Consider the following 57671-nt stretch of genomic DNA (forward strand, 5'->3'; position numbering starts at 1 on the left):
CGACTTGCATGTGTTAGGCCTGCCGCCAGCGTTCAATCTGAGCCATGATCAAACTCTTCTATTAAAAGCTTGATGCTCAAAGAATTTTACTGTTCATTCGTCATGAATCAACTGTTGTTCACCCTTCAAGACTTAGTGTATTTTTTTTGTGATACGGTCTTGTGAGTGCCCACACAGATTGTCTGATTAATTGTTAAAGAGCAGGCTGAACTAAAAATTAACATTCTGGTTCAGCCGGGCTGCGTATACTACGCTTTTCGCCCGCAGAGTCAAGCGCTTATTCACGTTGCTCTGCCTGACCTCACAATGTTTATCAGCGTTGTGTCGGTCAGTGGTGGCGCATTATAGGGGGTTCTTCGGCGCTGGCAAGCATTTATTTGAAAAAAACTTTTATTCGCACACTCTTTCAACAATATGATGATATAAAGAACAAAAAAGCCTACTTCCTGATACTTTTAATCGCTTTAGGCAAGTCTGCAAGGCTATTTATTATCAAATCAGCCGCTTGTTCTGCTTCACTTGTAATTGGTTTACCTGTACGAACTAATACCTTAGTACCCACTTTCGCCATCACCGCCGCTTGCATATCTTCCAATTTGTCACCGACCATATAAGAAGCTGCCATATCAATGCCAAGCTCCTTCTGTGCATCCAGTAGCATACCTGGTTGTGGTTTACGGCAATCACAACTCTTCTTATATTGTTCTTCAGTCGCATCTGGATGATGGGGACAATAATAAATGCCATCCAAATCTACACCGCGATCTGCCAGTGACCAATCCATCCATTCTGTCAGTTGCAAAAATTGTTCTTCATTGAAAATGCCACGGGCAATACCTGACTGGTTTGTGACTAATACCAGTGCATACCCCATTTTTTTCAATTCAATCATGGTTTCAATGGCACCATCGATAAATTGAAAATCATCTACTTCGTGTACATAACCATGATCGATATTTATTGTTCCGTCACGATCTAAAAATACGGCAGGAATACCTTGTGTCACCCGATTGCTCCAAGCAATGTAAGAAGTTCTCAGTATCGCATGATTTAGCCATGAATGAGAATGCAGCAATTAATTTATTCCCAGTTGACTTAGACGTCTAGACACCTTAACATCCGATTTAACTAGTGGTTTGTTTTCTCAAAAATGTTCAAACTATTAATTTTCGAATTTTTATAAGAATAAATAAGAATAAAAATGATAAAACTGTCTCATATCAATAAAATATTCCAGCAGGGTGTCCGTTCTATCAACGCACTTTCAGATATCAGTCTGCATGTTCCGCAAGGGCAAATTTACGGTGTCATCGGCTCATCCGGTGCAGGCAAAAGTACGTTAATTCGCTGTGTGAATATGCTCGAGCGTCCAACTTCTGGGCAAGTACTGGTTGATGGTCAGGATCTGACTATCCTATCTGATAGTGATTTGACCCATGCACGTCGTCGTATTGGCATGATTTTCCAACACTTTAATTTGCTGTCTTCGAGAACAGTTTTTGGCAACATAGCCTTACCTTTAGAATTAGATAATGTTCCAAAGGCGGAAATAAAAAAACGGGTAGACGAGTTATTAGAACTTGTTGGTCTTGCAGATAAATACGATGCTTATCCAGCAAATCTCTCTGGTGGACAGAAACAACGTGTTGCTATTGCCCGTGCTTTAGCTAATTCACCTAAAGTACTTTTATGTGATGAAGCAACCAGTGCTCTGGATCCAGCAACAACCCGGTCTATTCTGGAATTATTGAAAGATATTAATCGCCGTCTGGGTCTGACTATTCTGTTAATTACACATGAAATGGATGTTGTCAAACGTATATGTGACCAGGTTGCAGTTATCAGCGGTGGGCAACTGGTTGAACAGGATATTGTCAGTGAAGTGTTTTCTCATCCCAAAACACCTATCGCTCAGGCATTCATCCAGTCAACTTTGCATTTGGATATCCCTGAAGACTATGTGCAAAAAATGCAAAGCACCCCAGCCCCAGATCTTAGCCCATTATTGAAATTGGAGTTTACCGGTCAGTCTGTAGACGCACCTCTGATTTCAATGGCAGTACGTCGTTTTAATATTGATATGAATATATTAAGTTCCCAAATTGACTATGCCGGTGGAGTAAAATTTGGTGTGATGTTAGCGGAATTACACGGTGAAAATGGCGGCGTTGAATCAACAATTAAATTTTTACAAGACCATCATGTGAAAGTAGAGGTTCTCGGTTATGTCTGAAGGAATGATCTTATTGCTGGCTAAAGGCGTCTGGGAAACTCTGGTAATGACTTTTGTTTCTGGTTTCTTTGGCTTTATTATTGGGCTGCCGATAGGTGTCTTGTTATATGTCACCCGCCCTGGTCAGATTATGGAAAACAGTAAACTCTATCGTTTTCTTTCAGCGATAGTGAATGTTTTCCGTTCTATCCCATTTATTATTTTACTGGTATGGATGATTCCTTTTACCAGATTAATTGTTGGAACATCTATCGGTTTACAAGCCGCCATTGTTCCATTAACCATAGGTGCTGCACCATTTATTGCCCGTATGGTGGAAAATGCTTTACTGGAAATTCCATCAGGATTAATTGAAGCAGCTCGCGCAATGGGAGCGACTCCGTTCCAGATTGTGAAGAAAATTCTATTACCTGAAGCGTTACCAAGTTTACTCAATGCAGCCACAATTACCCTGATTACGTTAGTAGGTTATTCCGCAATGGGCGGTGCTGTAGGTGCAGGCGGATTAGGACAGATTGGCTACCAATATGGTTATATCGGCTATAATGCAACAGTAATGAACACCGTATTAGTATTACTGGTTATTTTAGTTTACTTAATTCAATTAAGTGGTGACCGGTTAGTTAAAACCACAACACGCAAATAATAAAATTATTTTAATAGCAGCGCCGGTATCGGTGCTAATAAATCAGTATTCAATAGGGGTGAAAATATGTCTGTTAAATTAAGAACCATCGCAACTATCAGCGCTCTTTTAGGTTCATTAATTCTGGTTGGTTGCGGGCAGGAAAAACAAGATCCAAACCATATTAAAGTAGGTGTTATTGTTGGTGCAGAACAGGAAGTTGCTGAAATTGCAAAAAAAGTAGCTAAAGACAAATATGGTCTTGATGTAGAACTGGTCACTTTTAATGATTTTGTATTACCAAACGAGGCTCTGAGTAAAGGTGATATTGATCTGAATGCATACCAGCACAAACCTTACATGGATCAACAAATCAAAGATCGTGGTTACAAACTGGTCACTGTTGGCAACTCTTTTATTTATCCAATTGCTGGTTATTCCAAGAAAATTAAATCCCTGGATGAATTACAGGATGGTTCTCAAATTGCGCTACCAAATGATCCAACGAACTTAGGCCGTTCTTTATTACTGTTACAGAAACAAAACTTAATCAAACTGAAAGATAACATAGGATTATTACCAACAACTCTGGACATTGCTGAGAATCCTAAAAATCTAAAATTGGTTGAGCTAGAAGCACCACAATTACCACGTTCATTGGACGATCAAAAAATTGCTCTGGCAATCATTAATACGACATATGCCAGCCAAATCGGCCTGACTCCGGCAAAAGACGGTTTATTTGTCGAAAATAAAGATTCTCCCTATGTAAACCTGCTGGTTAGCCGTGAAGATAATAAGGACGCTGAAAACGTTAAGAAATTCGTTAAAGCATATCAATCCGATGAAGTTGATGAAGCTGCCAATAAAATTTTTAACGGTGGTGCGGTGAAAGGCTGGTAATCTTTCATATTACACTCATCGATATTAGAATAATCAGGCGGATAGATTGTCCGCCTGATTTGTTATGGCATCATGTTTTCGATATTTTTTTGTTAACCTGATTCTATTCTCTTAACTCTGACAGTAAAAATTCGAGGATCTATTAATGCGTAAGCTGTTTATCTCTTTGCTAACTCTATTCATAACAGGATGTTCAATGCAACAGACAGCATTTACTGACTCTTCTCAGTTATCGGATATGAGGCACAAACAAACATTAACCGAAGAAAAAAAGAATCTTTCCTCATCCGTAAAGTTGTATACCAAGAGTGAAGAGTTAATAAATACCGCATTTAAAGATTTAGGAATTGTTTCTGGTCAATCATGCCGTGGTTCTTTACAGGATCCACCAGCTAATATCGCCGTAGCACGTAACCAGATGATAACGAAGGCCGCTCATTTGAATGCTAACGCAGTTTTATTACATCAGTGCGAGATGTTATCAGGTCAAGGATGCTATCAGATAGCAATATGTGAAGGTTCAGCTCTGCTTATTACTCAATGACCGATTTTCATTTCACACAAATAGGGGTTATCCACTCCCCTTATAAAGAAAAATTTGCCGTTCCACGCCAACCAGGTCTTATTAAAGATGGAGGAGGGCAATTGGTACTTCTTCCACCCTATAATCAACCAGATGCAGTTCGTGGTTTGGAACAATTTAGTCATCTATGGGTTATTTTTATTTTCCACCAAACAATGGATGGCGGCTGGAAGCCAATGGTACGCCCTCCCCGTTTAGGCGGCAATGCAAAAATGGGCGTATTCGCAACCCGTTCAACTTTCAGACCGAACCCAATTGGTATGTCTCTGATTGAACTTAAAGGAATTAAATACAGAAAAGGCAGTGTTACTCTGGAATTGGGCAGCCTGGATTTAGTTGATGGCACACCGGTTATTGATATCAAGCCTTATCTGCCTTTCGCTGAATGTCAGCCGCACGCTGTGGCAGGTTTTGCTCAAGAAGCACCTTCTGCCGGTATGAAAGTGATATTTTTACCTGCTGCCGAACAACAGCTCATCTCAGTTCAAAACACTTACCCAGATTTACGCCGTTTTATCAGTCAAGTCTTGGCCCAAGACCCTCGTCCTGCTTACCGGAGAGGAGAACAGGAAAATCGAGAATATGCCGTTCATTTACTGAATTTTAATGTACGCTGGAGAATCTATGGCACACTGACTGAAGTGTTTTCCATTGAATCCCTTTAAAAATCAGTATATGCCCTTTTGACATCTTAAACTCGCTGGTAGACTAAAGGCTTATTTTCGTTTTTTTATTAGCTGGCAAATTACTGCCAGTCAGAAGCAATTTGCTGCTCTAATGGAACCCTAACAATGCGCACTAGCCAATATCTGCTCTCTACATTAAAAGAGACTCCTGCCGATGCAGAGGTTGTCAGTCATAAACTGATGCTTCGTGCGGGCATGATCCGTAAGCTCGCTTCAGGTCTGTATAATTGGATGCCTACAGGTGTCCGCGTACTAAACAAAGTTGAGAAAATTGTTCGTGAAGAGATGAACAATGCCGGAGCAATTGAAATATCTATGCCCGTCGTACAGCCGGCAAATTTATGGCAGGAAAGTGGTCGCTGGGAACAATACGGCCCAGAGTTACTGCGTCTTGCTGACCGAGGGGATCGCCCTTTTGTGCTGGGTCCAACTCATGAGGAAGTCGTTACTGATCTGATCCGCAATGAAGTCAACTCATACAAACAGTTACCACTGACTTTATTCCAGATCCAGACTAAATTCCGGGACGAAGTTCGCCCTCGCTTTGGTGTAATGCGCTCCCGGGAATTTTTAATGAAAGATGCTTACTCTTTCCATGCTACCCAAGAGTCACTGCAAGAAACTTACGACAACATGTACAAAGCCTACAGCAAAATCTTTACCCGTATTGGTTTGGATTTCCGCGCTGTTCTGGCAGACACCGGTTCTATCGGCGGTAGTGCTTCCCATGAATTTCAGGTTCTGGCTGCCAGTGGAGAAGATGATATCGTTTTCTCCACTGAATCTAATTACGCAGCTAATATTGAATTGGCCGAAGCCGTCGCTCCTGCTTATGATCGTGCAACACCAACAGAAGAGATGCATCTGGTAGACACCCCAAATGCAAAAACAATCGCTGAACTAGTTGAACAATTCAATCTGCCAGTTGAAAAAACGGTTAAGACTCTGATGGTTCATGCAGCAGAAGATACGGGCCATAAATTGATCGCCTTACTGGTCCGCGGCGACCATGAACTTAATAAAATCAAAGCAGAGAAATTACCTTTGGTTGCCAACCCTCTGACTTTTGCTACCGAAGAAGAGATTCGTACAATTGTAGGTGCTGGTCCAGGCTCACTGGGACCTGTCAATCTGACAATACCTGTTATTATTGACCGCAGTGTGGCGGTGATGAATGACTTTGGCGCAGGTGCCAATATTGATGACAAACACTATTTCGGTATCAATTGGGGACGTGATTTACCAATACCAACAGTCGCTGATATCCGTAATGTTGTTGAAGGTGATACCAGCCCGGATGGTAAAGGAACATTGCTCATCAAACGCGGCATTGAAGTTGGTCATATTTTCCAGCTTGGCACCAAATATTCTGATGCAATGAAAGCAACCGTTCAAGGCGAAGACGGCCACAATCAGACCATCACTATGGGTTGTTATGGTATTGGCGTTACCCGTATTGTCGCCGCAGCGATTGAACAAAATCACGATGACCGCGGTATCATCTGGCCTGATGCAATTGCACCATTCCAAGTCGCTATTCTGCCAATGAATATGCATAAGTCATATCGTGTTAAGGAAGTTGCAGAGAAACTGTATGCTGATCTGCGCGCCAACGGCATTGATGTTATTTTCGATGATCGTAAAGAACGCCCAGGCATGATGTTTGCTGATATGGAGCTTATTGGCGTACCACACACTATCGTTATCGGTGACCGTAATCTTGATAATGGCGAAGTAGAATATAAATATCGTCGCAGTGATGAAAAACAGATACTGAAGCTAAACGATGTTGCTGATTATCTGAAGCAACAGCTTGGTTGTTAATTAGGGTTATTACAATAACTCATTGAGCAGTATGGTGATAATGGTCAGATCATAAAGACGCAGTAAGTGAACTCGTTTTACTCTTCTGGCCCATTATCACCATTCATATTGAAGCTAGAATTATTTCTTCATACAAGATTTCGATTTATCGAAATGAATTTTACCTGTCTGAACCAAGGCAGAATTAAATAGCCCATCCTCCATTGAAGGACTCACGCTATAATAGCCTTCAACTTCAACATAAACTGGTGTTCCACCTTCTACGCCAACTTGATGATAGCCTTGCTCCAAATCCAAACTTTCCGGCACGTCATAACGCTTACCTGTACTACAATCAGTAAATGAAGCAGCATCAGCCATGTAACTGTATTCACCCATCAATTTTTTCGGTTTTACCCGTTTCAGCTCATAGTTGAATGACGATTCAATTGTGTTGCCTTCCATATCCAGCATTACCAGATTTCCATCCTTCGGCAGATAGTAATATTTCTGGTCATCTGATTTTGCCAGACGGATTTTTTCTCCATCTTTCGCCCATTGCCCAAATTCAAAGAATGACTGATCACCATCACGAGAACCAAGATAAGTTTGTTCCAGAATATAAGTACCATCATCATCCAATAACAGTGTGGTATCAATACCAGAGCAATCAGCACAAGGAAGAACACCATGAAAAGTCTGATCCACTGGCTGTGAACTTGTTTGCTGTGCCAAGTTACCTTTACATCCCACCAGAGCAGATACGCCCACAGCAACTAACGCTGTTAAAAGTTTTTTATTCACATTTATCTCCAAACAGTATAATGAGCTCTGTGACTCATCTTAATTAGTAACACAATAGAACATAAGATTCTTGCAGCTTAATAACGCAAATACCGTCCTTTTTAAGGATGTTACCCAATAGTAGCGAAATACTATGAGCTGATTTTAATACTTTTGTCAGGAACTTGCTGTGAAATAAGACTTTTATTTATTTACCGTTCAAAGGAAACAACCAAAGTTATTCATTAATCACGATTGATTTCCTGTGCTATAGTCATTAATAGTGCTTTTGAGTTACAATTTTTAACAACCACAGGCGGCAATAACCGCCACTAACCATAGTGGTGAGCAAATATGTCTATAAATACTGAATATCAACCAATTAACTGTGACGACTATGACAACCTTGAGTTGGCTTGCCAACATCAGCTCCATCTACACATAAAATTACGAGGTGGTGAAGTTATTGAAGGGAAAGCCTGTGATTTGATTTTGAGAAAGAAAGTTGAATACCTGATAATCGAAGCAGCAGATAATCCCCGAGAATTGCGGTTGGATCATATCGCCAGTTTCAGTCACCCTGAAATCGGTACTGTTATTGTTGAACATTCCGAATCCTGAGAAGAAACAGCCGCCTCTGGCGGCTTATAACACTTTATTTTAACAACGTTTTATTCCAATTAATTGTCAATATTTTCTGCCCTTCTGCCGCTTTGCCTTCTTTGGTGATAAAAATACCTAATGCAGCTATCAGTAGTTCGTTGTAATAAAGCAATGGAATTCTCTCTCTAAGCCATGGAGCAACCCCAAACTCCTGCCACAATTTTTTACTGTGCCGGGAATGTTGACGACCCACAATACTCATCATTCCCTGAACACCAAAGCGGATAGTCACCCGCTCATTATTAGCTGGAGCCCTTACTTGAATACCACGATCAGAAATATTCAATTCTCCCAAACGATCCGGTAATACCAACGTATTGCAAATATCCCACTCAAGAATAGTGTCTCTCAAAGATTGTAATTGAGGAACCAACCAAAGTTTTTGCTTATAACGACGTACATTATATTGACCAAATTGTAGCTGGGGCTCAGCATCAGTGCGAGCAAGAGCCACCTCATACCAAAGCCTGTGAAGCTGCTCCCGTGAGGGCATTTTCATGTCATGGTAACCAAACCAACGGCGTAACAAAGCATTTCGTTTAGCTTCTGAGCACGTTTCCAAAGGTGAAATACCTAAAGCGCCATCCCGAGTTATCAGCGCTTTCAGAAACTCATTCAACAACTCATCCAGAAGCTGCTCCTGCTCACCACATAAACTAGCACTGCGAGCAACAGATTGTGGAAAATGCGGCCAGCGTTGATTCAGTAACGGCATAACATGTAAGCGCAGAAAATTCCTGTCATAACGATCATCCTGATTACTGTCGTCTTCAATCCAACTCAGACGATGTTCACTAGCATATATTTCCAACTCATTCCGACTATAACCAAGCAGTGGGCGAAATAATAAGGTATCAGCAAATATTGCGACTGGAGGCATAGAAGCAAGGCCAGCCGGGCCACTGCCACGCTTTAGTGCCAATAAAAAAGTTTCCGCCTGATCATCAAGATGCTGAGCAGTTACCAGAATTTCGTCTTTTTGTAATTCACGCCTGAACATCTGATATCTGGCATCACGAGCAGCAGCTTCAATGCCCTTTTCACGGGCATCTATCGTTACTCTTTCAAAACAAAATTCCACTTGCCAGTCATCACAAATCTGTTGGCAATGTTTAACCCATTGATCTGCTTTCGGATTTAAACCATGGTGAATATGCATTGCTCTCAGTTGAACTTCCTGATTGTGCTGACTACGCCAATTGACCAACAAATGCAGCAAAACTGAAGAATCCAGCCCGCCACTGAATCCAAGCAAGATTTTCTTATGTTCACCAAGCTGTTTAGCTAAAGTGAAGAATAATCGCTCATCAATTTTTGTCATTACAGACTCAAGAGTTCCTTAATTTGCAACAATCATGAATTCATTATCATCTGCGTCATTAAACTAAGAACCACTACCCCTCAGATAATATTTTCCACCACTTTTATTAACAATATGAAATGGAAAAAAAGCAGAAACAGTAAGGGATGGGCGTGACTGAAATTGAACAATTTCAGTCACGCCCATCCCTTATTCAAGCAATTAGTTCAGATCTCAACAATAACCATATTGCATCAGACGCTGATAACGACGGTTCACCAATTCTTCAGGTGCTAAATGATCAAGAGCTGCCAGATCAGCCAATAACTGAGCTTTTAGTGATGCTGATATTGCTTCGTAATTACGATGCGCACCGCCTAATGGCTCTGGGATCACGGTATCGATTAATTCCAGCTCTTTCAAGCGAGGAGCGATGATCCCCATTGCTTCTGCCGCCAGAGGCGCTTTTTCCGCACTCTTCCATAGAATTGAGGCACAACCTTCCGGCGAGATAACAGAATAAGTACTGTATTGCAGCATATTCACTTTATCACCGACACCAATTGCCAGTGCACCACCGGAACCGCCTTCACCAATCACGGTACAAATAACAGGCACAGACAAACGGGACATTTCACGCAAATTGCGAGCAATAGCCTCAGACTGACCACGTTCTTCTGCACCAACGCCAGGATATGCGCCAGGAGTATCAATAAAAGTGATAATTGGCAGTTTAAAACGTTTCGCCATTTCCATCAGACGCAGAGCCTTACGATAGCCTTCCGGTGCCGGCATACCGAAATTACGGCGGATTTTTTCTTTTGTTTCACGGCCTTTTTGATGACCAATAATCATCACTGGACGCCCATCAATACGAGCCAAACCACCAACAATTGCTTTGTCATCAGCGTAAGCGCGATCACCCGCCAGCTCTTCAAAATCAGTAAAAATATGCTGAATATAGTCCAATGTATAAGGACGACGTGGATGACGGGCAAGTTGAGCAATTTGCCAAGCACCTAAATCTGAAAAGATTTTGCGAGTCAATTCCAGACTTTTTTCCCGCAAACGTTGTACTTCTTCATCCAGATTTATATCTAATTTTTCATCTTGACGGCTAACTGCGGTTAACGAATCAATTTTCGCTTCCAGCTCGGCAATCGGCTGTTCAAATTCAAGAAAATTCAGACTCATAACATTCCTATTTTAGTCAAATTCTAATTCTACCTGCTCATTACCCAGCAGAGTTCGCAAATCTGTCAGAAGGTTATCCGTTGGCGTTACCCTCCACGTCGCGCCAAATCTTAAACGGGCGCGGGCGTCTTCCCTCTGGTAATAAAGATGAACCGGTATCGTTCCAGAACGATGTGGTTCCAAGGCACCACGAAGACGGTTCAACAATTGATCATCAATTTGCCTGTCTAACAGCGAGATAGCAAGCCCACGCGCATATTTTTCACGCGCTTCACTAATATCCATTAATTCACGGGCTGTCATTTTAAGACCACCGTTGAAGTCATCAAAGCTGACCTGCCCCGTAGCTATCAATATCCGGTCCTGTTCCAACAAATGCCGGTATTTCTCCAAGGCATCGGAAAATAACATGACTTCCAGACGTCCTGAACGGTCGTCCAATGTACAGATACCAATCCGGTTACCCCGTTTGGTTATAATCACTTTGGACGCCAGCACTAAACCTATCACCGTCGTTACTTGACCACGCGGTGTCGGATTCACATCTTTTAACCGTAATCCATTAGTATAGCGCTCAATTTCTTTTAAATACCGTGTGATCGGGTGCCCAGTTAAATAGAGCCCTAAAGTTTCCCGTTCACCATCAAGAACAACCTGTTCCTGCCATTGAGAAATATTGGCGTAAGAGCGCTCAACTTCTTCCGGCGCTTCAGCTAATACACCAAACATATCAGTCTGACCAATGGCTTCTGCCTTAGCATGCTGATCCGCTGCTTTCAGGGCATCTTCCAGAGAGGACATCAGTGCCGCACGGTGCGGCCCCAGGCGGTCAAACGCCCCTGACATGATCAGCTTTTCCATCACCCGACGATTTAATTTCTTAGTGTCAACGCGGGCACATAAATCAAACAGTTCTCTAAAATAGCCGCCCTTCTGACGAGCTTCGATGATCGCTTCAATCGGCCCCTCACCTACCCCTTTAATTGCTCCGATACCATATACGATCTCCCCGTCATCATTAACGTGGAAATGATACAGGCCGCTATTAATATCAGGTGGTAATATTTTCAGCCCCATGCGCCAGCATTCATCAATCAGCCCAACGACTTTTTCTGTATTATCCATATCAGCAGTCATTACCGCAGCCATAAATTCAGCCGGATAATGTGCTTTCAACCATAAAGTCTGATAAGAGACCAATGCATACGCAGCGGAGTGAGATTTGTTAAATCCATAACCAGCAAATTTCTCTACCAAATCAAAGATTTTCATTGATAGTTCACCATCAATGCCGAGCTTTTTGGCTCCATCCTCAAATACGGAGCGCTGCTTCGCCATCTCCTCCGGCTTTTTCTTGCCCATTGCCCGTCGGAGCATATCTGCACCACCGAGAGTATATCCCGCCAGCACCTGAGCAATCTGCATCACTTGTTCCTGATAAAGGATAATGCCGTAGGTTGGCTCCAAAACAGGTTGTAAAGATTCGTGCTGCCATTGTGCATCTGGGTATGAGATCTCTTCCCGACCATGTTTGCGGTCAATGAAGTTGTCCACCATACCTGATTGTAAAGGACCCGGCCGAAACAGTGCCACAAGCGCAATCATGTCTTCGAAGCAGTCAGGACGCAGGCGTTTGATAAGATCCTTCATACCACGGGATTCGAGCTGGAATACCGCTGTTGTTTCAGCGCGTTGCAGCATATCGAAGCTGTTGACGTCGTTCAGCGGAATCGCTGCGATATCAATTGGGTCCAGATCTTTCTTTGCTCTGCGTGCGTTGATCATTTCCAACGCCCAATTGATGATAGTCAACGTCCTCAGTCCGAGGAAGTCGAATTTCACCAACCCAGCATATTCCACATCGTTTTTATCAAACTGAGTAACCGGGTTCAAACCTTCCGGGTCACAGTAGAGAGGCGCGAAATCCGTGATCTTAGTTGGGGCGATAACAACCCCACCCGCGTGTTTCCCCGCGTTACGAGTAACCCCTTCCAATTTACGCGCCATATCTATCAGCGCTTTAACTTCCTCATCCGCTTCATAAATTTCAGGAAGTTGTGGCTCTGCGATAAATGCCTTTTCCAATGTCATACCTGGATCAAGCGGTATCAATTTGGAAATTCTGTCAACAAACCCGTATGGATGCCCCAGCACACGGCCAACATCCCGAATGACGGCTTTCGCTGCCATAGTACCGAATGTGATGATCTGAGATACGGCATCACGACCATATATATCAGCCACATGATCAATCACCAGATCACGTTTTTCCATACAGAAATCAACGTCAAAATCGGGCATGGAAACACGTTCAGGATTAAGGAACCGTTCAAACAGCAGGTCGAACGCCAAAGGATCGAGATCAGTTATTTTCAGAGCATAAGCCACCAAAGAACCGGCACCAGAACCACGTCCTGGGCCGACAGGAACACCATTATCTTTCGACCACTGAATAAATTCCATCACGATCAGGAAGTAGCCAGGGAATCCCATCTGATTGATAACCCGAAGTTCAACATCAAGCCGCTCATCATATTCAGGACGCTTTTCTGCCCGTACTTTAGGATCCGGGTAGAGAAATGCCAAACGCTCTTCTAACCCTTGTTTAGATTTATCGACCAGATAATCTTCAGTGCTCATTTCTCCCGTCGGGAATTGCGGCAGGAAATACTCACCAAGGCGGATAGTGACATTACAACGCTTAGCAATTTCTACACTGTTTTCCAGTGCTTCGGGAATATCAGCAAATAGTTCACACATCTCCTGTTCACTACGCAGATATTGCTGAGGACTGTAATTTTTCGGGCGTTTTGGATCAACTAATGTATAGCCATCATGAATCGCCACGCGGATCTCATGAGCATCAAAATCTTCACTGTCGATGAAACACACATCATTAGTCGCAACAACAGGCAAGTTCTTTTCTGTCGCCAGTGCAACCACTGCATGAAGATAACTTTCTTCATCTGCACGGCCAGTACGGATTAGCTCCAGATAATAACAGTCGGGGAAATGCTCCTGATAAAACTCAAGGCATTGGTCCACCATAACCTGATTACCACGTAACAGGAATTTGCCAACATCTCCCATACGGCCACCAGAGAGCAGGATCAACCCTTCCTTATGATTTATCAGCCATTCCTGTTTAATTGTCGGGCCAACAGCACCATACCCCTTCTGATAAGCCTCTGATATCAGTAACGTCAGGTTATGATAGCCAGTATTATTGCGCGCAAGAATGGTCAGGTTAGCGTACTCATCACCGAGCAACTCGCTTTCCATATAGAAATCAGCACCAATAATCGGTTTTATTCCCGCCCCATGAGCACTGCCGTAAAATCTCACCAGCCCACACAGGTTAGTAAAATCAGTGATCGCAAAAGCTGGCATACCTAATTGAGCAACCTTTTTCACTAAAGGGCTGGTTTTGGCTAAGCCATCAATCATTGAATAGTCGCTGTGGACACGTAAGTGTACAAAACGGGGTTCGGCCATGTGTTTGTCCAGATGATATTGATTTGAAGAATAGCTGTATTCAGTCAACAAGTTAACTTAAAGGCCAATTGCTCTTTTAACCGGCGCAAAACTTTTACGGTGATGTTTTGTCGCTCCCAACAGAGCCAGCTTTTCTAAATGAAATGCCGTTGGGTAGCCTTTATGTTTAGCAAATCCATATTCAGGAAATAATTGGTCAAGTTCAGCCATTTCCCGATCTCTAGTCACTTTCGCCACAATAGAAGCCGCACTGATTTCAGCAACCAGCCCATCACCTTTTATCACCGCTTGTGCAGGCATTGACAATTTAGGGCAACGATTGCCATCAATCAGCACATATTCAGGCGAAATAGACAAGCCAGCCACAGCCCTTTGCATCGCAAGCATAGTTGCGTGCAAGATATTCAGTTGATCAATTTCTTCTGGCTCTGCACGCCCCAGGCTCCAACACAACGCTTTTTCTGTAATCTCCAGATACAATGCTTCACGGCGTTTCTCACTGAGTTTTTTAGAATCAGCCAGCCCGGCGATCGGCCTGGATGGATCTAAAATAACAGCCGCGGTCACAACTGCACCTACTAATGGGCCTCGGCCAACTTCGTCAACTCCGGCAATCAGATTTGCCTGAGGATATTTAAATTCCATCATTTTCCTGCTAATTCCAGTACAGCTTGTGCAGCTTGTTCATCAGCATTACAGCGGATGCTTTCGTGCAGATGTAAAAATGTCTGTTTCAATGCTTCAACTTTTTCACTACCTTGCAGTAATGACAACAATTCATCTGCAAGTTTCTGCGGCTGACACTTTTCCTGCAATAATTCTTTAACCAGCTCTTTACCGGATAGCAAGTTCGGCAATGAAACATAAGGTGTTTTTACAAGACGTTTTGCCAGCCAGAAAGTAAAGGGTTTCATCCGGTAACCCACGACCATCGGGCATTTTGCCAGCATACACTCCAGAGCAGCCGTGCCAGATGCCAAAAGTGCAGCATCACTTGCGATCATAATTTCACGCGCTTTACCATCCACAAGGTGGACATTCAGATCTGGCGTAGTTTCCTGTTTGATTCGCTCGAATTGTTCACGCCGTTTAGCATTCACTAACGGCACAAACACATGCAAATTTAGAATCTTTTGCCGCAATAACTGAGCTGTTTTAAGAAAATCAGCACCCAGCATCTCAACTTCAGAATGGCGGCTCCCTGGCAACAAAGCCAGGCAAACGGCCTCTTGCGGGATACCTAATAGCTCACGTGCTGCCGCTTTATCCGGCTGTAACGGCATAGCATCCGCCATTGTATGCCCAATAAACCGGCAAGGGACATTAAACTTATCGTAAAACGCTTTTTCAAAAGGCAAGAAGGCCAGAACCATATCTGTGGCTTTACCAATTTTGAAAACACGTTTTTGACGCCAGGCCCATACCGACGGACTGACATAATGAAGAGTACGGATGCCCTGCTGTTTTAACCGGCCTTCCAATGTAATATTGAAATCCGGCGCATCAATGCCCACAAATACATCAGGTTTCAGTTCTGTGAAACGGGTTGTCAAATCCTTACGGATTTTCAGCAAACGAGGAAGACGTTCAAGAACTTCGACAATCCCCATTACAGCCAGCTCTTCCATCTCATACCAGGCTTCACAACCTTCTGCCTGCATAAGAGGGCCTGCAACACCAACAAAACGGGCATTGGGTATTTTGGCTTTTAATGCACGAATCAAACCTGCCCCAAGGATATCACCGGAGGTTTCTCCGGCGACTAATCCAATCGTCAGCGGGTGCAGACTATCAATAGAAGAAATGGTAGCCAAAGGAGTATCCTTCATCTACTTAACGGATAATGCCACGAGTAGAATTTGCCAGAAAATCGCTGAAGATTTTGACATGCTGATTATCTTCAGCCAACTTAGCAATTTCCTGCTGTGCTTCTTCTAAAGTTTTTCCATTACGATACAATAGCTTGTATGCACTTCTGATTAAATGTAATGAATCTTTATCAAAGCCACGGCGTTTCAAGCCTTCAATATTAATGCCAAAAGGTGTTGCATGATTACCCTGAGCAATAACATATGGAGGAATATCCTGTACCACACCAGAACAACCACCCACCATAGCATGAGAGCCAATCTGACAAAACTGATGAATCGCGCTCATACCACCGATGATGACATAATCCCCCAGAATAACATGCCCCCCCAAAGTACCATTATTAGCAATGACACAACGATCACCGATAATACAGTCATGAGCGATATGAGCATTAATCATCAACAAATTATCATTGCCGACTTTCGTTAAACCACCACCTTGCTCAGTTCCACGATGAATGGTCACACTTTCGCGGATACGGTTACGATCACCAATTTCAACTCTGGTTGGTTCACCGTGATATTTCAGGTCCTGATTCATTTCCCCAATAGAGGCAAACTGAAAAATCTGATTATCACGGCCGATTTTAGTTATTCCATTGACAACAACATGAGATTTCAGCTCTGTACCTTCGCCAATTTCAACCTGAGAACCAATGCAACAAAATGGGCCAATACGAACATTGGCACCAATAACCGCGCCATCTTCTATAATAGCGCTAGGATGTATATAAGCGGTTTCATCAATCATAGACTAGACCTCACGACGGCGAGCGCACATCATTTCTGCTTCGCAAACTACTTCTCCATCGACTTTTGCTACGCCTCTGCAACGAGCAACCCCTCGACGCTCTTTTATAAATTCAACTTCTAAAATCATTTGGTCCCCAGGCACTACCGGGCGTTTAAAACGGGCACCATCGATAGCGGCAAAATAATAGAGTTCATTTGGCTCCAGTTTACCCACACTCTTAAATGCCAGAATTCCAGTGGCCTGTGCCATAGCTTCAAGGATCAAAACACCAGGGAAGATAGGTTTGCCTGGAAAATGCCCCTGAAAGAAGGGTTCGTTAAAAGATACATTTTTAACTGCACGTAGGAATTTACCTTCTTCAAAATCAAGAACGCGATCCACCAATAAAAACGGATAACGATGCGGAAGCAGATCTAAAATTTCTTCAATGTGCAGAGTATGATTATCACTCATCTAAATACTCTTCCTGTCTAAAAAGGACTAATTATATTAACGACACGGCCCGCTTAAACCCCAAATCCAGAGTTCCCAGGCAGGCCGCAAAAATAAAACACAACCAAAAATATAGTGCAATTACTCGTTTTTGCCTTCCAGCTTACTCTCCAGTGACTTAAGACGTTTATTCATTTCATTGATATTCATGACTAAAGCTGCTGTCTTACGCCAAACTTTATTTGGTTGTAACGGAATGCCAGAGGAGTATACACCAGGTTCGGTGATTGGGCGCATCACCATACTCATCCCCGTGACGGTTACCTTATCACAGATTTCCATATGTCCATTAATGACACTGGCACCACCAATCATACAATAACGACCAATTTTCAGACTACCGGCCATGATCACACCGCCAGCAACTGCGGTGTGATCACCAATGATAACATTATGGGCAATCTGACACTGGTTATCGATAATGACGCCATTACCGATAATGGTATTATCCAGAGCTCCCCGATCGATAGTTGTGCAGGCACCAATCTCAACCCGGTCACCAATAATGACTGAACCTAATTGAGGGATTTTAACCCAATTACCGCGATCATTCGCATAGCCAAAGCCATCAGATCCGATAACAGCCCCTGACTGAATCAAACACTGCTCACCAATTTCAACATTATGGTAAACAGAGACATTCGCCCAAAAGCGACTTCCCGCACCAATATGTGTATTTTTGCCAATAAAGCAACCCGCACCGATAACAACGTTGTCGCCAAGAACAACGCCGGATTCGACAACAGCATTAGCGCCAACAGCAACATTTTTACCCAGTGTTGCCTGAGGTGAAATCACTGCGGAAGGGTGAATATCCTGTGCGGGAACCGGTGTTGTATCCATAATCTGAGCCATATAGGCATAGGCCAGATAAGGATTGGCAACAACCAATGCCGGAACATTACAATAAGGAAGATCTGACTCGCGGAGAACGACAGCGGCAGCCTGACATTCACCTAAACGTTCACGGTAACGGCTGTCAGACAAAAAAGTGATCTGTTGGTTATTGGCCGAATGCATTGGGGCAATACTGGTGATGACCACATCGCCATCACCATGTAATTGTGCATTCAACTGCTGAGCTAAATCAGCCAATCGAATTGAAGACATCTATTATTTAACCTGTTTCAATACACTTGCCGTAATGTCTTTGCCAGATACTGAATAAGCAACAGCATTCGCATCAACTACAACGTCATAGCCTTCTTTACCTGCAACTACTTTGATTGCGTCCTGAATACGGCTCAGAATTTTGTTGCGCTCTTCCATTTGGCGACGACGATTATCTTGCTCAAAAGCCTGGGCTTTTTTGCCGAATTCTTCACGTTTAGCCATAACATCTTTTTCCAGATTAGCGCGCTCGCTGGATTTCATGGTAGAACCATCGCGCTGTAATTTCTGAATTTTGGTCTGCAAATCAGCTTCCATTCTTTGCAGTTCAGATGCGCGGCTTTTGAACTCATTTTCCAACTGTTTCGCAACAACTTCACGGGCAGGCAACTGCTGGAAAATCTCACCGACATTTACAACAGCAATTTTGTCTGCTGCCTGAGCACCAGCAGAGAAAGCTAATGCAATACCGAGGCTTGCTGCACACAACAATTTCTTCACTATAAACTCCTTAAACCACGCTATCTGTAACATGTTGGAAAACTTCGTTAATACCCTGAAACCAATGATTTCAAAGCTTGCTTTATCAATAACCTGTTTTATCAATAATAAGATAAAAACGCATTATCACCAGGTTTTGCCAATATTAAATTGGAATTGTTCTGATCTATCACCTTCGTAGTCTTTGATCGGCTTAGCATAAGAGAACACCAGCGGCCCCAAAGGAGATATCCATTGCAATGCAATACCCGCCGAAACACGGATATTACCTGGTTTACTGTAATCAGGTATACCTTTGGCTTTCATTACCGCAGAATCACTCCAGTCAGTATCCCAAACCGTACCTGAATCAATAAAGAATGAAGTTCGGACAGAATTCGAGTATTTACCATCAAGGAATGGCGTTGGCGTGATTAACTCAAGGCTGGCGACTGCCATTGCGTTACCACCCACAGCATCACGGGATGGGCTATTTTCCTTAGGACTCCCGTCCTTATTCAGGTAAATAGCTTTAGGACCGATATTGTTGGAACGGAAACCACGGACAGTACTGGCGCCACCTGCATAGAAGTTTTCATAGAATGGTAACTCTTTACCACCTACCCCATCACCATAACCTAAACGGCCGCGGCCCAAAATCACCCAAGTACGCGCATCATTAATTGGATAGTACGCAGACGTATCAAAAGTCAATTTATAGAATTCGTTATCCGAACCAGGGATGGTCACTTTACCGTTCAGAGTCGATTTCACACCCGATGTTGGGAAGAAACCACGGTCAAGGTTGTTGTATGTCCAACCTACATTCAGAGAGAAATCATCTGCTTTAAAGTCAGCTTTACTTTCAAGACTTGGATTCTCACCCATAGACTTCAGATAGCGCCACATTGCTGCCTGAGGGAGCATTTCGGACAGAGAGTTATGAATATAACCCAACCCAAAACGCAGGGAGTTATTTTCATTAATCGGAAAGCCAAGGAAACCATCTAATCCATAGCTTTGGTTGGTATAACCGGACAAATCAGCATCATCAGCTCTGAAATCGTTGTAGAATACCCGACCTCCGAGACTCACCCCATTAACCGTAAAATAAGGATCGGTGAAAGAGATTTCTGCATAGGTTGAGTAATCATTCTTACTGGCATTAACCCCAACAGAGTTACCTGTTCCCAACCAGTTATCCTGCTGAGCACCAATCTGGAAACTGACGCCACTTTCAGTACCGAAACCAACCCCAAAGTTCAGAGAGCCGGTATTACGCTCTTTAACTTTATAAACGATATCTACCTGATCAGGGCTACCGGGTATACGCTGAGTTTCAACATCTACAGTTTCAAAATAACCCAAGCGGTTAAGGCGTTCTTTACCCAATTCAACCAGATCACTCCCCAACCATGCTCCTTCCATCTGGCGCATTTCACGACGCAAAACGGAGTCTTTACTAGTATCATTACCAGAGAAACGGATTTTACGAACATAGAAACGGTTACCTGCATCAATGTTGACATGCAGTTTTACTGTTTTGTCCTGATCATTGATTTCAGGTTGAGTCATCACCCGTGGATAAGCATAACCATAACGGCCAAGCAAGTTTTTGATTTCACTTTCCATTTTAGTCACCTGAGTCCCGTTATACAGAGAACCAGGCTTAATATTAGCCAGTTTAGTGATTTCTGACTGATAGCCCGCCATATTACCGTTCAGGTCAATACCAGATATTTTGTATTGATCCCCCTCAGTAATATTCAACGTGACATAAATACCTTTTTTATCCGGCGTCAAACTGACCTGAGTCGAATCAATGTTAAAACGGGCATAACCGCGATCAAGGTAAAAACTGCGCAGCGCTTCAAGGTCACCCGCCAGTTTTTGTTTCTGATATTTCTGATCAGCAGTCAGATTCCACCACGGCACATCATCTCTGAGTTGGAAACGATTCAATAACTCATCAGAAGAAAATGATTTATTACCTACAATGTTAATCTGCTGAATTTTTGCCGAAACACCTTCAGCGAAAACCAGTTTTAAATCAACACGATTACGTGGAAGTGGCGTAACAACCGCTTTTACACTGGCGTTGTATTTACCGACACTGTAATAGAAATCCTCCAGCCCTTTTTCGATATTGGACAACATAGTACGGTCAAGAGCTTCACCGACCCGAACATGAGATGCCTCAAGGTTCTGTTTCAGCATGTCATCTTTCACCGATTTATTTCCAGAGAAAGTAATACTGGCAATAGTCGGCCGTTCTTTTACCTGAACAATAAGTGTATTGCCATCACGCAGGACACGAACGTCTTCAAAGTTACCAGTAGCAAATAGTGCATGAATGGTACGACCGATATCTTCATCGCTGACCGTATCACCTACGCGAACTGGCATGTTCAGTAATGCTGCACCTACGGCAACGCGTTGAAGACCTTCAAAGTGAATGTCCCGAACTACGAACCCGTCTGCACCGTACGCAGTGGCGCTGCCAAACAGCAGCGACGCTATGAGTAACTTTTTCATCGCCATCGTTGTAATGCGTCTTCCTAACCAGTCTTCCGCTTTAGAAGCGGGAGAAATCATTGAAAAGTGCAAGCCCCATCAATAACACCAGTACTATGGCACCGATGCGATAGCTGAAGTCTTGTACACGCTCGGAAACTGGCCCACCTTTTATCTTTTCGATAATCAAGAAGAGCAAGTGTCCACCATCTAACACAGGTAATGGAACCAGGTTAATGATCCCAAGATTGACACTTATTAGCGCCAAAAACATCAAATAATACACCAAGCCTGAATCAGCCGACACCCCTGCCCCTTTGGCGATAGAGATTGGTCCACTCAAGTTGTTAACTTTCACATCACCAACGATCAACTTACCCATCATATTGACAGTCAACCGCATCAACTGCCAAGTCTTGTCTCCTGCCTGATAAATGGCAGAGAAAGGCCCGTATTGCTGAACCATTTTATATTCGTCTGCTAATGGTATAACCCGCAGTTCCACACCGGCAAAGCCAACTTCCTTACCCCTGGCTTGCTGTCTGACTTCCGGCGTCATAGAAAGAGAAATAATATGACCAGCCCTATCCACTGAAAGTTCCAACGGAACATTCGGATTATTGCTGACAAAGGATGTAAAGGTATGCCAGGCATCTATTTCCTGACCATTGACTTTAACTATCCTATCTCCCTTTTGTAAACCAGCCTTCTCTGCTGCGGTACCGGGAGTCACATTCTCCAGCAAAGAATCCAAACGAGGACTGACAGGCATAATCCCTAATGACAACACGGGATCCTGTTTATCGGGGTTAAAGCGCCATTGCCGCAAATCCAGAATTTTCTCTACCGGATGCGATGAACCTGGAGGTATGACCTGAACAGTCAGGTTCTCATCACCTATCTTACCTATCAGAGCAAAACGAACTGAATTCCAGTCAGGCGTTTCGATACCATCTACGGATTTTAGTTCCATTCCTGATGAAATATTTGCTTGTGCCGCAATAGAATCGGGTTTGATATCTGCAACGACAGGACGTATTGCCGGCACACCAATAATAAACACCAACCAATAAACCACAACCGCCAGTAAAAAGTTAGCAATTGGCCCTGCACTGACAACCGCAGCACGCTGACCAATAGTTTTATTATTGAATGCCATATGACGGTGTTCAGGAGAAACAGGTGAAACACGCTCATCAAGCATTTTCACATATCCCCCTAGTGGGATAAGGGCTATGACATATTCAGTTCCCTGACGATCCGTACGCCGCCATAGCGCTTTACCAAAACCAATGGAGAAACGTTCAACATGAATACCACACTTTCTGGCCACCCAAAAATGACCGAACTCATGCACAGTGATCAATATACCTAGCGCAATAATAAAAGCCGCCAGATTCCAGAGAATTCCCATCATATTCCTTTAAACGCCGTCAAACAGAGAAATCAAAATACCAGCAATATCAGGCCGGCAAAGACAGGGATCGCCGCAGTCAGGCTATCAATACGATCCATAACACCGCCATGTCCCGGAATTAGCTGACTGCTGTCTTTAATACCAGATTCACGTTTGAACATACTCTCAGTCAAATCACCAAATACAGAAGCGATAACAACAATAGCAGAACACAACATGAGTTTTTCAGGCATTACTGGTACTGGCGCATATTTACCAAATAACCATGAAATAATAGCCGCAGTTATTAAACCACCCACTAATCCTTCCAACGTTTTTCCTGGCGAAACTTTTGGTGCCATTTTGTGTTTACCTAAAGTCCGTCCGAATAGATAAGCACCAGAGTCAGCTCCCCATACCAGCAACATGACATACAGCAACCACCATGCACCATGATATGCATTATCATCATATCCCTGAGTCCGCAAGACCATCATTCCACAGTAAAACGGCACTAATGTCAGGGCTCCAAACAAAAGGCGCAATAACATGGATTTCTTCCAGATTAAAGCGGAAGAGGGATAGGTAATAACCAGAAGAGTCGCAACGATCCACCAAATCATCCCCATCCACAGGATAAAGGTAATTTGCTGTTGTTTAATCAGATCAGTGAAATCTGGCAGAGTATATTGTAAGGCCAATAAACCGATAGCAAACAGAACAGCCAGAATAACCCGTTTCTTTTGGCTAAATAAGCTGGCGAATTGCCCCCATTCCCATGCAGCAAGGACTGAGACAGCGATAATAACCAGCCCGAAAGCGGCTGGCGGCAGCAAGAACAAAGCGGCAATCACAAGAGGGATTAATATCACAGCCGTTATAAGGCGGTACTTCAGCAAGAGCTCCTCCTATGATCCCACATCGGCATCGTCTGGTATTGTTCCGCCAAACCGGCGTTCTCTTTTCGCAAAGGCATTAATTGCACCTTCAAAAACGGTTTCATTAAAATCAGGCCAGAGTATATCGGTAAAATAGAATTCTGCATAAGCTATCTGCCATAACAGAAAATTACTGATACGATGTTCACCACCGGTTCTGATGACCAAATCAACTTGAGGTTGCTGGTTCAGATTAATGTAATTATTGACTAATTCCTCAGTAATATCCTGTGGTTCAAGGGAATTATCCTTAATCTGCCGGGCAATTTTCTGAACACTTTGAACTATATCCCAACGACCACCATAATTTGCAGCAATATTAAGTTGCAGACCAGTATTATTAGCAGTCAACTTAACCGAGCGACAGATACGCCCCTGTAAACGCTCACTGAACCGGCTGATATCACCAATAATAGATAATCTAATATTATGTTTATGTAAACTTTTGATTTCGCTATCTAGTGCAAAAATAAACAACTCCATTAAAGAGCTGACTTCCTGCTCCGGCCGGTTCCAGTTTTCACTGCTGAAAGCGTACAGAGTCAACGACTCAATTTTGTGTTTAGCAGAGAAACTCACCGCACTCCGTACCGCCTTAATCCCTGCACGATGACCAAAGACTCTTAATTTCCCACGTTTCTTTGCCCAACGGCCGTTACCATCCATAATAATGGCAACGTGTTTAGGTAATAATGACGACAAATCGTTCTGATGATGATCGCTGGATAATATCACTCAATTAATCCTTTACTGGTTAGGGTAATTCTCTTGCAAATTCAGGCAGCCAAACATAAAAAAGCCGTGTCTTGTATCACGACTTGGGTAAAGACCTAATTATCTGAAAGAAAACCCTCCAAAATCTGAACTGTTAATTATACCAACCAACAGTTATACGAAAACTATACCATCAGGTAAAAATGCGAACAAATACCCATTTGCCAAAGCAATACTATCTAATAAATGAACTGATAGTGTTTATAGCTAAATCTCTTGCGAGCTTATCAATCTGTAAGACTTCTTCAATGCTCTGAGGTTCCGGTAAATTTAATTTTTCTACAACCTGCCGGTTTATAATAGCAATATCTGTGAAAGAGATTCCATTTTGTAAAAAAACTTTAACGATTTCTTCATTCGCTGCATTCAGCGCTGTAGTTGCAGCCTGGCCTTCGTGGCAAGCCTCAATAGCCAGCTTCAAACAGGGATACCGTTCATAATCTGGTTTCGAAAAAGTCAGCGTGCCTAAAGAACAAAAATCAAGAGGTTCAACACCAGAAGTAATACGATTTGGGTATGCCATTGCATAGGCAATCGGCGTACACATGTCCGGTGTGCCTAATTGAGCGATAACGCTACCATCCTGATAACGGACCATCGAGTGAATAACAGATTGAGGATGGATCACCACTTCCATTTCCGCAGCAGATGCATTGAACAAACAACACGCCTCAATGTATTCCAGACCTTTATTCATCATTGTCGCAGAATCTACAGAAATCTTGCGCCCCATCGACCAATTCGGGTGAGCACAAGCCTGGTCCGGTGTCATAAAAGCCAACTGTTCCAAAGGAGTATGGCGAAAAGGCCCACCCGATCCCGTCAAAATAATATTAGCAACCCCGTGTTGTTTCAGATCCCCGCACCCAAGATTCTGTTGTATTGCCTCAGGTAAACTCTGGAAAATAGCGTTATGCTCACTGTCAATGGGTAACAATTGAGCATTATGTTTTACCACGGCATCCATAAAAAACCGGCCGCTGGTGATCAGCGATTCTTTATTCGCAAGTAAAATCTGCTTACCCGCCCGGATAGCGGCCAGTGTTGGCAATAAACCCGCAACACCGACAATCGCAGACATTACCTGATCAACATCATTCAAAGCAGCCAGATCACATGCAACCTGTTCGCCGAAAAGTACTTCGGTCTTACAACCTTGTTCAATAAGCAACTGTCTAAGCTCTTTTGCGGAAACTTCATCCGCCATCGCAGCATATTGAGGCTGAAATTCCAGACATTGTTCAGCCATAACCTGAATATTCTTCCCAGCGACAAGCGCCGTTATTTCAAATTTATCAGGATGATTGCGAACTACAGTAAGTGTACTTTTGCCTATGGAACCTGTGGAACCAAGGATGGTCAACCTTTTCATACTGATGCTCTGAATTGCTCTGTTTGATGTGTATTGATACTTGTCTGATTTGCCTGGCTATGAATGCCCATGACCTCAGAGAAATGCCGGATAAAAAATAGCGCCGCACGATAGCGACGCTTGATGTATCTCATGAAAGAGATTAGAACTCCATCAGTTCTTCTTCTTTCTTGGCTAAAGCTTCATCAACTTTTTTGATGAAATTATCGGTCAACTTCTGAATATCATCCTGTGCACGACGCTCATCATCTTCACTGATCTCTTTATCTTTCAGCAAAGCTTTGATTTTATCGTTAGCATCACGACGAATATTACGCACAGAAACACGTCCTTGCTCAGCTTCGCTACGAACCACTTTAATCAGATCCTTACGGCGCTCTTCTGTCAATGCTGGCAAAGGAACACGGATTGTTGTACCCGCAGAAGAGGGATTCAGACCTAAATCAGAAGCCATGATTGCCTTTTCAATTGCCGGAGTCATAGTACGATCAAATACCGTGATAGCCAGAGTACGAGCATCCTCAGCGATGACGTTAGCAATCTGACGCAGAGGTGTAGGCGCACCATAATACTCAACAGTGATACCATCCAACAGACTTGGAGAAGCACGGCCAGTACGAACCTTACTGATTTGGCTTTTAAGTGCTTCGACGCTTTTTTCCATACGGTCTTGTGCGTCTTTTTTGATTTCATTAATCACGTTACAAACCCTTGGGAACTGGTTGTTTTTCAAGCCATAAGTCATTATGACCATGTTTATTACATTTGACGTATCAGGCGACTAATCATACCGCCAAACCTCTCTGGTGTCTCTGAACATTATTCGTGGAAAATCAGGGTACCTTCATTTTCACCCATTACCACACGACGCAGCGCACCCGGTTTATTCATATTAAATACACGAATGGGTAAGCTATGATCACGAGCCAGAGTAAATGCCGCCAAATCCATGACTTTTAATTCACGCTCTAATACCTGCTGATAAGACAGCTTATCGAACAATACCGCTTCCGCAACTTTAGCCGGATCAGCAGAGTAAACACCATCTACTTTCGTTGCTTTTAGCACAACATCTGCTTCAATCTCAATACCACGCAAACATGCTGCCGAATCGGTAGTAAAGAACGGATTGCCAGTACCCGCAGAGAAAATAACAACCCGACCATGACGTAACAAACTAATCGCTTCTGCCCAACTATAGTTATCGCAAACGCCATTTAAAGGAATGGCAGACATTAGACGGGCGTTCACATAGGCGCGGTGTAATGCATCCCGCATTGCCAGACCATTCATCACTGTTGCCAACATGCCCATGTGGTCGCCTACTACCCGGTTCATTCCTGCTTCAGCCAAACCAGCGCCACGAAACAGGTTACCCCCGCCAATGACGACACCGACCTCTACGCCTAACTCAACCAGTTCTTTGATTTCCTGAGCCATGCGATCTAACACGCTGGCATCTATACCAAAACCTTCTGCACCTTGCAGGGCTTCGCCGCTGAGCTTAAGCAGGATACGCTGATATACGGGTTTTGCATTGGTTGCCATGATATTCTGTCCTAAAGCAGAAAAGTATATTGGGGATTTACATACATCCAAGCCACTCTGACCAGATGCAAAAACTCAACGCCTACTGGAATAGACGGTTTAGATTAGATAAAACAGAACCGCCATTTGGCGGCTCTGTTTATAGAAATTAAGACTGTTTACTCATTGCAGCAACTTCTGCTGCGAAGTCAGCCTCAACTTTCTCAATACCTTCACCAACTTCATAACGGATGAAGTCAGTCACTTTAGCATTGTTCTCTTTCAGCAGATCGCCAACCGTTTTGCTTGGGTCCATCACGAAATGCTGACCAGTCAGAGAGATCTCGCCGGTGAATTTGTTCATACGGCCAGAAACCATTTTCTCTGCGATTTCGCGTGGTTTACCAGACTGCATTGCGATATCCAGCTGGATTTGGTGCTCACGCTCAACAACGTCAGCAGGGACATCACTTGGGTTAACATATTCTGGCTTGCTGGCGGCGATGTGCATAGCCACATGCTTAATCAGCTCTTCATTAGCGCCTTCAGCCGCAACCAGAACACCGATACGCGCGCCATGCAGGTAAGTCCCCAGTTGTTCACTTTCTAATACAGAAACGCGACGAATGTTGATGTTTTCACCGATTTTAGCAACCAGTGTAGTACGTTGTTCTTCGAACTTCGCTTTCAGAATTTCAATGTCAGAGACTTTATCAGCCAATACTGCTGCCATAACTTCTTTACCAAAAGCGATGAAGCCTGCATCTTTAGCAACGAAGTCAGTTTCACAGTTCAACTCAACCAAAGCACCGAATTTGCCATCAGCAGCCACTTCCGCCAGGATGATACCTTCAGCTGCAACACGGCCAGCTTTCTTAGCCGCTTTCGCCTGACCTGATTTGCGCATATTGTCAATGGCTAACTCGATGTCGCCATTAGCTTCAACCAGCGCTTTTTTACATTCCATCATACCTGCGCCAGTACGCTCACGCAGTTCTTTTACCAAAGCAGCGGTAATTCCAGACATTTGTTTTATTCCTCGATGTATCCCGCAGGAAGATAATATCCCACATGGATAGTTCTTATATCAGATACGTAAAAGGGGGGCCATAACAGGCCCCCCTAACCAATATATTTCAATACCTGGTTAATAAGGGCTCAACAATGAGCTTGCCTTATTATTCAGCTTCTACAAAGCTTTCTTCTGCCTGAACAGCCAGATCTTGAGAACGACCTTCACGAACAGCGGTAGCAACAGCACCCAAATACAGTTTTACTGCACGGATTGCGTCATCGTTACCAGGGATGATGAAATCAACACCATCTGGATCAGAGTTAGTATCAACAACAGCGAATACTGGGATACCCAGATTGTTCGCTTCTTTGATAGCAATGTGTTCATGTTCAGCATCGATAACAAACAGAGCGTCAGGTAAGCCGCCCATATCTTTGATACCACCCAGGCTGTTTTCTAACTTACCCAATTCACGAGAACGAATTAACGCTTCTTTCTTGGTCAGTTTGTCAAAAGTACCGTCCTGAGACTGTGCTTCTAAATCTTTCAAACGCTTGATGGACTGGCGAACGGTTTTCCAGTTAGTCAGCATACCGCCTAACCAACGGTGATTAACAAAGAATTGATCACAGCTCAGAGCTGATTCTTTAACCGCTTCGCTTGCAGCACGCTTAGTACCAACGAGCAGGATTTTACCTTTGCGTGAAGCAATTTTGTTCAGTTCAGCTAACGCGTCGTTGAACATTGGAACAGTTTTTTCCAGGTTGATGATATGCACTTTGTTACGAGCACCAAAGATGAATGGTTTCATTTTTGGGTTCCAGTAACGAGTCTGGTGACCGAAGTGAACGCCCGCTTGCAGCATATCGCGCATGGAAACAGTTGCCATTGTAAACCTCTGTAAAATATTAAGTTGGGGTTATGCCTCCACGAGCCCCATAACACCGACTCTTTAGCTGCATGTTCTGCATGAGAGCACCCCGGTGTATGTGCCGACCCGTGTGTGTTATTTACACAGTGAGTATATTTAACGCCTCTGGTGTTTTGCCTTAGAAACAAATACACAGAACGCCGGCGCGCTTTATATCATAAACCGGCTTAAGACACCAACTTTTGTTGTCATTTTCTGATAGCACAATATGGAAAGAAAAACGCAGTTATGTTGACATCCTCCCCCACTTTCGCACTTCGTGACTCAAGAGGGGGATCCCCGTTAGTGGGCGACGGCTGATCGCTCTGCGTCTGGTTCCTGCTTCGACGGGCGGCCTGACTGCACCATCCCTCCACAGGCAAGCACGGCATGTCCTGCCGCTAAAATGTTACGAGCGCCGTTTACATCTGCGTTCGCGGTATATCCACACACCTGGCACACGAATTTACTCTGCGACAAGCGGTTCTCTTTTGCTGTATGACCGCAACATGCGCACCGCTGGCTGGTGTATGCCGGAGGGACTGCCAGTACCTGACCGCCGCGCCAGCGCTGCTTATATTCTAGCTGACGGCGCATTTCATACCAGCCCTGATCCAATATCGCGCGATTTAAGCCTGATTTAGCCCGAACGTTCCTTCCGGGCTGTTCTGCCGTGCCTTTCGCTGACTTCGACATGTTACTGACCTTCAAATCTTCAATCACGATCATCGCGTGGTTTTTGCTTATTTTCGTGGTGGTCTTATGAAGGTAGTCGCGGCGAATATTAGCAATATGCGCGTGCAGACGCTGAATTTTTCGCTTCTGTTTCTGCCAGTTGGCGCTGAACTTAACTTTGCGGCTTAACTGATGCTGAAGCCTCGCCAGCTTGCGCTGATTGCGCTTAAAACTGTTTACAGGTTCGTATATTGTGCCATCCGAGAGCGTGGCCAGTTTTGTTATCCCCACATCCAACCCAATCATTGAGGAGGATTCATGCTGGGGGTCAGGCGTCTCAATTTCGACCTGAAATGAGATGGACCATTTACCCGCTGACTGGTTGATGGCGGCATTTTTAATTTTTCCGTTCACCTCCTGCGATTGCCGGAATTTAACCCAACCGAGACCCGAAGGCAGTTTTACCCGACGATGTTTAAGTCGACAATATTTCTCAAAATTAACGAAGCGGATCGAATCGCGTCCGTCATTTTTTCTTTTAAATACAGGCGCTTTTGCCGACAATTTTTTATCAAAACAACGTTTCCACGCTCCGTGTAAATCTTTGAGTTTTTGCTGAAGGTTATCCGTGTAGGCTTCCTGCAAAAAGGCGTGTTCCGGCATGTTTTTCCACACCGTGAGCATCCTATTCAGCTCAAAAGCGGAGGGAAGTTTGCCGCCTGACTCAAGAATGCGCTTCGTTTCGTCAAGCCCGTAATTCCAGACGAAACGAGCACAGCCGCATAACTGCCGCAGACGCTGCGACTGTTCTTCGGTTGGCTCTAGTCTGAACTTGTAGGCTTTCAGTATCAGCATTATCATTCAGTGTGTAGTCAGTTTGTTCTCTATCTTACTGTGCCTTCGGCTAACTTCAATGCAAAAATACAAAATGAATCGTTCACGACATGCCGCCTTTCTTTTGCATGTACATCTTGTGTTTGTGACCAAATACCGTAGAAAGATTCTTGGCGAGCGACACTATGCAGGTGAAATCTGCTGTGACTTCGACGCAGAACTTAAAGAGAGTCACGGCGATTTAGATCATGTTCATATGCTGATTGAGTATCCCCCGACCGTTCAGCTATCGGTATTGGTTAACTCGCTGAAAGCGGTAACCTCCCGTCGCTTACGTAATGAGTTTCTGGACTTACGCGGAGCATACGGAAAGGCCGTTCTCTGGTCTCGCTCCTACTTTGCGGGTTCATGCGGTGGAGCACCGCTGGAAGTGGTGAAACAATACATTCAACATCAGCGTGGCTGATGATTCTACGGGCTTTTCAAGCCCGTCCAAATTCCCCTCCCACCTGATGTCGGCGGGAGTACCCTTTGGAGATAAAGATGGATATTCCTAATAAATACAAATAACGGGGGAAATATGGCTACCAACGGTTATTGGCAGATATTCTGTAGGCTGATACCATTGGTTCAATAATTTTTTCCCTATTGATAATCATACAACCAGCAGATTTGCTGGCTTTGAATGGACAAGTTTCATGGCAATCTCAATTAAAACCTCTGAAGATATTGAAAAAATGCGCGTCGCCGGCCGCCTGGCGGCGGAAGTACTGGAAATGATTGAACCTTACGTCAAACCCGGTGTGACAACAGGTGAATTGGATCGCATCTGTCACGATCACATCACCAATAAACAACAGGCTGTTTCAGCTTGTCTTGGTTATCACGGTTTCCCAAAATCTGTTTGTATTTCTGTTAATGACGTCGTTTGTCACGGTATCCCAAGTGATGATAAGGCTCTAAAAAATGGCGATATCGTTAATATTGATGTGACTGTCATAAAAGAGGGCTTTCACGGCGATACTTCAAAAATGTTTATTGTTGGTAAGCCAACCATTCAGGGTGAGCGTCTATGCCGCATCACTCAAGAAAGCCTCTATCTGGCACTGAAAATGGTAAAACCAGGTATTCGCCTGCGCACTCTTGGTAAAGCCATTCAACAATTTGTTGAAGCCAAGAATTTCTCTGTGGTTCGTGAATATTGTGGTCACGGCATCGGCGCAGTCTTCCATGAGGAACCTCAAGTACTGCACTATGATGCAGATGATGGCGGTGTTGTACTGCAAAAAGGGATGGCTTTCACTATTGAACCTATGGTTAACACTGGCGATTACCGCATCCGTACCATGAAAGATGGCTGGACAGTCAAAACCAAAGACCGAAGTTTGTCTGCTCAGTATGAACACACAATTGTTGTAACTGATAACGGCTGTGAAATCATGACCTTGCGTAAAGAAGAGGAACCCGTTCTTTCCGCCGTCCTGGTCAATGAATAAGTTAGACGCTAAATTGTGAAGCCTTAGTGAAACCATACAGGGCTTCCAATCTCTTTCTCTAGCAATATCTCCTGTTCAACACGATATTTTCTCAGTAATCTGGCCGTTATGATTCGCCTTTCTCACGGGTTCATACTTATGCCAGCAGATATCGCCACCATTAAGGCTCCTGTCCCGCCACTTTCTCCAACTGATTTTTCCTGTGATGATCTTCACTACCCGGTGCTGAAACGACACCTCGAAGAATTTCAACTTTGGCTAGAACATGCATTTAAAGCAGGAATTTCCGCAGAAGCCTTGATTTCAGCCCGCAGTGATTACATAGATCAGTTGCTGAAACAGTTATGGAATGTTTATGGGTTTGATAAAATTTCATCACTTTCATTGATTGCGGTCGGCGGATACGGCCGACGGGAGCTGCACCCGCTATCTGATATTGACGTGCTGATACTCAGTGAGCAACCTCTCACACAACATCAAGCTCAGAATATCGGACAATTTATCACCTTATTGTGGGATATCCGGCTGGAAGTAGGCCATAGTGTTCGTACATTCGAAGAATGTTTGCTGGAAGGGCTGTCAGACCTGACTGTTGCGACAAATTTAATCGAATCACGGTTAATCTGCGGCGATCTGTCACTTTTTCTTCGATTACAGCGACATACCTGCAATGATGGTTTCTGGCCTTCCACTGAATTCTTTGATGCCAAAATTGTCGAACAACATGAACGCCACCAGCGCTATCACAGCACCAGTTACAATCTGGAACCGGATATCAAAAGCAGTCCCGGAGGGTTACGGGATATCCATACCTTACTGTGGGTTGCCCGCCGCCATTTTGGAGCAACCTCAATAGATGAAATGGTCGATTTCGGCTTCCTGACAGCGGAAGAACATAATGAATTGAATGAGTGCCAAAGTTTCCTTTGGCGTATCCGCTTTGCCCTTCATCTGGTCGTTAATCGTTATGATAATCGCCTGTTGTTTGATCGCCAATTCAGCATTGCTCAATTACTGGGCTATCAAGGCGAACGTAATCAGCCGATAGAGCGGATGATGAAAGATTTCTACCGAATGACACGCCGCGTCAGCGAACTCAACAATATGCTGCTGCAACTGTTTGATGAAGCTATTCTGGCACTGGAAACCAGTGAAAAATCCCGCCCACTGGATAGTGAATTCCAGCTACGTGGACAATTAATTGATCTGGTCGATGAGACGCTGTTTATCAAAGATCCCACAGCAATTATGCGGATGTTTTATCGCATGGCGGAACATGCCGACGTTCAGGGCATCTATTCTACTACGTTACGCCAGCTCCGTTATGCCCGCCGCAATTTGAATCAGCCATTGTGTGAATTACCCGAAGCCCGCCAAATCTTTATGGATATCCTGCGTCACCCAAGGGCGATTGAAAGCGCATTTGTCCCCATGCACCGTCACAGTGTTCTTGGCGCCTATACACCACTTTGGGGCAACATTGTCGGCCAGATGCAATTTGATCTGTTTCACGCATACACCGTCGATGAGCATACAATCCGCGTGCTGAGAAAACTGGAAAGTTTTGCTGATGAGAACAACCGTGCAGCCCATCCGCTCTGCGTTGAACTATACCCGCGTTTACCTCAGCTTGAGATCCTGCGCCTTGCTGCGTTGTTTCACGATATCGCCAAAGGGCGTAATGGTGACCATTCTGAACTTGGCGCTGAAGATACGCTGGCGTTTTCACTGCAACATGGGCTTAACTCACGAGAAGCTGACTTGGTGACTTGGCTGGTGCGTCATCATCTATTAATGTCAGTCACGGCTCAACGGCGAGATATCCAGGATCCAGAAGTCATTAAACAATTTGCCCATGAAATACTCAATGAAACCCGGTTACATTATCTCATTTGCCTGACAGTCGCTGATATCTGCGCAACCAACGTCAACCTATGGAATAGTTGGAAGCAGAGCTTATTACGGGAACTCTATTTCGCTACAGAGAGCCAATTACGCCAGGGAAATACACCGGATTTGCGGGAGCGCATCCGCCATAACCGCTTTCAGGCTCTTGCGCTTCTGCGCCAGGACAATATTAACGAGCAGAAACTGCATCAGCTTTGGAGCCGTTGTCATGCAGATTATTTCCTTCGCCATACCCCAAGGCAACTGGCATGGCACGCCCGCCATCTGGTGGCACATGATTCTCAAGAGCCGCTGATACTGATCAGTACTAAGCCAACTCGCGGCGGTACCGAGATTTTTATCTGGAGTCCGGACCGCCCTTCCCTATTTGCAGCGGTTGTCGGCGAACTGGACAGACGCAATCTCAGCGTTCATAACGCTCAGATATTTACCAACCGTGATGATATGACGATGGACACTTTTGTGGTACTGGAGCCCAATGGTCACCCTTTAGCACCAGATCGTCATGAAATAATACATAACGCACTTTTGCGGGTCGTTCTGGATCCTTATACCAAAACACCCAAAGCACGAAGATTACCAACCAAACTACGTCACTTTAATGTACCAACAAAAGTGAGCTTCCTGCCTACCCACAATGAACGGCGAACCTATATGGAACTATTCGCACTGGATCAACCAGGATTACTGGCCAGAGTCGGCAATATTTTTACCGAAATGGAAGTTTCACTGCATGGTGCACACATCACTACGATCGGCGAACGTGTCGAAGACTTTTTTGTTCTAGCGGATAAGGACCACAAAGCATTAAATAAAAAAATCAGAGAAGAATTGTCAGAAAGGTTGACAGAAACCCTAAATCCAAAGGATAAAATGTAACTGAATACAAGCCCCCATGATTCGGCTGATAACCAAGGAAACAGATGTAATGCAGCAATTAAAATCCATTATCGAAAGTGCTTTTGAAAATCGCGCAACTATTACTCCAGCGACAGTCAACCGTGAAACACGTGATGCCGTTACTCAGGTCATCAATCTGCTGGATAGTGGAAAACTGCGTGTTGCAGAGAAAATTGACGGTCAGTGGGTCACTCATCAATGGCTGAAAATGGCGGTACTGCTCTCTTTCCGTATCAATGAAAATCAGGTCATGGAGGGTACCGAAAGCCGTTATTTCGATAAAGTCCCGATGAAATTCGCTAATTACGATCAAGCGAGATTTGAAAAAGAGGGTTTTCGCGTGGTGCCTCCTGCGGCAGCGCGGCAGGGAGCCTTTATCGCCCGCAACTGTGTGCTGATGCCTTCGTATGTCAACATCGGCGCCTATGTCGATGAAGGAACAATGGTAGATACCTGGGCAACTGTTGGCTCCTGTGCCCAAATTGGTAAAAACGTCCATTTATCCGGGGGTGTCGGTATCGGGGGCGTGCTGGAACCATTGCAAGCCAACCCGACCATTATTGAAGATAACTGCTTTATCGGCGCCCGTTCTGAAATTGTAGAAGGTGTCATTGTCGAAGAAGGTTCTGTGATTTCAATGGGCGTCTACATCGGTCAAAGCACCAAAATCTATGATCGTGAAACAGGCGAAATCCATTATGGCCGAGTCCCTGCCGGCTCTGTTGTTGTCTCTGGCAACCTCCCATCGAAAGATGGCAGTTACAGCCTATATTGCGCTGTCATTGTAAAAAAAGTGGATGCTAAAACACGGGCAAAAGTGAGCATTAATGAACTCTTAAGAGCGATAGATTAAACTTCAAAATAGCGGATAATAAGTCCGCTATTTTTTTGCTTTTTATCATCATTACCGACCTCAGTCAGTGTTATTAATATAGGTAGTTTGAACGTGGGCACTGTGCATAATCCCGAACGTACACCGAGTACATAAGGAGTTTAAGCACGATCCAAATTCAAAATAACGCATTAATAACCTACTGGGAAAAATACCCTTAAGGTGGTGCCATGTACGATAACTTAAAGAGTCTGGGGATCACATATCCCGAAGAGATTGACCGCTACAGTCTGCGTCAGGAAGCTAACAATGACATCCTGAAAATCTATTTTCGCAAAGATAAAGGAGAATTCTTTGCCAAAAGCGTGAAATTCAAATATCCACGTCAACGCAAAACGGTTGCTTCAGACAATGCAGAGCAAGGATACAAAGAGATCAACGAAATCAATACTAACCTGCGTTATGTGATTGAAGAGTTGGATCAAATTTGCAAACGTGATCAGGCAGACGTCGATTTGAAACATAAAATCCTTGATGACCTGCGCCATCTTGAACACGTTGTTGCCAATAAAATTGCCGAGATTGAAGCCGACCTGGAAAAATTAACCCGTAAATAAAGCGGTTCATATATCACTACACCGCTTATATCCTATCCGGTATAAACGGTGTATTAAAATTATTCAACTAATTCGCCCCACTGTTTGATCCAGGACTGAGCAAAAACTTCCGGTTCAGCTTCTTCTATTGCATCCACCAGAAGAACCTCACCGATTCTTATTGCTCCCTGCTCGTGTAACAGCTCATCAAAAGTACGACCACCACCACAAAAATTCTCGTAACTGCCATCACCCAAAGCAATAACGCCATAGCGTAATTCCGGCTGATAACCTAATTCATCCCGCAAAGCACAATAAAGCGGCTGAATATTATCAGGCAAATCCCCTTGTCCAGTCGTTGAAGTGATAACTAAAATTACCTGATTCAGATAGGATTGCCACTGTTCCAACTCCCCCTCTTCAAATACTTCTATCTCATGGCCTTGTTGTTCAAGGATTAGCTGTGCTTCTTCTGCAACTGCCAGGGCATTACCGTAAACAGTACCAACAAAAATACCAATCTTCGCCATCGCCTATTATCTCTTTTTAAAGGAATTATTAATTATCCTCGCTGGCAACCACAGAAAATTCAACCCTTTCCAAATCAGGGATAATTACTTTGCCAGCTAAGTCGTCGCACCAATCAAATGTTGCCACTGTTGGGCTGCCTCTGTCATGTAAACAATATCTCATCAGCACTAATAACTAATGATATATCTGTCAGGCTAATTACGGACAGATGCACTGATCAATGACTGTGGCTATTCTACATAAAACGGTAACAAGTAATCACCAACATTGCATCTTTAACAATTCCTGCAAAATTAAATATAATTCAAATAGATAACTTAAATTTCCTCTAAAAACCGCCATGAAGCAGCAAAATAAAGTGGTATTAAACTAAGTTATTCAGCCAATAATAATTTAATATTAACGTTACTTTTTGGAAAAATTTTAGCTGATAATATTTTCATTGGTATTAAAAATTACTTATACTCTATTTCAATGAAAATAATAGTAGAATGAAATTACTAGAATGGCAGAAGTAAATATGCATAAGGAGGACGATCACCATGTTTAATAATAGGGCTGTCGTGCTTAGTGTGTTATTAAGTGCTGCAAACATCACCGGCTCATCGGGTCTAATGATCTGGGTAGATACCGTACTTAAAGATGGAAGCATAGTTTTAAATGCTTATATTCCTGTTTTTTCCTATTTATTAGGGCTCTCTCTGGGATGTATAACAATATCCTTTGTCATCCGAAAAGCGAATACTATTTTTTTCAGAAAGAATCTCTTTGGATTACTCTTATTATTAGCAACTATCAATTGCATTCTCTTTTCAGAAGGGGAAACATTGATTCCCGTTTGGTTGGATGCTCTCCATAGAATATTATGGGGAGTAATCAGTGGATTTATTGTCATAACTTGTTGATTATATGGTTCCCTTGTGCAATTGCGATCATTAAAGTGATGAAACCCGTACCTTTCAGAAAAAAAATTATAGTAGGTAATATCATTCAATTATTTGCTCTTGGATTCTGTTTACTTGGCATTATTATGGGCTCGGGTATATTCTACTTGTTATTTACGAACCTGGTATTTTTAGCTAATACACTGATGCAACCCGTTTTTTTCTCTTACCTGGGTTTATATTCTAAAGATTCTCTTTATACCTTGGGTATGCAATCAGGCGTTTATGTATTTATTACTATGATTATTCTTTTTTATACTATTTATTTAGGTGCTGAAATTGAAGAAATAGTTACTGGATTCACAATATTATTAATTTCCTCAGTAGGAACATCAACTGTTTTTCATTCAATAATTAACTCTAAAAAATAATGACATTAACCAGTGCAAACCCATAATATCATATATTGAAAATTTTCATTTATAATATTTTATTTATTCTTGCCTTTGTCTCTTAATTACCTCAATCAAGAGACAAAGCAAACAGGTATTCTTTCTTCGTCCTAATGACTTTCATATTCCAAATCAGGAATAATGCCTTGCCAGCCAAATTGTTGCATCAAATATTGCCACGACGCATCCCATTTTGCCGTAAGTGATAACTTCTCACCGGTAACAGGGTGATCCAATTCAAGCAAACTGGCATGCAGCATCAACCGGCTGGTTTGGTAATGAGTGGTAATCCCTCTATTCTGCCGTAAATCACCATGTGTCGTATCACCAATAATTGGATGACGAATATGTGCCATATGCCGTCTCAATTGATGTTTCCGGCCTGTTTTAGGTGTCAATTCCAGCAGACTAAAGCGTGATGTAGGATAACGGCCAATCTCTACCGGACATTCTACTTTCGCCAATGGTCGATAATAAGTCACACTGGGTTGCGCCTCTTTATCGCTGTCTGCAAATTTATCGGCAATTTTATCCAACTCTTCAACCAGAGCATAATCGATAATATCGGGTTCCAGCACATAGCCACGCACGACAGCATGATAAGTTTTTTGCAACTGATAATATTCAAACTGTTGGGAAAGCTGACGAGCAACATCACTGGAAAGCGCCATTAACAATACGCCTGATGTTGGTCTATCCAGACGGTGTACCGGGAAAACATGCTGACCAATCTGATCGCGCAATGTCTGCATAACAAAGACAGTTTCATGACGCGCTAACCAACTACGATGAACTAACCACCCCGCAGGCTTATTGACTGCCACAATATGATCATCCTGATATAACACTTCCAACATATCAGGAATTACCTTGAATAAATAAGCGATCTAAGGCACGAAGATGTTCAAGTAGTTGCTGACAACGCCCGGTAGCCTCTTCTTTATAAGATTCTTCAAAATAAGGAGCGATAGCGAATGCCGCAGGTAACTTTTCGCCCTGTTCCAGCAACGTATACATTCCCGGAATTAATACCCACTGTAACCACTCTTCAGCCAGCATCGTATCAATTGAAAATGGTTCAACACTTTTGAAAGCTTCCGCTTTAGGAGGATAACTCTGCCATAGGTCAATTTCCCTCATAGCTTGTTCAATTAGTTGTAATTTTTGCAGAATTTGTTTTTCAGTACTCATATTTTCAGCCTGATAAATATTTATTCAAAGTTACCAAGTTCATAAGAATATCATTGATAACCTCTAAGCTGAAAATTTGCTTTTTCCATCAATCAAATAAAGAGAAGGGAGCGAACTAACACTCCCTTGAAGTTGTGCTTTTATAGCAGTCCGGCTAATAGTTTGCTCCCTGCTCATTCCCTGACAGATTATCCTTAATTGGTTATCCCTTACCCATCATTTTTATTTATATTGCATACAATCCTGTTATGCATTGCATCAGTCATCCTGACCATCATCACCCTATTTGTCCTTGAGAAGTTATGCGCAATGATTCCTTTCCTGCGAGGGACAGAATGAATTAATTCGCTGTATGAAACAAGCCATACAAATGGAACCGGTAAATCAGTAAAGCAAATAAAATCTGTAATTATTTATAGGCTATTGAAATAAAATAAAAATAATAAACTGATGTTAAACTCACCAAAGTAAACAATGACATCTCTTACATAAAGTGTGAGAGATATCTCACAAATTCAGAGTTAAAAATCCAAGCCTAAAGAGTGAAGACGGGCTCAATTGCGCCAAGAAACTCAATTAAGTCAGTAGACAGGCGAGTTCGTTTGTTACTGCCAAACTGCTCCAGAATGACTTCACCGGTCAAATTACATAGAGAAATGATACTCATATCCGAATCCATAGTCGCGATAAATGCCGTTGGCGATAGCTTCAGCCGCTTTTGCGTCACCAGATGCCCTATCAGGTTCTCCTGTAAACGGATAAAGTCATCCTCACTCCAGACCTGAATCAAACTAACCTGCTGATCTTCAAACATTACCGTCATATCACCGGCCAATTGCGATGTATAAAAATCATGAATTGCTGGCTGTAATTGGATATCCAGTGCAACTTCAACTCTATTCAGCTTATCTTCTGAAAGAAAAGGCTGCGGAAGCCAATAAACCATGTCATTACCAGTACGGGTAATGCAAGGTGATGGCACACCATAAAGCTCCCTACTGGCAGGTGAGGCTCCGGTTTCCTTTTGCCACACATCAACATAACGACGGGTAAAATCAGCCAACGCCTCTGTAGCATTAGAAATCATATTATTTTCAACCAGTAACTGTTAGGGTGTACTTAATGTTATTGTAAACCAAATATTCTGACTGTTCCCCTGCCTAAAGGCTATAGATATCTACACATCACCAAACTGACCCAAAATATTTTCGGCTAACATTACAGCGAAACCCACCGCACAGCACCCCGAGGTATGGTTCATCATGGAAGCATGGATACCGTTTTATCCATTTTTTATAGCTTACGTAATAATGATGACGAGAGAGCACTTTAATATGAGCCTGTTTAGATAATACTCTTTTTCACGCTGATTTCCTTTCAACTCTCTGTTAATGTTTAATAGATTTCGATTAAATGCAATTTACTGTTCTCCTGAAAATCACGTTTATTAAGTTAAATCTGTCTTTTATATAAACGTCTTAATCTCCATACTTTCGTTTTTAAATAGTCATTCGGTTAAATGTTTTGAGATAACCTCATATTCTTATTATTGAATTAGCTCTGTTGTTTTATCACCTTATTAAAAAACTTAAAATCCGCTTTTAATTGATTAATAAGGCAAAATAACAGCGTTAATCCGATAACAAAAACATGAGATATATTAAAACATTTAACAGGATTAACCGTATTAAGTAAATTAGCAGAAAAAAGTATGAAAAAGTTTAAAAAGCATTAAATAAATGAATGTGGTATTTAATACCATTAACAGAGAATTGAAAAAAATCAGTGCATAAAAGAATATTATCTGAATAAATGGGCATTCAAAATCTTTCTAGCCGTTATTTTACGAAATAAGCCATAAAGAAATAGTGCAATGAAAAATGGATAAAAAGGTTAATTCAGTAAGGTTTACACTCTGAAAAAGCTTGGAAAAATAACGATATGAATTGATTTTAGCGTTAAATCGCATTTAATGGTATAAAAAGAGACATGATTTAAATCAAACGGTAGAAAAGCAATGCTATTAAACGGGATTAAATAGTATAAAACAAGTTTTAACGGATGTATTTAATGTATCGCAGTGTTACATAACAAATTCCACATAACAACGCTGTAAGTCATCCAGCTCGTATTCGGTTGAGTTATTTATTTGCGGATTTTGTTATTCCTATTTTTTATGAATGATTATTTAACTGGTTTATGAAAGAGTTTATTCACCGGTTGAAAACGTTATTAAAGTCGGTTCATTTTAGAAAGCAGATTGTCTGATTAACCGATTCCTGTTTTTATTTATCTTTTTTTACGTGGTATATAAGCATTAATAAAACCGATTCTTTTTCTCATTTTTTACTGATAAATTTATGATGGACTGGTTTTAAATTGTTATTAAAAGTCATTTTTTAACTTCTAGTTTTAATCAATGCAATAAGGTTTTAACCGTTGTTTTTATTGCTTTTACTACTTGATTTTTATTAAGTTTAATCATCATGGTATATTGTGCTTTTACGTTTAACCAACGTTGATTATACTCACTTTTATCTTTGCTAACGCTGTTTTACCGGCAATTTTGCGCAGTTTTTATAAGTCTTTTATCTTCATAAATCAACCCGTAAATAGCCTGATGGTATAAAGATACTCCTTTATTTTTTTCGGATAATATTCTTTTTCTCGCTGATTTATTTTAAGTTTTCTGTTAATGGTTAAATCCGTATTTTATATAAAAGCTTTAATATCTCTGTTTTCGTGCTTTTAAATAGTCATAGCAGGTTAGGTAAATGTAAAATACTCGGAAAATAGCATTGTCGATAAAATACATTAAACATGACAGGGAATAAGCCGTTTTTAGTAACTCTGTACCTTTTAAAAATTTGGTATTAATGGATACCTGCTTTTTACCCTTAGCTCACTAATCACTGAAAAAAGTAGTTTACCAATCACCCAAAAAGGGAAAAAAAGTAAAAAGAGAAAGTTAACCATATTAGAAAGATGACAAATCTATAAAGCAATTCTCATTCCGAGTATTGTAGTGATATTACTCAACCTCGTCTTTTGTCGATTCTATGTCTCAATGGATCCCAAATAGGATGCATCCAGTCAATCAGTTATAACGACACCTGTTCTATATCGAATAGTTTTACTGCCTGAGTTTTCATTGAGTTGTTGAATGTTTTATCCGGTGTATTGCAGCTAATCCAGCGGCCAAAGCATCCAAGATTAAATGGTCTGAGTCCGGTGGAATTCCGGACTCAGGTATCATTAGCTGCTTAGTGTAACCTGTCCAACTTTGTGGGGGCAGTTCATATTTATACTGGGATTTCAATTATAGATTTACTATTTTTACTAAAGTGATTTTCTCCTCAAGAAAAATACACTCTGGAATATCGTTATATATATATATTTCATCTCCCAAATTAAGCAAGCTAATCTGACCATAATTATAAAAAATAAAACTGAAACCAATGACACATTGCTCAATTTCAGAGTAAATAGCATTAAAACAAGATAACTTCTGGCCTATCAATCTATTGAATATTGAATGTTGGGATATATCCTTAATTATTTGTTTCCCGTATTCACCTAAGTCACTCTCGATCATCGGCTTACTGCATACAACTAGTGATGAGCCGTCTTGACCACAAGATATCTTCCTTGATATATCAGCCCCTTCAAATTCGAAAAATAATTCTTGAGGGTGCTCTATATCCTCTACGTGCAGCATATAGACTAATCCCTGAACAGATTTAAGGCGGCTACCAATAATGCCCATTCCCCAATCATGGGCTTCTTTAGAAATAATATTCAACGAGGCTCTCCTTTTAGAGCGTTTTTGACAGAAGTATTATTAACCCCATCTTTTAGGATGGTAACAAAAGTTCCGTCTGGTTTAGTAACAACAACATCATTACCCTTTATTTTGAAGAACACATCACCTCTTGTTCCATTAGGGCCTTGTCCAGCAAAAACTCCTGGGATTGTTTTATCTGCGTTGTTACCTATATCATTTATTTTATCCAGCAGCATTTTTCTATCTGTAGCATTTGATGCATTACCGCCAAAATCTTCAATATGCTTTCCAAGTTTTTTTCCTAACTGAGCATCATCAACTTTGAAAACACTTCCTGCTCCAACACCATTGCTGGGGATTAATGTCGTTCCTGGTTTTGGTAACTGTCTTATTTCATCACTGGCCTTATTGAGCAGTTTGGAAGCTTCTCCAACGTCACCTTTCTGTAAGGCTTTCTCAACCGCCTTGATAGTTTTCCCGGCGGCATCACCCGCACCCGGAATAATCGCTACTGCGGCAACCAGATAATCTAATGCGCTCTCAGCCTCGACAAAGCCTTTGATATCCCCAATAACGGGCACGAAGTCAGTACCAACGCTGATAATTTCCCCGGCTTGCTTACACGCCTCCGGTGACTGCTGACAAAAGACTTTCTTTTTCTCCTCGTAGGTTTTGATTGTGCCTGATTTTTCTTTCTCTGCTGCGGCCAGAAGATGGGCCAGTGAATTGTAGACAATGACAATTTCACCGGCATTGGCACCGCTGTTAGCGCCCTCTGCGCTATGGGTCGCAATCGCACCCGCAACACCGCCGATAACTTTACCACCGGCCTGAATTGCCATCGGGTCGCTAAAGGTTTTATCCAGCGTTATGGCCGCCAGTTCTGCCGCTAATGACCAGACAGTTCATCATTCAACTGGCTGAGAATGACTGACGGCTAAAGGAAGAGTCCAGCTCTTGAGCTGGGCTCTTTGGATAACAACAGGTTAAGGTTGATAATCTTCATATTCCCAGGCAAATACACGGGAAAGCTTTTGGGCTATTTCCATCCAGTCATCACCTTCGCATTGATCAATATAGTCCGTGATGGTTTTTTGGATTTCATCCAGATCATATTTACGTACCAGAAGTGTGTGCCGCATTAGTTCTGGCTCCCATTGGTGTTTGCAAAACCATTCAGGGGTACAAACATTTACCTGAAAATAATTTATACCATCTTCTTGTTCTGGACCTATAGATAGAGTTAGCAATAAATTAAAACTATCAACTTCTTCAGGTACGAAAGTATTAAGATCACACCAATCATTTCCTAAAGTTTTTAACACAGCTTTCATCTTCTTATTTCTCTTTAAATACACTCAAATGACCATCACCAGTTTTAACTTTTTGTCCTGTTATTGGATTAATGGTGTACGTTTCAAAATTAGCCTGAACCCCTGTTGGATTTACAGAGATTGGTGCGTTAGGTTTTTCTTTGGGGTATCTATATACACGTGTACCATCAGCGCTAACTAAGCCAGTTCCATCGCTGATTGGTCTTGCGCCATCACCAACCCATATTTTCCCTAACTGATCAGCTTCTTCACGACTTCCACTTCCTATGCCGAAGTTAACCTTGCCATTATCTCCTTTAATCGCTGCGGCTAGTCTTGAATCCTGTGAAGCAATATTGTGCAAATTTTGTTTTGCCAAATCATGCTTCAATTTCGGATAGGTTGCCGAGTCATATGCAGAGATTTCACTACTAGCTTTATTGATCAGTTTAGACGCTTCTCCAACGTCACCTTTCTGTAAGGCTTTCTCAACCGCCTTGATAGTTTTCCCGGCAGCATCACCCGCACCCGGAATAATCGCTACTGCGGCAACTAGATAATCTAATGCGCTCTCAGCCTCGACAAAACCTTTGATATCCCCAATAACGGGCACAAAGTCAGTACCAACTCTGATAATTTCCCCGGCTTGTTTACACGCCTCCGGTGACTGCTGACAAAAGGCGCTCTTTTTCTCCTCGTAGGTTTTTATTGTGCCTGATTTTTCTTTCTCTGCTGCGGCCAGAAGATGGGCCAGTGAATTGTAGACAATGACAATTTCACCGGCATTAGCACCGCTGTTAGCACCCTCTGCGCTATGGGTCGCAATCGCACCGGCAACACCACCGATAATTTTGCCACCTGCCTGAATGTTCATCGGGTCGCTGAAGGTTTTGTCCAGCGTTATAGCTGCCAGTTCTGCGGCCAATGCCCCCACCGCTGCCCCTTTGGCATCACCGCCCCCCATTTCTGCCGCAAGGGCTGCAACCGCCGCATGGCTGAGGGCTTTACCCGGCACTCCCAGAATTTCCCCGTTATCCCCAGCATTCATCTGGTTACCGATATGGTTCAATAACGCAGCTTGCAGATTATCCGTGAGACTGCCGCCATTTACAGTGGGCATTCGCCACGATAGGACGTTAATAAGGCCGAAAGATAGCGGGGATCTTCCGGCCTTATCAGGTTTATGTTTTACTTAAGATCAGCGCCTTCCATTGTTCAAGATAACCTTTGAACTCTTCTATGCTGATAATTTTCAGACTTTCTTCTGTATACTCATTAAAAATTTCGACGCCATCAGGTTTGATGGTAACAGTATGGGCATTACCGGTGCCCTCCCATTCAGGAAGTTGCCCACTGCTGACTGATTCACATAAGGAAATATATTCATCAGTGCAGGATACATCAGCCTGTACATCACCCCTTAAGAAATCAGCCAGTACATGATGCTCATAATCAGCACCTAAAGCAGGATATCCATCCTCAGCAATTAAAAATTTCATACATTCTCTTACATTAATATAATGGATAGGCGGTTCTGATATTGCCCGATGAATCAAGCCATCCCTCAATTTTTACTCCGCTTGGTGATGTTCCTGACCATTTACCATTTGGTTGTATTGTACCATTTTTATAAGCCCCTCTAATTTCTGACATCACCTTCTGACGTATAGCCGCTAATTCAGCGGCCAATGCCCCCACCGCTGCCCCTTTGGCATCGCCGCCCCCCATTTCTGCCGCAAGGGCAGCAACCGCCGCATGGCTGAGGGCTTTACCCGGCACACCCAGAATTTCCCCGTTATCCCCAATCAGCCTGGCCCCTTCCGAATTCATCTGGTTGCCAATATGGTTCAATAACGCGGTTTGCAGATTATCCGTAAAACTGCCGTCATTTACAGTGGACATTCGCCACGATAGACCGTTAATAAGGCCGAAAAATAGCGGGGATTTTCCGGCCTTATCAGGTTTATGTTTTACTTAAGATCAGCGCCTTCCATTGTTCAAGATAACCTTTGAACTCTTCTATGCTGGTAATTTTCAGACTTTCTTCTGTGTACTCATTAAAAATTTCGACGCCATCAGGTTTGATGGTGATAGTATGGGCATTACCCGTACCCTCCCATTGTGGCAATTCGCCATTACTGACTGATTCACATAAAGAAATATATTCGTTAGTACCATATAGGCTACTCTGCACATCAAATTCTAGGAATGATATGATCAAATGATTTTCTGTTTCAGCTTTAGCGCGGCAATGGCCGCGTTCATCAATATAATATTTCATCTTAATTTTTACTCTAAAGAATTGGGAATGCGGTATTGATATTTCCATGACGATCTAAGTAACCGCCAATTGTTACACCACTTGGCGATACACCTTCCCATTTTCCTCCTGGTTGTACTGTACCATTTTTATAAGCGCCTCTGACTTCTGACATTATTTTCTGGCGATTCCATGATTTTGGGAAGAAAGTCGATTCAGTACCTTTTTTCATCCATTGCCCTGTTTGAGAGTTAAATACTTCAATCTTTCCACGATAAACTCCTTGAGCATTTGGTGGTGTAGTGATCTCAGTAATACGTGCTTTTCCCTGATAACCGATACCAGCTTCATGATGGAATCCCACAGCTTTTCCTTTCTTATTAATTTCACCATGAAAAACATGCTCAGAATTAATTTTTGGAACTGTTTTAGGCTTGGGGGCCAATCTTAGCGTATCACGAGCTTGATTAATCAGCTTAGAAGCTTCCCCAACGTTGCCTTTTTGTAAGGCTTTCTCTGCCGCCTTGATAGTCTTCCCGGCGGCATCACCCGCACCCGGAATAATCGCTACTGCGGCAACCAGATAATCTAATGCGCTCTCAGCCTCAACAAAGCCTTTGATATCCCCAATAACGGGCACAAAGTCAGTACCAACGCTGATAATTTCCCCGGCTTGCTTACACGCCTCCGGTGACTGCTGACAAAAGGCGCTCTTTTTCTCCTCGTAGGTTTTGATTGTGCCTGATTTTTCTTTCTCTGCTGCGGCCAGAAGATGGGCCAGTGAATTGTAGACAATGACAATTTCACCGGCATTGGCACCGCTGTTAGCGCCCTCTGCGCTATTGGTCGCAATCGCACCCGCAACACCGCCGATAATTTTGCCCCCCGCCTGAATGTTCATCGGGTCGCTGAAGGTTTTGTCCAGCGTTATAGCCGCTAATTCAGCGGCCAACGCTCCCACCGCTGCCCCTTTGGCATCACCGCCCCCCATTTCTGCCGCAAGGGCTGCAACCGCCGCATGGCTGAGGGCTTTACCCGGCACTCCCAGAATTTCCCCGTTATCCCCAATCAGTTTGGCCCCTTCCGCATTCATCTGGTTACCGATATTGCTCAGTAACGCCGCTTGCAGATTATCCGTAAAACTGCCGCCATTCATGGCTGTACCCAGTGTTGAGCTCACGACGGAATGCGCCGCAATCCGCTGGGCCACCTGACTCCAGTTATTGTTACTCAATAAGGGAAGCTGCGCTTTTATCGGATCGACCACGCCTGTTCCTTCGACTAATTTTCCCCAGCCCATCGTGTGGTCCAATCCGCCTAATGCCCCACCTACCGCTATTTGGGTCACCAGGGAGTTGACGGCGTCGCGCTGCGCTAAGGTTGACAGTGTTTGGGTGAGATCCCCTTTATTTTCAACTAAAGCCACCGCCGCCTGCGAAGCTAACCCTATCATTCCGCCATACGCCGCCCCATAAACCGCGCTCGCCGTGACACCGGTGGCACCTGTCGCACCCACAGCACCGCTTCCCGCCCAGGCCGCCAGGCCAGAGCCCGCCGTGACCGCAGCCACCGCAATCGCGATCACGGCCCCTGCAACCGGGTTTAAGCGGGTGCTTTTTTTGTCCCAATGACGGTAGGCGTCTTTAACCTCATTCCACCGGACATCATTGCGGTCTTGCATATTTTTCAACCATTCGGTACCGGGGGTGTTACCGAGTCCCGCTAATACGTCTTCCAGTAACTGTCCGTCTTTAACCTTCACATCCGCACTGATGCCTTTCGCCGCCTCCACCGTCAGCGTACCGCCAACCTGTACCGACGGGATGATCCAGGTCTTTTCACTGTGGCCTTTATCGCGGTGCGTGATGAAAAAACCGGTGGATGTCGTGACGGTCTGCTCAAAAGCCGTATTGGGCATCGCCCGGAAGTTCACTTTCCCCGTCTGGCTGGTGATTTTCGCGTTTTTCTGGGTGTCTATCCGGCTCGCTTCCAGGGTCACGTCATCTTTTGCCCTCAGGTTGATATCCCCGCCGGCGGTAAATTCGGTGACTTTATTGGTTGAACGCTCTTTTCTGCGGGTTTCCGTCTTAGAGCCAAAAATTTTACAGGATTTAATGCCCAAAACGCGGTGACAGCTTTTCTTCTCTTCTTCCCATCGGTAAACCTCCTCCATGGCTTGCGCATAAAGAAAGCCGCCTGTTGCCGTGATATCCATCACGCCTCTCGCGATGAGTTCCGTGGCCTGGAATAAAATACTGCCCTGAGCGCGGAGCGTTAATGCGCCGCCACTTTTCAACTGACTGGCGTGTTGCGTAAAGCGTCCACTGTTCCCTTCCCGGATAAATTCAGGCAACGATTCAAAACGCACATTTCCCCCGGCGGAAAGCCGCATATCACTGCCGGATGTCAAATTTGTGCCGTATGTCAACAGGTTACCTGTCGCCGTTAAGGTGAGGTTGTGGGCGGCGTTGATGGTGCCGGTGGCATACAGATAGTGTTGATCTTCATCGTTAACAGGCGAATATTTCTGGGCAGAGAAAATGAAATCCCGACCGGCGTTAATCAACACGCTTCCCTGCGTTGAAGTTAATCGGGCTATCCTGCCCACGATATCGCCCCCCGCACTGAGTTGCAGCTGATCACCTGCGGTGATTTGGGTGATGGATCCCGCTAAATCGGCGACACGCAACCGGCTTTCTGACGTGGGGTGACGGGACATATCGATATCGTGACCGGCGCTTAATGTGACTTGTTGCCCGGCATTGAGACGGGCTCGCCGCAACAGTAAGTCATGGCCGGCAAACAGATGAAGATTGCCCGCCGCGTTTAATTGACTCTGGCTGGCATTCAGGTGACGACCCGCACTGAACGTCAGATGGCGTGATTTATCGAATGGGGTGCCGTAGAGATCCAGATCGCGGCCCGCTGAAATCCGTAAATGATCCCTGGCCGAAAGACCAGACCATGAATAAGACTGATCCCTGCCCATCCGGATGTCGCCTTCATGCACGAGTAATTCAACATTTTCCCCTGTCAACTCAGCGTGATCCGCGGCAATATCATGGCCGGCGATGAGGGTCAGGTTTTTCTTTGCCGCCAATTTAGCCCGGCGGGCATTAATTTTATGCCCCGCATTTAACGTCAGGTGAGTGGATTTATCTAACAAAATCCCCTGGAGATCCAGTTCCTGACTCGCAAACAGATGCACGTTGTTGCCGGCCGAAATACGTGAGCCGTCGCGGCCCATTTGGATGTCACCGTCGCGTGCGAGCAGCTCAACATTTTCCCCTGTCAGCCCGGCGTCACGGGCGGTGATACCGTTGCCCGCCATCAGGGTCAGGTTTTTCTTTGCCGTCAATTTAGCCCGGTTGGCATTAATTTTATGTCCGGCGTTTAACGTTATATTGTCGGCTTTATCTAACACCATACCGTAGAGATCCAGTGCGTTACCGGCAAACATCTGCACCTGGTGATTGGCCAAAATACTTGCGCCGTCACCGCCTATCCGGATGTCACCTTCACGTGCGCGCAGCGCAACATTTTCGCCTGTCAGCCCGGCGTCATAGGCGGTGATACCGTTGCCCGCCGTGAGGGTCAGATTTTTCTTTGCCGCCAATGTTCCCCGGAGATCCAGCCTGTTACCCGCGACCATCTGCACCTGGTTATCCGCCGAAATACGTGAGCCATCACCGCTTATTCGGATGTTACCTTCACGCACAAGCAGTTCAACATTTTCCCCTGTCAGCCCGGCTTGATTGATGGCGATATCGTGGCCGGCCATGAGGGTCAGATTTTTCTTTGTCGCCAATGTCCCCTGGAGATCCAGTTTGTTACCGGCGACCATCTGCATCTGGTGATGGGCTGAAATACTTGCGCCGTCACCGCTTATCCGGATGTCGCCTTCACGCGCGAGCAGCGCCACATTTTCACCTGTCAGTCCGGCGTTATAGGCGGTGATATCGTTGCCTGCTATCAGTGTCAGATCCTTCTGTGCCGCCAGTTTGCTGCCGTTAACCTCAATTTGACCTTCACCGATGACTGACAGGTCATTTTCCGCCTCGAGGTGCCCCATGCCGGTAATGTCACCGGCATGCAGCAGAATATTTTTAGCGGAGATTAATGCACTCCCCCTGAATTGATGAATAAAGTCAGCCACCACATTCAGCGCGGCGGAGAGTGTACCGGCCGTCCCGTTAAAATGGTTACCGGTTAAGATGAGATTGTTCTGCGCCTTAAACTGGCCGCTGTTATCAAGCTTTGTCGCATTGATATACGCATTCGCGCCCGCAGTGAGGTTGGCGCCGCCCGAATGACTGAGGGCTGTGGTGCGAATAACGATATCCCCCTGCCGGGTTTTCAGTGTTGCTGAATCGTTGTCAACACGGGTGCTGAGGTGGCCGCTTGCGTCTTTTTGCAGCCAGAGATGATGACGGGCTTCAAGCCACGCATGCAGCCCATTGTGCAGGCGATCAACAAATAACCGCATATCACCGCCTGCCACAATCTGCCCCCGGTTATCCAGCGTGTTTGTCGCCAGCGTGATATCTTTCCCGGCCTGCACCTCACTCTGTTCCGCTGTTCTTATTGCCTGACTGCTGACGGTGATGTCCGTTTTCGCCTGCACCTTGCCCAGCGTCACTTCGCCATCAGCAGTCACATGGAGGGTGCCTTGCGTTGCCGTCAGGTGGGTCAGGTTAACTTCCTTACCCGGCTCGGTACTCACCAGCTGAATTTTATCGGCAGACATGCCTCCCGACGACGGGATATTAATCGCTTCCCAAGGGGTATCACCTTCCCCTGTGATGGGGATCAGGGTGCCACGTTTGACATCAATCCGGTTGGGGCCGTGTGTCAGTGTCAGGTTTTTCGCCTGTATTTTGCCGTTAAATAGGGCGGCCCGGCTGAGAATATCGACATCCTGCGCCGTCGCCTCCAGCCCTTTTTCACCCAGGGTCAGGGTGCCTTTTTTTACTTCTAAGGCCGCTAACGCCCCGTCTTTATCCAACACCGGCTGACCGGTGGATAAGGTGATCGCCGGGGTCTGGATAAAGCCGCAACCGTTACAGGTCATGCCATTCGGGTTGGCCATGAAGACCGCGGCTGTTTGCCCCGCCACTTCCAGCAGGCCCTGTAAATTTGAGGCAATCGTCCCCACCACTTCATGAATAATCAGCCCTGCCGATTGACCGTTGAAGTTGGGGTTTGCCTTAATCGGCCCCGCCAGGACGGATGAGGTCTCAGCGGTCGCATTATTCAACACCACGCCTAAGGCCCCGACATTAAACGTCTGATAACGGTTATGCGAAATCCCCCGGGCATTCGGCGCCGCAATATGAATAATCGGGCGATTGTTTTTCAAGGTGATGCGGGTTTGCTTATCCGCCAGTATCAGCCCGGGTATGCCACCGGCTATTTCCGGGACAGGGAGGGTCAGCCGGGGGGAATGGCCTGAGGCGAGGTCAATCAGCGCCGTGGTCACCGGGGTATACTTGCCTTTGGCTGAGTGCAATGCAGTGCTGTTTTTAGCGACGGTGGTCGCCCCTGCTGCCGATAAGGGGGTCTCCGTCATCGTGTGGCGGGCAATCAGGGTTAACGTGTTGCCGGCGGTGACTGGCCCCATCTTCATCGCGTCACCACTGGTCAGGGCAATATCTTTTCCCGCCGTCAGGGCAATGCCCGCCAGATTTATCCCTGCGCCCGCATGGATTTCAATATTTTCATCCGCTTGCCATTGGCTGAACGGGCGCAGAGGCGAGAGAGAAACGTCAATCTTCCCATTGCTGGCTAAAAAGATATTTTTCGCCCGGTTAATTAATGTATTTGCCAGAGAGATATTGCCGTCAGCGATCAAACGGATATCGCCTGGCGTTGTCGTCAGCTTGACCGCCTTACCCGGTTCGGTACTGACTACCCGGAGCACATTGGCCTCTATGCCGCCCAATGGCCGGGTTTCAATCGCTTCCCACGAGGTATAACCTTCCCCTGTCAGGGGGACAAGGGTCCCGCGCTTGACATCAATCCGGTTGGGCCCTTGGGTCAATGTCAGGTTTTTCGCCCGGAGTTTACCGTGAAGCTGTGTGGCCCGGCTGATAATCTCGACCTTATCCTGTGCCGTTGCATCCAGCCCTTTTTCACCCAGGGTGAGGGTGCCTTTTTTCACGGTTAAGGCCGCTAACGCGCCCTCTTTATCAAACACCGGTTTCCCGGTCGAGAATGTCACTGCCGGGGTATGGATAAAGCCACAGCCATTACAGGTGATGCCATTCGGGTTGACGATGACGACCGGGGCTTTTTTTCCCACCACTTCCAGCAGGCCTTGCAGATTTGAGGCAACCGCCCCCACGACTTCATGAATAATCAGCTCAGCCGGTTGACCGGTGAAGTTCAGATTCGCGCTAATGTGCCCGGCCAGCAAAGACCGGGTGTCGTGGGTCGCGTTATTCAATACCAGTCCTGAGGTCCCGACATTAAATGCCTGATAACGGTTATGTGAAACGCCCCGGGTGTTCGGGGCTGCAATATGAATAATCGGGCGATTGTTTTTCGAGGTGATGCGCGTTTGTTTATCCGCCAGTTGGATCCCGGGCACTTCCCCTTCGACTTCGGCGAGATTGAGGGTCAGTTGCGGCGCACCGCTTAATGCCCGGTCAATCAGCGCAGAGGTGACCGGCGTATACTTTCCTGCAACGGCATTATACTTTCCTTCAGCTGAGTGCAATTCGGTGTTGTTTTGGGCGATTGTCGTCGTCCCTTTGACCAGCAACCTGGCGTCAGTATCTACAATCTGACCGCCGGCATTCAGGGTTAAATTGTTACCGGCCGTGAGGGTGCTTTTTATTATCGGGAATTGAAATGGGGCAGCGGAGGGTTCATTTTCCTCATCATCAATATCGTCCTCATTGACAGCGTATTTTTTATCGCCATTTTCATATTCATAGGCGTCTTCCGTACTGATATCAAGCGCATCACCACTGGTCAGGGTGATATCTTTCCCCGCTGTCAACGACAGGGTTCGCAGATCAATCACTTTTCCCGCGTGAACCTCAATATTTTCATCCGCTTCCAGGTGACTGAGCTGGTGCAGACGCTGGTTGATGAGCGCGTGTTGAGTTTCATCATCAAGTCGAATCCCCCCAGTGCGGTTCTCCTCATCATCAAAATCCGCATAGGCAGCCATTTCAATCATCCCATTGGCCGCCATGAAGATATTTTTCGCCTTATTGATCAGAATATTTGAAAGATTAATATGACCCTCGGCGATAATGCGTAACCTGTTATCCGCAGAGAGCGTGGTGAATGCCGATATTCCTGTCGGGGTATAGTCGTCGCCGGAGACCAAAGAAAGCAGCCCCCGACGGGCAAGCAAGGTCACATCACGACCGGCGATATCATAGCCCTTCACATGAAGATGTGACTTTCCCTCCAGCAGGACATGGTTCCCGGCGGTTAAATTTCCGCGGTCTAAATAGACGGTTTCTGCGTCAATGGTGACGTTTTGTTCGGCTTTCATTGACGCAGAATTAACTAAGTCGTTGGCGGTGAGCGCAATGTTTTTCCCGGTGATTAACGCCGGATCATGGGGTTTCTTACCCGCGTTAACATGGTCCTTGTCCAAATCAAAACGAAAGACCTGTTTAAATGTCGCCGTCAGATCTCCACCCGCGCTGAGTTTACCGATGCTATTCCCCCGATGGTCTTTTATCGTTTTTGTTGAAAAATTTTTGCCGGTCAGGGTGAGATTTTGTACCGCGCTTAACTCGCCAACATTGTTTATCTCGTCAGCGGTAATGCGGTTGTTTTTACCTGCGGTAATGATCGGGTGGCTTTGCCCGGCCGGATTGACGTTATCCAGTTGGGTTGCTTTAAGGGTGATATCACCGCCCGCCCGGATTTGCCCTTGATTGTGGAGTGCTTTGGTGGTCAATGTCAGATGCTGACCCGCTTGCACGCGGCTTTGTGCTGTCGTTTCAATGGCCTTGCTGTTGATGTTGATATCTGTCCCGGTCTGGACTTCCCCCAGGATAATTTTACCCTCCGCGGTCAAACGGATAGCGTCCTGGGTGGTCAGGTGGGTGAGATTGACGCCGACGCCGGCTTCGGTAGCCACCAGCCGGATTTTATTGGCATACATACCGCCTAAGGCTTTGGTATCAACGGCTAGTTGCGGTTTAACACCTTCTCCGGCGATAGTGTTAACCGTGCCGTCTTTTAAATTGATGCGGTTAGCGCCTTGCGTCAGCGACAGGTTATTCGCCTGAATTTTTCCATTTAACTCCGTCGCCCGGCTGATGATATCGACATAATCTGTTGCTTTGCCATCCAGCCCTTTGCCGCTAATGGTGATCTGGCCTTGTTTAACTTCTAATGCTTCCAGCGCCCCCTGTTTGTCAAACTGGGGTTTCCCGGTGGTCAGGGTGGTCGCGGAAGTGTTGATAAAACCACAACCATCACAGGTAATACCGTTGGGGTTGGCGATCATTACGTTGGCTTTATTGCCGACAATTTCCAACTGACCTTGCAGCTCAGAACGCCCGTTGCCGGTGACTTCGTTAATAATCAGTTCCGCCGCGTTATCTTTCAGATTAGGGTTGGCGTTAAGTTGCCCGGCCAGTTGTGACTGTGCTACCTGAGTGGCGTTATTGAGTACGGCACCCTGAGTGGCAACGTTAAACTCTTGATAGGTGTTGTGGGATATCCCCGCGTTATTCGGGGTTGCGATATTCACCACCGGGACATGACCCTGATTTTGTACCTGCGTTTGGCTATTATCCGGCGTTATGCCGGCGGCGATTGCCGGATGAAGGGGATAAACGGCGGTAAGGTAAATTAAAAGATAACTCGTGGCCCTGACCACCGGGGTGTTGCGCTTATCCATCGTACTGTCTCTTTTCTTAAGTTAATCGAGCTTTGGTGATAAAACGGTAATCTTTCCATAGAAAATATTGATAATTTGATAGTGACATAAGCAAACTATTCTAATGTGTGATTATTTATCTGTCTGAATGGATAGTACGAAATGTGATCAAGATCGGGTTGTTTAATCCTGATAATGGGGAATGCGATGTATTAAATGCTAGTAAGTGGCGATAAGGATGGAAATGCTATTTTTTTAAACAATAAAAATTCTTTTGATTTTTTAATGGTATGACATCCCCAATCCAGCAGATGTGTGGCATTCTGCTTATGTATTTGGGGATGTTTTTAAATGGGTTGGTCAGTATTCTGAAAGCCCTATCGGGCTTTTCACCTAAAAACAGAGGTTCCCCAAGGCTGATTAATAAAACAGGCCAACAAATAAAATTCTGACAAACACCATAACTTGCTACACTTGAACGATGACTACTATTACTACGATCAAATTTTAAGGAATAACATGTCGTTATATCAGGATCACCAAGCTCTTGAGCAACTTACATTGGGTAAAACCACTTTCTATCGTGACCAATATGATGCCAGCTTATTGCAAGCAGTACCCCGCAGTATGAACCGTGAGCCGCTGAAAATTTTCTCTGATAATTTACCGTTTCACGGTGCTGATATCTGGACATTATATGAACTGTCATGGCTGAATAGCCGTGGCCTGCCACAAGTTGCGGTCGGGCATGTCAGCTTAAATGCAACGAGTAAAAACCTGATTGAATCTAAAAGTTTTAAACTCTATCTGAATAGCTTTAACCAGACCCGCTTTGAAAACTGGCAAATTGTCGAAGAAACACTACAGCGCGATCTGGCCGCTTGTGCTGAAGGTCATGTGGAAGTAATACTGCATCATTTGGATCATTTCAGTAACCAACCCATCTCCGCTTTTACCGGTGAATGTATTGACAATCAGGAGATTGAAGTGACTGAATATAATTTCAATCGTGATTATCTGCAAGGTGCAGCACAAGGCCCACGGGTGGAAGAAGTTTTGGTTAGCCATCTGCTGAAATCCAACTGTCTGATTACCCATCAACCTGATTGGGGGTCTATCCAAATTCGCTACAAAGGACCCAAAATCAATCGGGAAGCATTGTTACGTTACCTAATATCATTCCGGCATCATAATGAATTTCACGAGCAATGCGTTGAGCGTGTTTTCAATGACTTACAACAGTTATGTGCTCCAGAAAAGCTCTCAGTCTATGCGCGTTATACCCGACGCGGAGGATTAGATATCAATCCGTGGCGCACAAATAATGAAGACTTTGTTCCAACAACAGGCAGGCTGGCACGTCAATAAATCAATTTTCTGAGTGCCGTTTGTTTAAAATAAGCTGAAATAGGCAATGTAATACATTCAGTTTAGTGATATTGATGTGTAGCCCATACACGGTATAAAGGAGTCATTCTTGATCACACATATCAACCCACTCGGCTCAATGGATTTATTATCTCAACTTGAAGTAGATATGCTAAAGAGTACCGCAAAAAGTGATCTGTATCGCCTGTTCCGTAACTGCTCACTGGCTGTACTCAATTCAGGTAGCCAAACCGATAATAGTAAAGAGCTGCTCTCTAAATACACAGATTTTGATATTAACGTATTGCGCCGTGAGCGCGGAGTAAAACTGGAACTGGTGAACCCACCAGAAGATGCATTTGTTGATGGGAA

49 protein-coding genes, 1 rRNA gene and 1 pseudogene (1 of these 51 running past the window's edge) are annotated in these 57671 nt (G+C 44.3%); 15 read left to right on the top strand and 36 right to left on the bottom strand.

Annotated features, from left to right (window positions below; all coding sequences use genetic code 11):
• Together ACGF63_RS14330 and gmhB are read right to left on the bottom strand one after the other, a co-directional pair.
• Window positions 1–64, bottom strand: a 16S ribosomal RNA gene (locus ACGF63_RS14330); the annotation flags it as partial.
• A gap of 375 nt (window positions 65–439) precedes the next feature.
• Complete coding sequence (gmhB, locus tag ACGF63_RS14335) at window positions 440–1006, bottom strand: D-glycero-beta-D-manno-heptose 1,7-bisphosphate 7-phosphatase (protein ID WP_162524267.1); 567 nt, start codon at window positions 1004–1006, stop codon at window positions 440–442.
• A gap of 195 nt (window positions 1007–1201) precedes the next feature.
• On the opposite strand from gmhB, the gene metN reads away from it, so the two are divergent.
• The 6 genes from metN to proS all read left to right on the top strand — a co-directional run bounded on the left by metN (window position 1202) and on the right by proS (window position 6854).
• On the top strand, window positions 1202–2233 hold the full coding sequence (metN, locus tag ACGF63_RS14340; RefSeq protein WP_166290670.1) for a methionine ABC transporter ATP-binding protein MetN: 1032 nt from the start codon (window positions 1202–1204) through the stop codon (window positions 2231–2233).
• On the top strand, window positions 2226–2879 hold the full coding sequence (locus tag ACGF63_RS14345) for a methionine ABC transporter permease MetI (protein ID WP_036843693.1): 654 nt from the start codon (window positions 2226–2228) through the stop codon (window positions 2877–2879). The genes metN and ACGF63_RS14345 overlap by 8 nt, the downstream gene beginning before the upstream one ends.
• A 66-nt stretch (window positions 2880–2945) precedes the next feature.
• The gene (locus ACGF63_RS14350; protein WP_036843695.1) at window positions 2946–3761 is read left to right on the top strand and encodes a MetQ/NlpA family lipoprotein; all 816 of its coding nucleotides are present in this window, start codon (window positions 2946–2948) and stop codon (window positions 3759–3761) included.
• 196 nt (window positions 3762–3957) lie between these two features.
• Window positions 3958–4305: an Rcs stress response system protein RcsF gene (rcsF, locus tag ACGF63_RS14355; protein WP_269149801.1), complete on the top strand. Its 348-nt coding sequence runs from the start codon at window positions 3958–3960 to the stop codon at window positions 4303–4305.
• The gene (tsaA, locus tag ACGF63_RS14360; RefSeq protein WP_152964097.1) at window positions 4302–5009 is read left to right on the top strand and encodes a tRNA (N6-threonylcarbamoyladenosine(37)-N6)-methyltransferase TrmO; all 708 of its coding nucleotides are present in this window, start codon (window positions 4302–4304) and stop codon (window positions 5007–5009) included. The genes rcsF and tsaA overlap by 4 nt, the downstream gene beginning before the upstream one ends.
• Before the next feature lie 126 nt (window positions 5010–5135).
• Window positions 5136–6854, top strand: a complete 1719-nt coding sequence (gene proS, locus ACGF63_RS14365; protein WP_036843700.1) for a proline--tRNA ligase — start codon at window positions 5136–5138, stop codon at window positions 6852–6854.
• A gap of 120 nt (window positions 6855–6974) precedes the next feature.
• Here proS and nlpE read toward each other — a convergent pair whose 3' ends face one another.
• A complete protein-coding gene (gene nlpE / locus ACGF63_RS14370) occupies window positions 6975–7637 on the bottom strand; it encodes an envelope stress response activation lipoprotein NlpE (RefSeq protein ID WP_036843702.1) in 663 nt (220 codons plus the stop codon).
• A gap of 333 nt (window positions 7638–7970) precedes the next feature.
• On the opposite strand from nlpE, the gene rof reads away from it, so the two are divergent.
• Window positions 7971–8237, top strand: a complete 267-nt coding sequence (gene rof / locus ACGF63_RS14375; protein ID WP_036843704.1) for a Rho-binding antiterminator — start codon at window positions 7971–7973, stop codon at window positions 8235–8237.
• Window positions 8238–8271: 34 nt separating this feature from the next.
• Here rof and tilS read toward each other — a convergent pair whose 3' ends face one another.
• The 20 genes from tilS to ACGF63_RS14475 all read right to left on the bottom strand — a co-directional run bounded on the left by tilS (window position 8272) and on the right by ACGF63_RS14475 (window position 30951).
• Window positions 8272–9600, bottom strand: a complete 1329-nt coding sequence (tilS, locus tag ACGF63_RS14380; RefSeq protein WP_387631605.1) for a tRNA lysidine(34) synthetase TilS — start codon at window positions 9598–9600, stop codon at window positions 8272–8274.
• Window positions 9601–9813: 213 nt separating this feature from the next.
• Window positions 9814–10773 (bottom strand): acetyl-CoA carboxylase carboxyl transferase subunit alpha, encoded by a 960-nt coding sequence (accA, locus tag ACGF63_RS14385; protein ID WP_132354087.1) that lies wholly within the window; start codon window positions 10771–10773, stop codon window positions 9814–9816.
• Window positions 10774–10785: 12 nt separating this feature from the next.
• Window positions 10786–14268, bottom strand: a complete 3483-nt coding sequence (dnaE, locus tag ACGF63_RS14390; RefSeq protein ID WP_387631607.1) for a DNA polymerase III subunit alpha — start codon at window positions 14266–14268, stop codon at window positions 10786–10788.
• Between the two features lie 57 nt (window positions 14269–14325).
• Entirely contained in the window at window positions 14326–14916 is a 591-nt protein-coding gene (rnhB, locus tag ACGF63_RS14395) for a ribonuclease HII (protein WP_110742792.1), read from the bottom strand.
• Window positions 14913–16097 carry a lipid-A-disaccharide synthase gene (lpxB, locus tag ACGF63_RS14400; RefSeq protein ID WP_152964101.1) on the bottom strand — a complete coding sequence of 395 codons (1185 nt, stop codon included), beginning with the start codon at window positions 16095–16097 and terminating at the stop codon, window positions 14913–14915. The genes rnhB and lpxB overlap by 4 nt, the downstream gene beginning before the upstream one ends.
• A 4-nt stretch (window positions 16098–16101) precedes the next feature.
• Window positions 16102–16890, bottom strand: coding sequence for an acyl-ACP--UDP-N-acetylglucosamine O-acyltransferase (gene lpxA, locus ACGF63_RS14405; protein WP_152964102.1), 789 nt, complete (start codon window positions 16888–16890; stop codon window positions 16102–16104).
• Window positions 16891–16893: 3 nt separating this feature from the next.
• Complete coding sequence (fabZ, locus tag ACGF63_RS14410; RefSeq protein WP_021324819.1) at window positions 16894–17346, bottom strand: 3-hydroxyacyl-ACP dehydratase FabZ; 453 nt, start codon at window positions 17344–17346, stop codon at window positions 16894–16896.
• 120 nt (window positions 17347–17466) lie between these two features.
• A complete protein-coding gene (lpxD, locus tag ACGF63_RS14415; protein WP_152964103.1) occupies window positions 17467–18495 on the bottom strand; it encodes a UDP-3-O-(3-hydroxymyristoyl)glucosamine N-acyltransferase in 1029 nt (342 codons plus the stop codon).
• Between the two features lie 3 nt (window positions 18496–18498).
• Window positions 18499–18996, bottom strand: a complete 498-nt coding sequence (gene skp / locus ACGF63_RS14420; protein WP_162524268.1) for a molecular chaperone Skp — start codon at window positions 18994–18996, stop codon at window positions 18499–18501.
• Window positions 18997–19122: 126 nt separating this feature from the next.
• Window positions 19123–21516, bottom strand: coding sequence for an outer membrane protein assembly factor BamA (gene bamA / locus ACGF63_RS14425; RefSeq protein ID WP_152964133.1), 2394 nt, complete (start codon window positions 21514–21516; stop codon window positions 19123–19125).
• A 34-nt stretch (window positions 21517–21550) separates the two neighbouring features.
• Window positions 21551–22906 (bottom strand): sigma E protease regulator RseP, encoded by a 1356-nt coding sequence (rseP, locus tag ACGF63_RS14430; RefSeq protein ID WP_081738156.1) that lies wholly within the window; start codon window positions 22904–22906, stop codon window positions 21551–21553.
• Window positions 22907–22935: 29 nt separating this feature from the next.
• The gene (gene cdsA, locus ACGF63_RS14435; RefSeq protein ID WP_152964106.1) at window positions 22936–23784 is read right to left on the bottom strand and encodes a phosphatidate cytidylyltransferase; all 849 of its coding nucleotides are present in this window, start codon (window positions 23782–23784) and stop codon (window positions 22936–22938) included.
• 9 nt (window positions 23785–23793) lie between these two features.
• Window positions 23794–24555 carry a (2E,6E)-farnesyl-diphosphate-specific ditrans,polycis-undecaprenyl-diphosphate synthase gene (gene ispU / locus ACGF63_RS14440; protein WP_031280824.1) on the bottom strand — a complete coding sequence of 254 codons (762 nt, stop codon included), beginning with the start codon at window positions 24553–24555 and terminating at the stop codon, window positions 23794–23796.
• 217 nt (window positions 24556–24772) lie between these two features.
• Window positions 24773–25969: a 1-deoxy-D-xylulose-5-phosphate reductoisomerase gene (gene ispC, locus ACGF63_RS14445; RefSeq protein WP_152964107.1), complete on the bottom strand. Its 1197-nt coding sequence runs from the start codon at window positions 25967–25969 to the stop codon at window positions 24773–24775.
• Window positions 25966–26103, bottom strand: coding sequence for a hypothetical protein (locus ACGF63_RS14450; protein WP_152964108.1), 138 nt, complete (start codon window positions 26101–26103; stop codon window positions 25966–25968). Before ACGF63_RS14450 ends, ispC begins: the two co-directional genes overlap by 4 nt.
• Window positions 26104–26111: 8 nt before the next feature.
• The gene (gene frr, locus ACGF63_RS14455) at window positions 26112–26669 is read right to left on the bottom strand and encodes a ribosome recycling factor (protein WP_162524269.1); all 558 of its coding nucleotides are present in this window, start codon (window positions 26667–26669) and stop codon (window positions 26112–26114) included.
• A 119-nt stretch (window positions 26670–26788) separates the two neighbouring features.
• Window positions 26789–27517 carry a UMP kinase gene (gene pyrH, locus ACGF63_RS14460; RefSeq protein ID WP_152964109.1) on the bottom strand — a complete coding sequence of 243 codons (729 nt, stop codon included), beginning with the start codon at window positions 27515–27517 and terminating at the stop codon, window positions 26789–26791.
• Window positions 27518–27665: 148 nt separating this feature from the next.
• A complete protein-coding gene (gene tsf / locus ACGF63_RS14465) occupies window positions 27666–28523 on the bottom strand; it encodes a translation elongation factor Ts (protein ID WP_021324811.1) in 858 nt (285 codons plus the stop codon).
• A 151-nt stretch (window positions 28524–28674) separates the two neighbouring features.
• Window positions 28675–29400 carry a 30S ribosomal protein S2 gene (gene rpsB / locus ACGF63_RS14470; RefSeq protein WP_021324810.1) on the bottom strand — a complete coding sequence of 242 codons (726 nt, stop codon included), beginning with the start codon at window positions 29398–29400 and terminating at the stop codon, window positions 28675–28677.
• A 324-nt stretch (window positions 29401–29724) separates the two neighbouring features.
• Window positions 29725–30951 (bottom strand): RNA-guided endonuclease TnpB family protein, encoded by a 1227-nt coding sequence (locus ACGF63_RS14475; RefSeq protein WP_162524270.1) that lies wholly within the window; start codon window positions 30949–30951, stop codon window positions 29725–29727.
• A gap of 58 nt (window positions 30952–31009) precedes the next feature.
• Here ACGF63_RS14475 and tnpA point away from each other — a divergent pair, with 58 nt between their 5' ends.
• The 5 genes from tnpA (at window position 31010) to ACGF63_RS14500 (ending at window position 36683) form a co-directional block, all read left to right on the top strand.
• Window positions 31010–31396: an IS200/IS605 family transposase gene (gene tnpA, locus ACGF63_RS14480; protein WP_051477171.1), complete on the top strand. Its 387-nt coding sequence runs from the start codon at window positions 31010–31012 to the stop codon at window positions 31394–31396.
• Window positions 31397–31628: 232 nt separating this feature from the next.
• On the top strand, window positions 31629–32426 hold the full coding sequence (gene map, locus ACGF63_RS14485) for a type I methionyl aminopeptidase (protein WP_036843737.1): 798 nt from the start codon (window positions 31629–31631) through the stop codon (window positions 32424–32426).
• A 138-nt stretch (window positions 32427–32564) separates the two neighbouring features.
• On the top strand, window positions 32565–35213 hold the full coding sequence (gene glnD, locus ACGF63_RS14490; RefSeq protein WP_387631619.1) for a bifunctional uridylyltransferase/uridylyl-removing protein GlnD: 2649 nt from the start codon (window positions 32565–32567) through the stop codon (window positions 35211–35213).
• Window positions 35214–35262: 49 nt separating this feature from the next.
• Window positions 35263–36087 (top strand): 2,3,4,5-tetrahydropyridine-2,6-dicarboxylate N-succinyltransferase, encoded by an 825-nt coding sequence (gene dapD, locus ACGF63_RS14495; protein ID WP_387631621.1) that lies wholly within the window; start codon window positions 35263–35265, stop codon window positions 36085–36087.
• A gap of 209 nt (window positions 36088–36296) precedes the next feature.
• Complete coding sequence (locus ACGF63_RS14500) at window positions 36297–36683, top strand: DUF3461 family protein (RefSeq protein ID WP_023044746.1); 387 nt, start codon at window positions 36297–36299, stop codon at window positions 36681–36683.
• Between the two features lie 59 nt (window positions 36684–36742).
• On the opposite strand, the gene ACGF63_RS14505 is transcribed toward ACGF63_RS14500, so the two are convergent.
• Window positions 36743–37192 (bottom strand): flavodoxin, encoded by a 450-nt coding sequence (locus tag ACGF63_RS14505; protein ID WP_036843744.1) that lies wholly within the window; start codon window positions 37190–37192, stop codon window positions 36743–36745.
• 543 nt (window positions 37193–37735) lie between these two features.
• Here ACGF63_RS14505 and ACGF63_RS14510 point away from each other — a divergent pair.
• The gene (locus ACGF63_RS14510) at window positions 37736–38098 is read left to right on the top strand and encodes a hypothetical protein (protein WP_387631624.1); all 363 of its coding nucleotides are present in this window, start codon (window positions 37736–37738) and stop codon (window positions 38096–38098) included.
• A 541-nt stretch (window positions 38099–38639) separates the two neighbouring features.
• Here ACGF63_RS14510 and truC read toward each other — a convergent pair.
• The 12 genes and pseudogenes from truC to ACGF63_RS14570 form a co-directional block, all read right to left on the bottom strand.
• Window positions 38640–39386, bottom strand: coding sequence for a tRNA pseudouridine(65) synthase TruC (gene truC / locus ACGF63_RS14515; protein WP_387631627.1), 747 nt, complete (start codon window positions 39384–39386; stop codon window positions 38640–38642).
• Between the two features lies 1 nt (window position 39387).
• Window positions 39388–39720, bottom strand: coding sequence for a YqcC family protein (locus ACGF63_RS14520; protein ID WP_387631629.1), 333 nt, complete (start codon window positions 39718–39720; stop codon window positions 39388–39390).
• A gap of 535 nt (window positions 39721–40255) precedes the next feature.
• A complete protein-coding gene (syd, locus tag ACGF63_RS14525; protein ID WP_387631632.1) occupies window positions 40256–40807 on the bottom strand; it encodes a SecY-interacting protein in 552 nt (183 codons plus the stop codon).
• 2232 nt (window positions 40808–43039) lie between these two features.
• The gene (locus tag ACGF63_RS14530; RefSeq protein WP_387631634.1) at window positions 43040–43522 is read right to left on the bottom strand and encodes a hypothetical protein; all 483 of its coding nucleotides are present in this window, start codon (window positions 43520–43522) and stop codon (window positions 43040–43042) included.
• Window positions 43519–44346 (bottom strand): hypothetical protein, encoded by an 828-nt coding sequence (locus tag ACGF63_RS14535; protein ID WP_387631637.1) that lies wholly within the window; start codon window positions 44344–44346, stop codon window positions 43519–43521. Before ACGF63_RS14535 ends, ACGF63_RS14530 begins: the two co-directional genes overlap by 4 nt.
• A 144-nt stretch (window positions 44347–44490) precedes the next feature.
• Window positions 44491–44838, bottom strand: coding sequence for an immunity 8 family protein (locus ACGF63_RS14540; protein ID WP_387631640.1), 348 nt, complete (start codon window positions 44836–44838; stop codon window positions 44491–44493).
• 4 nt (window positions 44839–44842) lie between these two features.
• Entirely contained in the window at window positions 44843–45937 is a 1095-nt protein-coding gene (locus ACGF63_RS14545; protein ID WP_387631642.1) for a DUF637 domain-containing protein, read from the bottom strand.
• Window positions 45938–45998: 61 nt separating this feature from the next.
• The gene (locus ACGF63_RS14550) at window positions 45999–46316 is read right to left on the bottom strand and encodes a hypothetical protein (protein ID WP_387631645.1); all 318 of its coding nucleotides are present in this window, start codon (window positions 46314–46316) and stop codon (window positions 45999–46001) included.
• A 13-nt stretch (window positions 46317–46329) separates the two neighbouring features.
• Complete coding sequence (locus ACGF63_RS14555) at window positions 46330–46470, bottom strand: EndoU domain-containing protein (protein ID WP_387631684.1); 141 nt, start codon at window positions 46468–46470, stop codon at window positions 46330–46332.
• A 12-nt stretch (window positions 46471–46482) separates the two neighbouring features.
• Window positions 46483–46716, bottom strand: a pseudogene (locus tag ACGF63_RS14560) (DUF637 domain-containing protein); the annotation flags it as partial.
• A 64-nt stretch (window positions 46717–46780) separates the two neighbouring features.
• Window positions 46781–47098, bottom strand: coding sequence for a hypothetical protein (locus tag ACGF63_RS14565; protein WP_387631647.1), 318 nt, complete (start codon window positions 47096–47098; stop codon window positions 46781–46783).
• 13 nt (window positions 47099–47111) lie between these two features.
• On the bottom strand, window positions 47112–55952 hold the full coding sequence (locus tag ACGF63_RS14570) for a filamentous hemagglutinin N-terminal domain-containing protein (protein WP_387631650.1): 8841 nt from the start codon (window positions 55950–55952) through the stop codon (window positions 47112–47114).
• Between the two features lie 498 nt (window positions 55953–56450).
• Between ACGF63_RS14570 and queF the strand changes: the two genes are divergently transcribed.
• Window positions 56451–57299: an NADPH-dependent 7-cyano-7-deazaguanine reductase QueF gene (gene queF, locus ACGF63_RS14575; protein ID WP_387631653.1), complete on the top strand. Its 849-nt coding sequence runs from the start codon at window positions 56451–56453 to the stop codon at window positions 57297–57299.
• A 109-nt stretch (window positions 57300–57408) separates the two neighbouring features.
• Window positions 57409–57671 carry the 5' end (the start) of a nucleotide 5'-monophosphate nucleosidase PpnN gene (ppnN, locus tag ACGF63_RS14580; RefSeq protein ID WP_152964118.1) on the top strand. 1105 nt of this gene lie beyond the right edge of the window, so the window shows 263 of its 1368 coding nt (coding positions 1–263); its start codon is at window positions 57409–57411; its stop codon lies beyond the right edge, outside the window.

The sequence above is a fragment of the Photorhabdus sp. RM322S genome (assembly GCF_042879395.1).
Lineage (GTDB): Bacteria > Pseudomonadota > Gammaproteobacteria > Enterobacterales > Enterobacteriaceae > Photorhabdus > Photorhabdus khanii.

What these genes read in the sequence shown, in the direction of transcription:
- metN (WP_166290670.1), top strand. Translation starts at nt 1,202, where the DNA reads ATGATAAAACTGTCTCATATCAATAAAATATTCCAGCAGGGTGTCCGT.
- ACGF63_RS14345 (WP_036843693.1), top strand. Translation starts at nt 2,226, where the DNA reads ATGTCTGAAGGAATGATCTTATTGCTGGCTAAAGGCGTCTGGGAAACT.
- ACGF63_RS14350 (WP_036843695.1), top strand. Translation starts at nt 2,946, where the DNA reads ATGTCTGTTAAATTAAGAACCATCGCAACTATCAGCGCTCTTTTAGGT.
- rcsF (WP_269149801.1), top strand. Translation starts at nt 3,958, where the DNA reads ATGCAACAGACAGCATTTACTGACTCTTCTCAGTTATCGGATATGAGG.
- tsaA (WP_152964097.1), top strand. Translation starts at nt 4,302, where the DNA reads ATGACCGATTTTCATTTCACACAAATAGGGGTTATCCACTCCCCTTAT.
- proS (WP_036843700.1), top strand. Translation starts at nt 5,136, where the DNA reads ATGCGCACTAGCCAATATCTGCTCTCTACATTAAAAGAGACTCCTGCC.
- rof (WP_036843704.1), top strand. Translation starts at nt 7,971, where the DNA reads ATGTCTATAAATACTGAATATCAACCAATTAACTGTGACGACTATGAC.
- tilS (WP_387631605.1), bottom strand. Translation starts at nt 9,600, where the DNA reads ATGACAAAAATTGATGAGCGATTATTCTTCACTTTAGCTAAACAGCTT.
- accA (WP_132354087.1), bottom strand. Translation starts at nt 10,773, where the DNA reads ATGAGTCTGAATTTTCTTGAATTTGAACAGCCGATTGCCGAGCTGGAA.
- dnaE (WP_387631607.1), bottom strand. Translation starts at nt 14,268, where the DNA reads ATGGCCGAACCCCGTTTTGTACACTTACGTGTCCACAGCGACTATTCA.
- rnhB (WP_110742792.1), bottom strand. Translation starts at nt 14,916, where the DNA reads ATGATGGAATTTAAATATCCTCAGGCAAATCTGATTGCCGGAGTTGAC.
- lpxB (WP_152964101.1), bottom strand. Translation starts at nt 16,097, where the DNA reads ATGAAGGATACTCCTTTGGCTACCATTTCTTCTATTGATAGTCTGCAC.
- lpxA (WP_152964102.1), bottom strand. Translation starts at nt 16,890, where the DNA reads ATGATTGATGAAACCGCTTATATACATCCTAGCGCTATTATAGAAGAT.
- fabZ (WP_021324819.1), bottom strand. Translation starts at nt 17,346, where the DNA reads ATGAGTGATAATCATACTCTGCACATTGAAGAAATTTTAGATCTGCTT.
- lpxD (WP_152964103.1), bottom strand. Translation starts at nt 18,495, where the DNA reads ATGTCTTCAATTCGATTGGCTGATTTAGCTCAGCAGTTGAATGCACAA.
- bamA (WP_152964133.1), bottom strand. Translation starts at nt 21,516, where the DNA reads ATGGCGATGAAAAAGTTACTCATAGCGTCGCTGCTGTTTGGCAGCGCC.
- rseP (WP_081738156.1), bottom strand. Translation starts at nt 22,906, where the DNA reads ATGATGGGAATTCTCTGGAATCTGGCGGCTTTTATTATTGCGCTAGGT.
- ispC (WP_152964107.1), bottom strand. Translation starts at nt 25,969, where the DNA reads ATGAAAAGGTTGACCATCCTTGGTTCCACAGGTTCCATAGGCAAAAGT.
- ACGF63_RS14450 (WP_152964108.1), bottom strand. Translation starts at nt 26,103, where the DNA reads ATGAGATACATCAAGCGTCGCTATCGTGCGGCGCTATTTTTTATCCGG.
- pyrH (WP_152964109.1), bottom strand. Translation starts at nt 27,517, where the DNA reads ATGGCAACCAATGCAAAACCCGTATATCAGCGTATCCTGCTTAAGCTC.
- tsf (WP_021324811.1), bottom strand. Translation starts at nt 28,523, where the DNA reads ATGTCTGGAATTACCGCTGCTTTGGTAAAAGAACTGCGTGAGCGTACT.
- rpsB (WP_021324810.1), bottom strand. Translation starts at nt 29,400, where the DNA reads ATGGCAACTGTTTCCATGCGCGATATGCTGCAAGCGGGCGTTCACTTC.
- ACGF63_RS14475 (WP_162524270.1), bottom strand. Translation starts at nt 30,951, where the DNA reads ATGCTGATACTGAAAGCCTACAAGTTCAGACTAGAGCCAACCGAAGAA.
- tnpA (WP_051477171.1), top strand. Translation starts at nt 31,010, where the DNA reads ATGCAAAAATACAAAATGAATCGTTCACGACATGCCGCCTTTCTTTTG.
- map (WP_036843737.1), top strand. Translation starts at nt 31,629, where the DNA reads ATGGCAATCTCAATTAAAACCTCTGAAGATATTGAAAAAATGCGCGTC.
- glnD (WP_387631619.1), top strand. Translation starts at nt 32,565, where the DNA reads ATGCCAGCAGATATCGCCACCATTAAGGCTCCTGTCCCGCCACTTTCT.
- dapD (WP_387631621.1), top strand. Translation starts at nt 35,263, where the DNA reads ATGCAGCAATTAAAATCCATTATCGAAAGTGCTTTTGAAAATCGCGCA.
- ACGF63_RS14500 (WP_023044746.1), top strand. Translation starts at nt 36,297, where the DNA reads ATGTACGATAACTTAAAGAGTCTGGGGATCACATATCCCGAAGAGATT.
- ACGF63_RS14505 (WP_036843744.1), bottom strand. Translation starts at nt 37,192, where the DNA reads ATGGCGAAGATTGGTATTTTTGTTGGTACTGTTTACGGTAATGCCCTG.
- ACGF63_RS14510 (WP_387631624.1), top strand. Translation starts at nt 37,736, where the DNA reads ATGTTTAATAATAGGGCTGTCGTGCTTAGTGTGTTATTAAGTGCTGCA.
- truC (WP_387631627.1), bottom strand. Translation starts at nt 39,386, where the DNA reads ATGTTGGAAGTGTTATATCAGGATGATCATATTGTGGCAGTCAATAAG.
- ACGF63_RS14520 (WP_387631629.1), bottom strand. Translation starts at nt 39,720, where the DNA reads ATGAGTACTGAAAAACAAATTCTGCAAAAATTACAACTAATTGAACAA.
- syd (WP_387631632.1), bottom strand. Translation starts at nt 40,807, where the DNA reads ATGATTTCTAATGCTACAGAGGCGTTGGCTGATTTTACCCGTCGTTAT.
- ACGF63_RS14535 (WP_387631637.1), bottom strand. Translation starts at nt 44,346, where the DNA reads ATGGCAATTCAGGCCGGTGGTAAAGTTATCGGCGGTGTTGCGGGTGCG.
- ACGF63_RS14540 (WP_387631640.1), bottom strand. Translation starts at nt 44,838, where the DNA reads ATGAAAGCTGTGTTAAAAACTTTAGGAAATGATTGGTGTGATCTTAAT.
- ACGF63_RS14545 (WP_387631642.1), bottom strand. Translation starts at nt 45,937, where the DNA reads ATGCCCACTGTAAATGGCGGCAGTCTCACGGATAATCTGCAAGCTGCG.
- ACGF63_RS14550 (WP_387631645.1), bottom strand. Translation starts at nt 46,316, where the DNA reads ATGAAATTTTTAATTGCTGAGGATGGATATCCTGCTTTAGGTGCTGAT.
- ACGF63_RS14555 (WP_387631684.1), bottom strand. Translation starts at nt 46,470, where the DNA reads ATGTCAGAAATTAGAGGGGCTTATAAAAATGGTACAATACAACCAAAT.
- ACGF63_RS14565 (WP_387631647.1), bottom strand. Translation starts at nt 47,098, where the DNA reads ATGAAATATTATATTGATGAACGCGGCCATTGCCGCGCTAAAGCTGAA.
- ACGF63_RS14570 (WP_387631650.1), bottom strand. Translation starts at nt 55,952, where the DNA reads ATGGATAAGCGCAACACCCCGGTGGTCAGGGCCACGAGTTATCTTTTA.
- queF (WP_387631653.1), top strand. Translation starts at nt 56,451, where the DNA reads ATGTCGTTATATCAGGATCACCAAGCTCTTGAGCAACTTACATTGGGT.